Source organism: Microbacterium testaceum, assembly GCF_006539145.1.
GTDB classification, from domain to species: domain Bacteria; phylum Actinomycetota; class Actinomycetes; order Actinomycetales; family Microbacteriaceae; genus Microbacterium; species Microbacterium testaceum.
Genome location: NZ_BJML01000014.1, coordinates 1 through 49,685, shown reverse-complemented (window position 1 = coordinate 49,685; position 49,685 = coordinate 1). Strand labels below are relative to the sequence as shown.

Genomic DNA, 49,685 nt, shown 5'->3' with positions numbered 1-49,685 from the left:
AGTCTCTCGACCTACCCGTGAGGCAGTTCACTTCATTTGACCTGCGGACTCGACAACCAAACCAGCGCAATTGAGCTTCGCTAAGAAGCAGTCAGACTGAGTTTGTGTGCCGAGTGGCAGGATCCCAACTGTAGACCAAAGAGTCGAAACTCTCAAGTGTTGGTGTTGGGGGTGCTTCGCCGCTTGAGAGGACGCGGGGCCTTTCGGCCGCTCCGCTCTCCCCTGTGGGGCGAACATGTAAGAGCTTACGTGCGACCCCGGGTTCGGTCGAACTCATGCGCTTCCCGGGCGTGTCGCGAAGCTGATTCCGCGGAATTCCGCGGAAGTCGGTGGACTCAGAGGAACCGAGGGGCTCCGCCCCACGCGCCCAGCCACGCTTCGACCGACGGTTCCGCCCGCAGGACGTGCATGCCCTCGATGACGCGAGTGGTCTCTGCGTGCCCCGACCTCGTGCTCCACCGTGTGCTCCTGGCGCGGGCCCGGCGGCTCGTCGCCGACCCGAGCGGCACCCCCTCCGCAGACCGCAGATGCACTCGTCCCACGTCACCTTCGCCGAGGACGGCGAGGGCATCGCTCAGCGCATCGGGACGCAACACGACCACCGGGTGCTCCAGCTCCACCCTCACGCGCGGGTCCTCGATGACGGCAGAGCGAACGCGGGGGTCAGCGCGCAGCGCGGCCGCATCCGGGACCGGCGCCATCACGACAGCGGCTCTCGGCAGCGCCGCAAGGAGCGAGTCGGCGCACACGAACGCGGCCGCGGTCGTCGTCACCGGCACGCGTACCTCGATGTCGGGCATCGCGGGAAGGAGACCTCGTGCCGCTGACCCATCGACGGGGATCTTCGTCACCAGCTGAATCGACTGCCGATTGCCCTCGGCGTCACGCTCGGAGTCCCCCCGGCCCGCCCAGTCCGGGCCGTCGTGCCAGGCCACGGCATCCGGAACATGCGCGAGAACCGCGCCGGCTTGCCAGCACCGGTGCGCCCATTCCCAATCCTCTCCTCCGTACGACGAGAAGGTCTCGTCGAAACCGCCCACCTCGTCGAAGAATGATCGGGAGCAGGCGACGACGGCGCTGATGACATACCGATAGGACCGGTCGTCGGCGAGCAGGAGATTCTGGCTGCGCTGGTACGCGTCTCGGAGCCAGGCCGGTTCGGGGAGTTCCCGTGCGGGACCGCATTCCTCGACCGGGATCTGGGCCGGGACGCCCGCGAAGTCCGCGTGTCGACGGCGCCCCACCGTCACCGCCTCGGACAGGAGTGCGGGAAGACGCGAGATCCGTCGCACGTACTCGGGTTCCGGGCTGGTGTCGGCATCCAAGAAGCAGAGAACATCGCCCGACGCGGCCGCCGCTCCCAGGTTTCGAGCGGCAGCCGCGCGGAAACCGCGGTCCTCCTGACGAACCAGCAGGACGCCCTCTGGGACCGACGGCGCCTCGGGAGAGCCGTCGTCGGCGACGATGATCTCGAGACGGTTGCGCGGGTGATCCTGTCGGCGGAGAGCCTCGAGGGTGCGGGCGAGTTCCGCCGGCTGAGCGTAATGGGTGACGATGACGCTCACGCGCGGCGGTTGGGGCTCGAGGTGTGCGACCAGGTCCCAGCGGTTGCCCGGCACCCATGGCATCCGGTCGTTCCAGGGGGTGTCCCCCGTCATGACGTGACCTCGCTCCACCAGCGGAGGTACGCGCGGGCGGCGTCAGCGTGTCCGAAAGGAACAGGGTGCTGGCCGTGCCATGTGGAGGGTGCGTCGACACGGGCGGCGGAGATCGCCGCCGCGAGGGCGTCCGGCTCGACGAGGGTGACGGTGTCGGGCCTGAGCGCGGCCATCTCGTCGTTGTAGCGGTTGCGGACGGCGAGAGGACGGCGTCCCCAGCCGATCCACGAGGCCAGAGAGCCCGACGCCGAGACATGCCGGTGCGCGATCACCGGGACGGCGATGCGACGCACCCGGTCGGCCATCTCGGCGTCGTCGAGCCACCCGGTCACTTCCACCGACACCCCCCGCGCGCCGGCGAGTCGCGCGAAGGCGTCGAGGTCGCCCGCGTGGCCGTCGGAGGCGCGTCCGAGCACGGTCAGTCGCGTCAGCCCCGCGGTGGCAGCGGCTTCGAGCGCCTCGTCATGACCCTTGCCGGGGTAGAAGTATCCGAGGACGCCGACGGAGTCGTCGACCTCCGGCGTTGCGAGCGGCACGGCCACGGAATCGACCGGGAGAGGCACGACGGCGACCGGGCCGTCGAAGACGCCCTCTTCGCGCAGCAGTTCGCGCTCATGGGCGCTGTTGACGACGACCCCGCGCGACGCCTCGGTCACGGCGCGATAGAAGGCTCGGCGCCGCGGGCGGTTGCGTTCGCCGTCGGATTCCTGCGGCACGTCGTGCAGCGTCACGGTGAGCGGATGCCGGGCGGCGAGGCCCGTGAGCGCGTGCGTCGCCTCCTCGGGCGATGCTCCCCACAGGCGGTCGGTGACGTGAGCGTGCACCGGCGTCCCTTCGGGGAGGGCGGCGAGAGCATCGACGGTCGTGATCCGCGCGTGCGGCTCCGCCGCCACGACTTCGGCCGCGATCTGCCGGGCGTAGACCGCGACGCCGTGCGGGCCGGGATGGACGAGGAGCACCGGGAGGGTGGCATCCGGGATCGAGATCTTCGAACTCATGCGGCGGCGCTCCAGGTGCGCAGCAGCGGGGCCATACGGTCGACGACGGCGGCGAGGAGGGCGGGACGTTTCGCGTAATAGGCGAGGTGGGCGCGGCGCACGGCGTCGGCCGAGACGGTCTCGCCGGCCACGATCCATTCGGGGCGAGGTGCGGCGTCGAGGTTCCACGCGTCGACGACCCACGATTCGAGCGGCGCGCGCACCGAAGCGAGGATCGGCCGCCCCGGGTCGACGACGCGTCCGGGCGAGCCCAGTGCCTCGACGATGCGCTCCCCCAGGGGCAGGAAGAGGGCGTTGCCGGGGTGATTGACCGTGCGCGCGAGGTCTTCGACGACGGGAGAGAAGAGGTCGGATGCCGCGACGTCGAGGCCGAGGGCCTCGCGGCGACGCAGTTCCGCAACGGAGGCGTCGGCCAGAGCGCGAACCGCCGAGGCGGGAAGGTGCGCGGGCACGCTCAGCCCGGCCGCTTCGGCGACCGTGCGGACGTCGTGATAGGCCACCAGGGGCGGGTCCTCGGGGAACGCGGGGAGTCGGAGCACCGCCTGGAACGGGTGCAGACCCGCGAAGCGAACAGCGGGAACGAGCACCACGCGGGCGCCGGAAGGAAGCGAAGCCCGCAACTGCGCGGTGCCGAGCGGGAGGCCGCGGTAGTCGTCGCGGATGGGCTGCGACACGAGGAAGGACGCCCCCGCGAGCAGAGCGTGCAGACGGGACGCTTCGGCGGCGTCGAGCTCGTGCACGGCGGGGATCCGCACGGCCGGCAGCTGTTCGGAGGCGATGACGAGCCGCAGGGACTCGGCCTGGCAGTTGCCGACGACGACGCCGTAGCCGTCGGGGGCGGGTGCGTCGCCGAAGAACTCGGCGTAGTGGACACGACGCGCTATCACCGCGTCGCCGTGGTCCGCAAGGCTTGTCGCGCCTGCCCTCTCCGCACCCATGATGTGAACGTATCCGTCGGTGTCGTCGTCGTCCCAACCGCCCCGTTGCATTGCGATGTGCCTGGCGATGCGGTACGCGCACCGTCACGCACGCAATCACGAGGAGGAGAGAAGATCGTCGTCACCCCCATTCGAGTCGCCGCCGTTCCCTCGGCCCATCCCTACGTCGCCGCCATCGCGGATCCGCACCACGTTCGCGTGCTGGCCGACCCGCCGCCGCCGGGAGCTCCGGCCGGCCAGTGGTGGCCCCCGCAGGTCCTGCTGCCGGCGTGGCTCGAGGCGAACGTCGAAGATTTCGACCTGGTCCACGTGCATTTCGGGATCGAGTCGTACAGCCCCGCGGAACTCGAGGACACGGTCGCGACCCTGCGCCGCCTCGGTCGGCCATTGGTCTACACGGTGCACGATCTGGAGAACCCCCAGCTGAGCGCGCAGGACGAGCACCGCGCTTCGCTCGCCGTGCTCGCCGCCGCAGCGGACGAGCTCATCACCCTCACCGACACCGCCGGGGCCGAGGTGCACACGATCGCGCACCGCGCCACGACCGTGATCCCGCATCCGACCCTCCTCGGAGACGATCCGCGTCCGACCGGATCGGCCCACGACACCACCCGTGTGGGCGTTCACCTGCGCGACCTCCGCCCCAACATCGACGGCGTCGGAACCACCGCCACGCTCGTGCGGGCCATTTCCGACCTGCGCGCTCAGGGAGCGCGCGTCGAGGCCGTCGTGCGGGTGAACGAGCGGGTACGCGACGAGGAGGCCGCGGCATCCATCGATCTGCTGGTCGCGGGGACCGAGGGCGTCCGCGTCGAGCGCGGGCCCCGTCTCGACGACGACGCGCTCGCCCGCTGGCTCGCCGACCTCGACGCGTGCGTGCTGCCCTACCGACACGGCACGCAGTCGGGATGGGCCGAGCTCTGCTACGACCTGGCCGTCCCAGTGATCGGTACGCGCATCGGACACATCGCGGCTCAGCATCCGGACGATTTCCACACCTTCGACGTGGGTGAGCCCGTGTCCCTCGCGCGAGCGATCCTCGACGCCACGCACGAGGTGTGGTCCACGCCCGGTTCCGCTCGACGCGAGGGCGAAGTCCTGCGCCGACGCAGCGAGCGCTCCGCGGAGCTCGAGGACGTGCGATCAGCGCACCTCGCCGTCTATCGCCGCGTGCTCGCCGCCGAGGTGGCCGCGTGATCCGCGGGCAGCGGCCGCTGCGCGTGCTGGTCGTCGCGCCGTCGCGCTACCCGCTTCGACAACCACACGCGGGCGGCCTCGAGGCCACCGTCTGGGATCGGGTGCGCTGGCTCCGTTCCCGCGGACACCAGGTCACCCTGTGCGCGGCGGAGGGTTCCGACTTCCTCGACGACGTGCCCGAGTTCCGCCTTCCCGCGCCGGAGTGGACGCGGCCGGAGCACTCCTCCGACACCGAGTACCCGCGGGGATACGCCGAAGCCGTCGACGCGGCCTTCGACGCCGCCCGGGACCGGCTGATCGCCGACCGCCATCACTTCGACGTCGTCGACAACCACAGCCTGCACCCGGCTCCCATCCGCTGGAGCGTCGAGGCCGACATCCCCGTCGTCACGACCCTGCACACGCCTCCGCTGGAGGCCCTGCTCGAGGCGGCAGCCGAGGTGTCCGAGGCCTCCCATCGGTTCGTCGCCGTGAGCCAGGCCACCGCGCGCGCCTGGTCGGTCGAGGGCGTCGACGCATTCGTCTTCCCCAACGGTGTCGACACCGATCAGTGGATCCGCGGTGCGGGCGGACCCTCGTGGGTCTGGTCGGGGCGCGTCGTCCCCGAGAAGGCCCCCCACCTGGCGATCGAGGCGGCGCGCGAGGCCGATGCGCACATCGTGCTGGCCGGGCGGATCGGCGATGTGGACTATTTCGAGCAGGAGATCGTCCCCCGTCTCGGCGTGCACGCGCGATACGTCGGCCCGCTTCACCAGGCCGATCTCTGCCGCCTGGTCGGGTCTTCGGCGGTCGCTCTCGTGACGCCGATGTGGGAGGAGCCGTTCGGGCTCGTGATCGCCGAGGCCCTCGCGACCGGGACTCCCGTCGCGGCCTTCGACATCGGCGGCGTCTCCGAGGTGCTCGCGGGCATGCCGGGTTCGGCGACGGTCATGCCCGGCGACATCGTCGCCCTCGCGAAGGCCGCCGCCCACCTCGCCGCCGAGGGCGTTCGCGAGCCGCTCACGCGCGTGTGGACACGCCAAGCCGCGGTACGTCAGCATTCCCTCGCTCACCGGCACCGCGAGGTCGAGCGCGTGCTCACCCACGTCGCGCAGCCCGCCGCCGCGCGCAGGGTGCCGGCGGTGTCGTGGTGATCGGCTGGTACGTCCACCATCACGGCTACGGGCATGTCGCGCGGTTCCTCGCGGTGACCCCGCACCTGCGGACGCCCGTCGTCGCCTTCTCGTCGATGCCCCGCCCGGCGGGCCTTGCTGCGGGGGTGGACTGGATCGAACTGCCCCCGGATGCCGACCCCTTCCCCCGGGCCGATGGGTCGACGGCCGATCCGCGAGACGCCGACCCCACGGTGCGCGGTCATCTGCACTGGGCACCGCACGATCACCCGGGCCATCGCGACCGTCTGGCACTCATCGCTTCGACCGCCGCCGAACGGTCCGTGACGGCCCTGGTGGTGGACGTGAGCGTCGAGGTCGTGGCGCTCGCGCGCCTGCTCGGACTGCGCACCCTCGCCATGACGCAGCCCGGGACGCGCACGGACGCGCCGCACGCGCTCGCCTACGACCTCGCCGACGCCATCCTCGCGCCCTGGCCGCGCGGCGCCGTCTGCGCCGACGCACTGACGGCGCACGCCGATCGCGTGGTCTGGACGGGCGGGATCTCGCGCTTCGACGGACGCGAACGCGACGCACCGCGCGAGGAACGGTCGGTGCTGCTGCTGGGCCGGGTGGTCGACGAGCACGTCCGCGAGGATGCCGTCGCACGGCTTCGCGAGCGGGGATGGGACGTCACCTCGGCGGGACACGACCCCTCTTCCCGGGTCGACGATCCGTGGCCGCTGCTCGCACGCAGCACGGTCGTGGTGAGCGCCGCCGGGCAGAACAGCGTGGCGGATCTGGCTGCAGCGGGCGCGCGTGCAGTGGTCGTCGCGCAGGAGCGCCCGTTCGACGAGCAGCGGGACACGGCCGCAGCGCTCGAGCGGTGGGGGCTCGCCCGGCAGGGCGGCAGCGGCATCGACGCCGCGGGTCTCGTGGCGCTCGTCGAGCTCGCCGCCGGAGACGACCCCGACTGGTCGCGGTGGCAGGTCGACGGAGCGGCCGCGCGCATGGCCGCGGCGATCGAGGCGGCGCTGCCGTGAAGACCGCCGTCCTCACGGTCGCCTCGCGATCCCGGCGGGAGCACCTGGACCGCCAACGACGCGTGCTCGCCGAGGTCGCCGACGACATCGTGCGCGTCGAGGTCTGGCTCGATGAGACACCGCCGACCGACGTCCCGGATGCCGGCACCCTCACGCTGCACGTTCCACCGGGGTCGACGGGGCTCCGCGTCGGCGAAGGTCGCAACCGTGCCGCCGCGGCGGCCATCGAGGCAGGGGCCGAGCTGCTCGTCTTCCTCGACGTGGACTGCCTGCCCGGCGCCGACCTGCTTTCCGCATACCGGACCGCGGCCTCGAGCAACCCCGACGCCGTCCTCTCGGGAGCGGTCACGTACCTGGTGAGCGTGCAGCGGCCGGAAACGGCATCCGATCTGCCCTTCCTCACCCGTCCCCACCGGGCCCGGCCCGCCCTGCCCGCCGGTGCGACCCGCCGAGCGACCCCGGAGGAGTACGACCTGTTCTGGTCGCTGTCCTTCGCCGTCACCCCCGCGACGTGGAAGCGCATCGGGGGGTTTCACCCGGGCTACGAGGGGTACGGCGCGGAAGACACCGACCTCGCCTGGACGGCGCGAGCGGCCGACATCGAGATGCTCTGGGTGGGCGGCGCGGACGCGTACCACCAGTGGCATCCGGTGTCTTCTCCCCCGTGGCAGCATCTCGACGACATCCTGCGCAACGGCGCCACCTTCCACGAACGGTGGGGCGTGTGGCCGATGGGCGGGTGGCTCGAGGCGTTCGCAGCGGCCGGGGCCATCGAGCGACGCGAGGACGGGTGGGCGCGGGTGCGCTGAATCCCGATCAGCGCACGACCTCGCGGAGCGCGTCGACGATGCGCGTCGCGCGGGGATCGTCGGCCTCCATCCAGTTGGTCACGAAGGCGAATCCGATCCGGGAGTCGAGGTCGGCGAACGCCACCTGACCACCGGCTCCATCGTGCCCGAAGCTCGTGGGGCCCAGGTAACGGCGGGCCTCGGAGTCGAGCTGGAAGCCGGCCGCCCACCGCGGCCACGGCGCAGGAGCGGCGAAGACCGGCGGACCGGCGGTCCGTTCCCGCGTCACCACCCGAAGGGTCTCGTCGTCCAGGAGGCGGACGCCCTCGGTGACGGCGACGGTGGCGGACCACATCGCCGCGACGGCACGAGCGGTGGCGATGGCGCCGGCGCCGGGGATGACCGCGGCGCGGACGTCGTCGGCATTGAAGCCGTCGTCATCGGTGACCAGCGTCTCGGGGAGCGCGCCGCCGAGGGTCATCGCCCGCTCGAGCCAGTCGGTGGTCGCGGGTTCCCGCCCCTCCCGCTGCCGGGCCACATGAGCGGCCAGCGTGGGCCCGACGCGCAGGTGCGCGACGGATGCCGCGACCTCGGGCGGCATCCCGAGCCATGCGCCCCCGCCCACGGCCGCCGCCATCTCGGCGAAGGCCGCTCCCGGTTCCGTCGCGCCGGCGCGACGAACGATCTCTCCGGAGATCCAGCCGTGGGTGAGCGCGTGATAGGCCCATCCCTCGCCCGGTTGCCACAAGGGTTGCTGTCGCGCGAGCAGAGCCGCCATCGCGTCGAAGTCGAGGAGCTGCGCGCGCGAGACGTCCTCTCTGGGAGCCGACACTCCGGCGCGGTGGGCGAGGGCGTCACCGACGCTCACCCGGTCCTTCCCGCGCGCACCGAACTCGGGCCAGAGCGCACTGAGAGGCTCATCGAGGTCGAGACGGCCCGACGCGACCAGCCGCGCCGCCAGGATCGCCATGAGGCCCTTGGTGCAGGAGAACACCACGGACGGCGTCTCGCGCTGCCATCGTCTACCGTCGCGACTGTCGGCCACGCCGCCCCACAGGTCGAGGACGCTGCGACCCTCCACGCGCACAGCGAGAGCGCCGCCCATCTCGGGCAGCCCCTCGAAGGCGGCGGCGAACGCGTCGGCGACGGCCTCGAACCCGGGGGCGACGGTGCCCTCCACAGCCGTCACCGGAGCGCTCCCTCGGTCTCGAGGCGGTCGTCGTTCCATCGCACCGCCACGGGATCGGAGAGCGTTCCGACGAAGACCCCGTCGGAGCTCGTGTTCTCAAAAGCAAGCATGACGGAGCGACCCTCGGCGTCCTGCGCGATGCGACCGCTGTACAGGCTCTCGTCGGTCACGAGGGTGGCGCGCTCCACCGGATACGGCCCCCGCGGATCGTCGAGGGCGACGGCCCAGATCCCGCCGACCTGCCCTTCTCTCGCTCCGGCGAGATGCGCGGAGTCGCACGAGAACAGCAGGACCCACCGTCCCTCGACGTGCACGACCTGCGGCACCTCGAGGTGGGCGAATCCCGCGCCCGGGGCACTGAGCGGAGGCCGCACCTCCCAACGGCGCAGATCGGCCGACCAGGCGTGACCGATCACCCCGCGGTCGCGCGAGACACCCTCCCGCGCACGAGCGGTGACGAGCATGTGCCAGCCGTCCCCGTCCGGGTCGGCGAACACCCACGGATCGCGCCAGGCTTCTTCGTGCCAGGTTCCGTGCGCGAGCGTCTCGTACCACCGGGGGTCGGCGGAGACGACCACAGCCGGGTCCTTCGTCCATGCGGCGAGGTCGTCCGAGGCGGCGGCCAGCACCGTCTCGACGTTCGTGATCTCGCCCTCGCGGAGAAACCGCGATCCGGTGTAGAACATGCGCCAGTCGGCATCCGTCCGCACGATGCTGCCCGTCCAGGTGGCCGTGGCGTCGGGGGCCTGACCGCCCGACGGCTCCAGCACCGTCCCGTGGACGGTCCACGAGCGCAGGTCGTCGGAGGTGGCGTAGCCGACACTGGCGTTGCGATGGCGCAGATCCGGGTCGCCGAGGCTCATGGGCGCCTGGAGGAACATCATGTGGTGGGTGTCGCCGTCGTGGGCGAACCAGAAGTCCCAGACCCAGTGGTCGGGCAGCGTGAACGTCATGGGGATCCGTTTCGAGATGGTGGGAGCGCTCAGCCCTTGACCGCGCCCTGGACGAGGGCGCGGATGAACTGGCGCTGGAAGACGAGGAACAGCAGGACGGCGGGAGTGATGATGATCAGGGCCCCCGCATTCAGCAGCGGGATGCTCAGCGAGTACTGGCCCTGGAAGAAGGTCAGGGCGCCCGCAACCGTCCGCTGCAGTGGGTCGGCGATGAGGACGACGGGAAGCAGGAACTGGTTCCACGTCCAGATGAACAGCAGGATCGCCAGGGCCGACAGAGCGGGGGCCGCCAACGGCAGCTGGATGCTGCGGAACTCGCGCCAGATCGACGCGCCGTCCACCCGCGCCGCCTCGGAGAGCTCGCGCGGCACGTTGATGAAGTGGGCGCGCATCCAGAAGACGCCAAAGGGCATGTAGAGCCCGATCAGGGGGAAGATCACCGCCCACGGGGTGTTCACGGTGCCCAACGACTGCGCTTGGTAGTACAGCGGGATGATCAGGGCCTCGAATGGGATGGTGAGCCCGAGAACGAAGAACACCAGGATGCCGCGACCGAAGCGCACCTGAAGGGATCCCAGCGCGAATCCGGCGAGGGTCGCGGCCACCAGACTCACCGGCACGACTCCGAGGACGATCAGCAGGCTGGAACCCATGAGCTGCCAGACGTGACCCGTCTCGAAGGCCGTGGCGAAGTTCCCCCACTGCGGATCGGTCGGCCAGGTCAGCCCCGTCGGGTTGCGGTCGGCCGGCTGCAGGGCGGCCGACAGCATGCTGATCAGCGGCAGGAGCGTCACGATCGCGGCGACGCTGAGGAGGAGGATGCCGAGCAGGCGCTCGGTGCGGCTGGCGATCACGAGTCGCTCGCTCTCGAGAGGCGTTGGATGGGAAGGACCACGACGAGCACGAGCGCCATGAGCACGATGCCGAAGGCGGAGGCCAGGCCCACGTCACTCTGTGTGAAACCGATGCGGAAGATCGACAGGCCGGGAACGAGGGTCGCCCGTCCCGGACCGCCCTGGGTCGAGGTGTAGATGATGTCGAAGCTCGACAGCGCGGCGATGACGGTGACGGTGACGAGCACCGCGATCTCTTGACGCAACCCGGGCAGGGTGATGGTGAAGAACTCGCGCCACCATCCGGCGCCGTCGAGACGGATCGCCTCGTACAGCGACACGTCGATCTTGCCGAGGCCGGTCAGCAGGAGCACGGTGCACAGGCCCGTCAGCACCCACGAACCGATGAGTCCCACCGCGGGGAGGGCGGTGCCGTAGTCGGCGAGCCACGGCCGCGTGATCCAGCCGAGGCCGACCCCTCCGAGGATCTGGTTGATCGCACCGGTCTGGGCGTACATCCACGACCAGGCGATACCCGCCGCGGCCAGCGGGATGATCTGCGGGAGGAAGAGGACGGTCTGCGCGGCCGCCGCGAATCCCTTGTATCGGATGCCGCGGATGAGCGTGGCCAGGACGAGTCCCAGGCTCACGGGAATCACGGTGAAGAACGCGATCAGGATGAAGGCGTTGCGGATGGCGCCGAGGAGGTCGGGGTCGGTGAAGACGGTGAGGTAGTTGCCGAAGCCCACCCATCGGGCGACGCCGATACCGTTCCAGTCGTAGAACGAGTACTGCACGCCTTGGAGGAGCGGCCAGACCACGAACGCGACGTAGAACCCCAGCGCCGGCACGAGCAGCAGCCATCCGGTGCGGGCCGCCCGTCGGGCCACCGCGCGTGCGGCAGCCCGACGAGGAGGTGCGGTCGTCGTCGCCGGAGGGGCGCCGTCGGGTCGAGGGGCCGCCGCGACGGCGACCGCACGATCGGTCATTACTTGCCGACCTCGCTCTCGTAGAACTTCTGCACGCGGTCGACGAAGTCCTGACCGGTAATCTGACTGGTCACCAGCAGCTGCGACTCGGGGATGATCGAGCCGGCGTAGATTCCCGCGGTGGTGTTGGCCATGAAGTCGACCTGCCCGTTCTCGGCGCCAATCTGCGCGGACATCTTCAGGGCGTTCTCGATCAGCGAGCCGGACTCCACCGTGGGCAGGTCCTGCGCCGGGTCGCCACCGGGCGACGCCCCCGTGACATCGACGATGATCTGTCGGGCCGTGGGGTCGGTGTGCACCCAGTTGAGGAAATAGACGATCTCGTTGATGTGCGGCGACTTCGCCGCGACCGAGAACGAGTTCGCCGCTCCCATCGCGACGTGGTCGACTCCCGCCTCTGCGGGCGGCACCAAGAAGAACTCGACGTTCGAGCCGAGTGCCTTCTGATAGTTCGCGGCCTCCCAGTTGCCGTTGAAGGTGAAGAGGCCCTCTCCGCCGGAGAACCGGCTCGTGAAGGTGAAGTAGTCGATCGCGTTGATGTCGGAGGGGAAGTATCCGGCGTCCGCCCACTTGCGCACCAGCTCGGCACCCTCGACGTTTCCGGACTCGTCGTAGCGCGCTCCCGGTTCGTTGAACATCCACGACAGGAATTTGTCCTTGTCGACGTACTGGTTCATCGCGGCCTGCACGACGAAGTTGACGACGCCGTCCTTGTCGCCCGCCATGATCGGCAGGATGCCGGCGGCCTTCGCCTTCGCCATGTCGGCCTCGAGCTCGGCCAGTGTCTGCGGCGGAGAGTCGATGCCCACCTGCGCGGCCAAGGTGGTGTTCATGTAGATCCCGGTGATGCTGTAGCCGAGGCCGAGCTGGTACAGCGAGCCGGAACCGCGCACGCCGTCGTCGTTCATCCGGAGGGGAGCGAGCTGAGACGCGGGCCACGCGCTCCATCCGTACGCGTCGAAATAGGGGTCGAGGTTCGCGACCAGACCGTCGCGGACCGTGTCGCCGAGCGTGGGGAGGCGGATGAGGTCGGGCGGCGTCGCACTGGCGAGGAGCTTCGGGGCGTTCGCGGTGAGGTTCTGGAACGTGTCGCGGTTGATCGTGAAGGTCACGTTCGGGTGCTGCTTGGTGAACTCCTGGGTCAGCTTGTCGGTGACCGGGAAGCCCGTCTCATCGGCGATCGTGAGCTGGACGGGGTCGCTCGTCAGCTCGGTGCTCACCTGGACGTCGTTCTGCGCGGCGGGGGCGGCGCTTCCGGGAGCACAACCGGTGAGCGCGGCGCCGGTGAGGCCCGCGATGGTCAGCAGCGCCAGGGATACCCCTCGGCGACGGCGCGGGAAACGGGTGTTCATGTCGACTCCTTCGTCAATGCTGCGGTGCCGGCGCTCGGGCGGTTCCGGCGTCGGGACTTCTGGTGCGATACCCTTGCTGAAAGGATTTAGCAGGATTATTTATACAGACCTCCACGGCGCTGTCAAGATCGCTGCGAAGATCGTGACCGCGGCATCGAGGCCGCAGAACGGGGGCATCGATGGGCAAGAGGGTCACGCTGGCCGACGTCGCACGCCTGGCCGGTTTGTCTCCCGCGGCGGCGTCGATGATCCTGAACGGCCGACCCGACACCCGGTTGTCGCAGGACGCTCACGAACGCGTCCACGCCGCGGCGGCCGAGCTCGGCTACCGCCCGAACATGGCCGCTCGGGCACTGCGCACCGACACCTCGCACACGGTCGGATTCGTCTCCGACCTGGTCGCCACGACCCGATTCGCCAGTGGACTGATCAAGGGCGCCCTCGGTGCGGCCGAGGCAGCGGGGCAAGTGGTGCTCGTGGCCGAGACCGGCGGCGAGCCCGAGCGCGAGGCCGAGGCGGTGTCGGCACTGCTGGACCGCCAGGTCGACGGCATCATCTTCGCCTCGATGCGCGCACGCGAGACCTTCGTCCCGCCACTCCCCTCGAACCTGCGCGTCGTCATGCTGAACGCGACCAACGAGGTGCATCGCTGCAGCGTGCTCCCCGACGAGGAGACCGGCGGCCGGCGGGCGATCGAGCTTCTCGTCGACGCGGGGATCCGCGACGGCATCCTGCTGCTGGGATACGACGCCGAGGCCGAACGGGACCTCTTCCGCTCCGCCACCGTGGCCGCGCGCGTCCGCGGGATCTCGGCGGCGATGGCCGATGCCGGAGCGCGCTTCCTCCACGAGGAATCGATCTGGTTGTGGGAGCCCGCTCCCGGTTACGAGTTCACCGCGCGCCTGCTCGCGAGAGGCCTGCGGCCGCGCGCGATCGTCTGCCTCAACGACCGGCTCGCCTTCGGCGCCCTCCAGGCCCTCGGAGATGCCGGGCTCCGCGTCCCCGAGGACGTCTCGCTCGTCTCGTTCGACAACGACGAGCTCGCCGCCTACCTCCGCCCGGGGCTCACGACCATCGGCCTCCCGCACGAGGACATGGGGCGTCGCGCCGTCGAGCTGCTCCTGTCGCCCGGGGGCCCGCCCGCGGGGCACCACCTCGTCGACATGCCGGTCGTGGTCCGCGAGTCCATCCGGCGTTCCTGAGCGATCGGGCGATCCGCAAACGAGGTCGCGTGTCCGACACATCCGGATCGTCCGAGGGCTCGTCCCGGATGTGTCGGACGCTCGACATCATCGAGGCAGTGCGTGAGCGCACGCACGCCCCGGCACTCGCGGTACCGGGGCGTGCGTGAGGCGTCAGGCGCGGCGGAGCCAGACCGTCGTCTCACCGGGCAGGAGGTCGCCCTCGAGCGCCGTGCTCGACAGCAGCACGTCACCCGAGGGGAGGGCGGCCGGCTCGCTGCCGAAGTTGGTCACGACCGTCCAGCCGTTCGGGCGCTCGAAGGCCACGACCTCGCCGGGAGTGCCGTCGATCCACCGCAGCTGCTCGTCGGTCTGCAGCTCGTGCCGCAGGTCGAGAGCGCGCCGGTACAGCGTCAGCGTCGAGTCGGCATCGCCGTCCTGCGCGTCGACCGCGTAGGAGCCGAACCACTCCGGCTGCGGCAGGTGCGCGCCGCCCCCTCCGAAGCCGAACGCGGGGCCGATCGCGCTCCACGGCAGGGGCACGCGGCATCCGTCCCGACCCTGATCGATGCCGGGGCTGCGGAAGAACGTCGGATCCTGCCGCGCGGCGTCGGGGATCTCGGCCACCTCGTGCAGACCGAGCTCCTCACCCTGGTACAGGTACGCCGAACCGGGCAGGCCCAGGACGAACATCGCGGCGGCGCGGGCTCGGCGCTCTCCGCGCGCGGCATCGAGCGTCGGCGACTGTCCCCCGGACAGCAACCACTCGTTGCCGTGCTTGAGGGTCGGGCGTCCGTCGTCCCCGCGCTCGGCATCGGGCAGCCCGTAGCGCGTCGCGTGCCGGACGACGTCGTGGTTCGACAGCACCCACGTCGTCGACGATCCCGACTGCGCGGCGAGCGCGAGGTTGTCGGCGACGATGCGGCGGAACTGCGCGGGGTCGAAGTCGGCCTCGAGCAGGTCGAAGTTGAACGCCTGCCCGAGGCTGTCGGCACTCGCGTACAGCGGCACCCGCGAGGGGTGCACCCACGCCTCGGCGACCGCCGTCCGCGGCGGATCGTACGAGTTGAAGACCGCGCGCCACTCGGCGTAGACCTCGTGCACGTCGTCGCGATCGATCATCGGGTGGGAGCCGTCCTGCGGAAGCGCTTCGAGCTCGGCGCGGGAGGGCAGCGGCTCGCTGAGGTCTTTCGTGAGCATGTGCGCCACGTCGATGCGGAAGCCGTCGACTCCCCGGTCGCTCCAGAAACGCAGCGTCGTGACGAAGTCGGCGCGCACCGCGGGGTTCGACCAGTCGAGGTCGGGTTGCGACACGTCGAAGTTGTGCAGGTACCACTGCCCGTCCTCCACCCGCTCCCACGCCGAGCCGCCGAAGATCGACACCCAGTCGGTGGGCGGTTCCCCGCCGTCGGGCCCGGTGCCCTCACGGAAGATGTAACGCGCACGCGCCGCCGACCCGCGGCCCGCGGCCAGCGCCTCCTGGAACCAGGCGTGCCTGTCGGACGTGTGGTTGGGCACGATGTCGACGACGACCCGGATGCCATGGGCGTGCAGCTGCGCGATGAGCTCGTCCATGTCGGCCAGGGTCCCCAGCCGCGGGTCGACGTCGCGGTAGTCGGCGACGTCGTAGCCGCCGTCCGCGAGATCGGAGGGGTAGAAGGGGCTGAGCCAGACGGCATCCACCCCCAGCTCTGCCAGATACGGCACGCGCGAGGTGATTCCGCGGATGTCGCCCAGGCCGTCGCCGTCGGTGTCGGCGAAGCTGCGGGGATACACCTGGTACACCACGGCCTGGCGCCACCAGTCGGGGGCTGCGCTGAGTTCGCGGGTCTGCACGGAGGGTGCGGCGGTGGTCACGTTTTTCCTTTCGAGGGGGGTGGTCGGTCAGCCCTTGACGGCGCCCTGGGTCACGCCCGCCATCACCCAGCGCTGGGTGAAGAGGTAGGCGATGATGGCGGGGGCCATGGCCATGAGGTACGACGCGAAAGCGACGTTGTAGTTGTTGCTGAACTGCGTCTGGAAGAGGTTCTGCCGCACCGGCAGGGTCTGCAGCGCCGGGTCGCTGATGATGAGCGAGGGCATCATGAAGTCGTTCCACGCGTAGAGGAAGGCGAAGATGCCGACGGTGGCGCTCATAGGGGCCAGGAGCGGGAAGATGAGCCGCCAGAACGTCTGCCAGGTCGTCGCCCCGTCGATGCGTGCGCTCTCTTCGAGTTCGAGCGGGATCGACCGGAGGAAGGCCGTGAACAGCAGCACGCTGAAGCTCAGCTGGAACATCGTAGCGAGGATGATCACGCCGACGGGGTTGTCGAGCCCCACCCGACCGGTGAGCTGGATCTGCGGAAGCGCCACGACGGGGAACGGGATGAACATCGCCGCGAGCAGGTAGAAGAACGAGTACCGGAAGAGCTTCCGGTCCCAGTTGCGCGCGATCGCGTACGAGGCGAAGGCGGCGAGCACGATCGTCGCCACGACCGTGCCGGCGGTCACCAGCAGCGAGATCGCCAGACCCACGGGGAACTTCGTCAGCGTCCACGCCTGGACGAAGCCGTCGAAGCTGAGCGGCGAGGGGAACGAGAACGCGTTGCCGTCGACGACCTGCGTGCCGCTCTTCAGCGCCATCGAGACCGTGACGTACAACGGCAGCAGCACCGTAAGGGAACAGAGCACCAGGATCGTCGTCGTCGACCAGTTGATGCGCTCCATGCCGACGCGACGACGGCGGCGGGGAGCCTGGGGGCCCTGACGATCGGGGACGGCGAGCTCGGCCTGCTCGAAGGCGAGGGCCGGCTGGTTGAGAGCGGTCATGACAGGGTGTTCCTTCCCCGGGTCAGCGAGAGCTGCAGGAGCGAGATGACGATGGCCACGACGAAGAAGAGCGCTGCGTTCGCCATCTGATACGCGTAGTCGCCGCCGTTGAAGCCGAGGATGATCGACATCGCGACGCTGCGGGTCGCGGTACCGGGGCCTCCGCCGGTGAGCCCGACGATGATGTCGTAGGCGTTCAGGAAGCCCTTGAAGCCCAGGATGATGTTGATCACCACGTACCCCGCGACGAGCGGGAGCGTGATGCGCAGCAGTTGCTGGGTCTTGCTCGCCCCGTCGAGGCCCGCGGCCTCGTAGACGTCGCCGGGGACGGAGAGGAGCCCCGCGATGTAGATGAGCAGCGTGCCGGGCACGGCCTGCCAGGCGGTGACGATCACGATCGCCACCCACGCCAGGTCGGGGTTGGCGAGCAGGCTCGTCTCGAGCCACGGGATGCCGAGGGCAGCCCCGGCCTGGGGCACCGAGTTGCTGAAGAGGAAATTGAAGACGTAGGCGATGATGATGCCCGAGATCACCATCGGGATGACGAACACCGTCCGCAGGGCCTTCGTGAACCGGATCTGCGAGGTGAGCCCGACCGCGAGCAGGAACGCGGCCACGTTGACCACGATGACCGTGGCCACCGAGAAGCCGAAGGTGAACAGGTACGCCTGCAGGATCGCCGGGTCGCTGAAGATCGCGATGTAGTTGGTCAGGCCCGTGAAGCTCCACTCCCCCAGCCCGATGGAGTCCGTGAAGCTGAAGAAGATGCCGATGAGACCCGGAACCGTGATCGCGAGCGTGAACAGCACGAGGGTCGGCAGCAGGAACAGGTAGTAGATCGGCTCGATCCGGCGGGAGCTGCGACGCGCGGTCGCTTTGCCCCCGGTGACGATCGTGGTGGTGGTGGTCATCGCGCGGCCTCCTCGCCAGCGGCATCGTTCGTCGAGGCCGGGGGCTGGCGGAACGCGAGGCGCGACCAGTCCTCGTCCATGGTGCGCAGGGTGGTCTCGGGCGCTGCGCCGAAGATCATCGCCTGCGCGTAGTTGAAGGTGGGGATCGTCTTGGGCACGAGCACCGAGGCGCCCTGGTAGATGCGGCCTTCGTCGTAGTACGGCACCATGCCCGCCACGCGCGGGTCGCTCGGCGACGGGGCGTCCGCCGTGGGCGCGAAGCCGAGCTGCGACTCGTTGTAGGCCTCGATCACCTCGGGGCGGTAGAGGTACTCGAGGAAGTCGCGAGCGGCATCCTGGTGATGCGATGCCTCGGGGATGATGGCGGCGAGGTCCATGTTGACGCGCACCTTAAGGTCGTCGGGGTCGTCGGTCATCGGCAGGGGGAAGGTACCGACCGGCAGGTCCGGCGCGGTCTTGGCGATCTCGCCGAGCGCCCACGGCCCCTGCAGGTACATCGCCGCCTGCCCCTGTGCGAAGGCGAGGTTCCCATCGCCGTAGGCCCGGCTCTCGGCATCCGCATTCGTGTAGTTCGTCGCGAGCTCGAGCATGCGGTCCATGGGCTGGGTGAAGTCCTTCGCGAACGACACCGACGAGTCGGGGCCGACCTGATCGCCCTCGGCGGCCAGGGAGTCGAAGAAGTCGAGCACGTCCAGCGAGCCCCCGACGGAGTAGTCGTACCAGCCCTGGGCGACGGTCCAGTCGTCTTTGAAGGTGCCGTAGAACGGGGTGATGCCGTTGGCCTTCAGGGTCTCGGACACCTCGAGGAGCTCGCCCCACGTGGTGGGGACCGACAGGCCGAGCTGGTCGAAGATCTGCGTGTTGTAGATGACGGATGCCGCCATCACCGAGTACGGCAGGGCGCTGGTGCGACCCGCGCACGAGCCGTACTGGTCCATGAGCGGCTGCAGGTCTTCGCGCACGCTCGCCGCCGCCGCGGTGCCGCTGAGGTCGGAGAGGGCGCAGCGCTGCACGAACCGGGCGACCTCGTAGTTGTAGTTCGCCAGCATGATGTCGGGCGGGTTGCCGCGGACGAAGCTGGCCGAGACGACGTCGACGCCGGAGCTGTCCATCTCGACGCGCACCCTGTCTTGAGAGGCGTTGTACTGCGCGACGACGTCGTTCATGAACGAGAGCGCCTCGCGTTTGCTGAAGGTGAAGCGGATGGTCTCGCGCCCATCGGCCGAGCAGCCCGCGAGCAGGCTCGCCCCGAGCACCCCCACCGCGGCCGCCGCGACCCACCGCCGGGTCGCCCTGGTCTTCGTCGACACCTGGTTCCTCCTCCGCCGCACTGCGAATATGTTGTGTTGATGACTAAATCTAGTCGCCAAATCAATGTCGTGCAGGCAGTATTGCAGGGGGAACACACGGCGGTCAAGAGCGACCGCCCGACGCGAAGAGAGGGCGGATGCCGATGGATGCCGTGACCGCGACGCCCTCGCTGCGACGTCACAGCCTCGACGCCGTGCTGCGCCACGCCTGGCAGGTCGACGCCTTCACCGCCAGCGACGTGATCGCCGCGATCGGGGTGACCCGCTCCACCGCCATCGACGTGCTCGACGAGCTGACCGCGCGGCGCCTGCTCGCGGAGATGCCCAACGCGCGCGCCGTCGGCGAGTACTCCAAGGGGCGCCCCGCGCGCCGTTTCGCCTTCCGGCCCGAGGCGGGCGTCGTGGTGGGGGTCGACGCGGGACGCGGGCATCTGACGGCCACGGTGGCCGACCTGCGCGGCGAGACGCTCGCGACCTCGCGCCTGACGGTCGACCCCGAGCGCGATTCGCCCGAACGGCGCCGGCGTGCGGCGGAGGCGACCGTGGAGGCGACCCTGAAACGCGCACGACGCGATCGCTCCGAGATCGTCGCGCTGTGCGCGGGGGTTCCCGCCCCGGTCGACCGCGAGGGCCGCTCCCCCGTGCACCACGACCGCTTCTGGGAACGGATGAACCCCGGCTTCATCGACACCTTCCAGAGCTGGTCGCCCGTGGTGCGGGTCGAGAACGACGCGACCCTGGCCGCGGTGGCCGAGCACGCGCGCGGGGCGGCCGCCGATTGCGACGACTTCGTCGCCCTCTTGGCCGGTGAACGCTTCGGCGCCGGGATCTGCCTCGACGGGCACCTCCTGCGCGGAAAGCACGGCGGCGCGGGAGAGACCGTGGCCTTCGACCGCGTCGAGGGCGTCGGCAGCGCCGAGGGGCTCGCGCCCCGCTGCGTCGAGGCGGCGCGGGCGGCACTGCGCTCCGGCTCGCTGCCCGCGCAGAGCGCCCTGCACGACATCGACCCCGCGGCGATCGACGCCAAGAGCGTGCTCGACCTCGCGGCATCCGGAGATCCAGGAGCCCTCGCCGTCGCTCGCGAGGTGGGGGGCGCCCTCGCCGGCGTCGTGGGCATCTTCGGGAGCCTGTTCGACGTGGATCGCGTGATCGTCTCCGGCGCCATCGCCGCGGGCGCGGCCCCCATCATCACGGCCGCCATCGACGCCCTCCCGCGCGCGCTCGACCTCCCCGCCCCCGCGATCGTCGCCTCGACCCTCGGCGCCGACATCGTCTCGATCGGCGCGGTCGCCGCCGCCGTCGACGCCGCACGCGATCACGCCCTCGACCTGCCGGTCTTCTCCCTCCCGGACGACCGCGCGCGAGCGTGACCCCCGGCATCCGCCCCCACAACCCCCCGCGTCGCCGCGGCGACGGAGGGATAGCGTCGAACTGCGCCGGCGCCGACCCGCCGGGCCGAGGAGAATCCATGCCCGCGTGGCCCGAACACGTCATCTGGTGGCACGTCTACCCGCTGGGATTCGTCGGTGCGCCGATCCGTGACGGCGTGGATCCGGATGCCGACCCGGTGCACCGTCTCGACCGCCTCGACCCGTGGCTCGACCACGTCATCGAGCTGGGGCTCAACGGTCTGCTCCTGGGCCCGGTGTTCGCGTCGGAGACACACGGCTACGACACCGTCGACCACCTCCGCATCGACCCACGACTCGGCGACACCGCTGATCTCGACCGACTCGTCTCCGCGGCGCGTGGGCGTGGCATCCGGGTCCTTCTCGACGGCGTCTTCAACCACGTCGGGCGGGGGCACCCGGCGTTCCGCGACCTGCGGGAGGACGGGCCGAGCCTGTTCCGGGGGCGGTGGGTCGACGGGCGCTTCGAGCCCGAGGTCTTCGAGGGGCACGACGCCCTCGTCGCGCTGGATCACGCGTCTGCCGACGTCGTCGATCTCGTGGTGGAGGTCATGTGTCACTGGCTCGACCACGGGATCGACGGATGGAGACTGGATGCCGCGTACGCGGTGCCGTCGTCGTTCTGGGCCCAGGTGCTTCCGCGGGTGCGCGAGCGCTTCCCCGACGCATGGTTCCTGGGCGAGGCCATCCACGGCGACGGTCCGCAGATCGTGCGGGAATCGACTATCGACTCGCTGACGCAGTACGAGCTGTGGCAGGGGATCTGGCACGGCATGTCCGACGGCAACCTCTTCGAGCTCAGCCACGCCATCGAGCGGGATGACGAGTTGCTGTCGACCTACGCCCCGCAGACCTTCGTCGGCAACCACGATGTCAGCCGTATCGCCTCGGCGGTGGGCGCGGATCTCGTGCCGCACGCCCTCGCGGTGCTGTTCACCGTCGCGGGAACGCCCTCGGTGTACGCCGGCGACGAGTTCGGGTGGACCGGGGTGAAAGAGGAGCGGCTCGGCGGCGACGATGCGGTGCGCCCGGAGTTCCCCGCGCGCCCCGACGAGGTCGATCCCGACGAGGGCATCCTGCGGGTGCACCGGGAACTGATCGCGCTGCGGCGCCGCAAACCATGGCTCTGGCGCGCGCACACCGACGTGATCGAGGTGACAAACACGGCGATCGCTCTGCGCACGGCCGTGGGAGACGACGCCGTGGTGGTGGCGCTGAACATCGGCGACGAGCCCGTATCGCTGCCGGTCGCCGACGGACGGCAGCTGGTCACGGGCGAGGGCGCGCCGGCGGACGGCCGGATCGAGCTGGGCCCGCGAGGGTGGGCGGTACTGGAGGCCTGAGCGCGGCGCGCTGATCCTCGCGCCCTGGCCGCGGCGCGAGGTCCCTGGACCCGCGCACCGAGGCCCCTGAGCCCGCGCACCGAGGTCCCTGAGCCTGTCGAAGGGACCGGGCTCCGCAGCACGCCCGGTGACGTCGACACGCTCAGCCACCTCTACCCCGCGCTGTGTCGAAGAATCGTGCCGCCTGCGCGAGTCAGCCCCCGGCGCGGAAGCGGTGCTCGGGGCGACCGGTGGTGCCGTAGCGCAGACTCACCTGCACGAGGCCCCTCTCGGCGAGGGCGGTCAAGTGGCGTTGCGCCGTCGCGCGCGAGACGCCGATGCGCTCGGCCACCTCGGTCGCCGAGGCCTCGTCAGCGCCGAGGGCGGCGAGCACGGTCTGCTCGGTCGCGGATCGGGCGAGAGAGGCACCCTCGCGCTCCCCGCGCATGACCGAGGCTGCGCGGTCGATGTCGTCCTGCGACAGGGGCCGCGGGCTCGCGAGGAGGTTGCGGTACCGCGCGTACCGGTCGAGGCGTTCCGCCAGCACCCGCGTGTCGAAGGGCTTCACGAGGAAGGCGAGGGCCCCGGCGGTGAACGCCCGGCGCACGGTCGCGGCATCCGTCGCCGCCGACAGGACGAACGCGTCGACGCCGGCCGAGCGCACCAACTCGATGCCGTCGCCGTCGGGGAGGTAGACGTCGGCCAGCAGCAGGTCGGGAGCGTGCGCGGCGAGCGCGGCGCGGGCCTCGCCGACGGTGCGCGCGGGCTCGAGCGCGACGAACCCCGGGCGCGCGGTCACGGCGTCGCGGTGCAGTCCCGCGACCCGGAAGTCATCGTCGACGACGAGGACGCGGATGTCTGTCATTCGGTTTCTCCTCGGGTCACGCCGGGCAGTCTCGCGGCCACGACGGCGCCGTGACCGTCGCCTCCCGGGTCGACGACCCAGACGTCGCCGCCGCGCCGACGGGCGAACTCGCGCGACAGGCGGAGGCCGATGCCGAGTCCGTGCACCGCGGAAGGGTCGTCGCTCCGCTCTCGCGGGAGGAAGGCGGCCTCGGGGTCGGCGATACCCGCCCCCGTGTCGCCGACCGTGAGCACGACGGCATCCCCGTCGCCGAGCACCGCCACCTCGACCTCTCGGGGTGCCGGCGCCGCCGCTGCCGCCGTCACGGCGTTGTCGACGAGGTTGCCGAGGACGGCCACGACGTCCTCGACCTCGTCGATCGGAGTGCGCAGGAACGTCTCGTCGGCGACGCGCAGCACCACGCCGCGCTCGCGGGCCGAGAGGGCCTTCGCCCCCAGGAACGACTGCAGCATCGCATCGCCCACGAGGTCGATCCCGGGGACCGCCCAATCGACCGAACCCCGGTCGACGAGATCGGCGAGGAAGGCGCGAGCCTCGTCGATGCGCCCCGCGTCGAGCAGACCGACCGCCGCGTGCAGCCGGTTGGCGTTCTCGTGCCGCTGCACGCGCAGCGCGTCGCCCATCGCGCGGACGCTGTCGAGCCGCCCCGAGAGCGCCATGACGTCGGTGCGGTCGCGAAGGGTCGCCACGCGTCCGAAGGTGCGGGCCCCGCGTCGCACCGGGCGCACGTCGACGAACACCACGCGGTCGCCCAGCGGAAGCCCGGTGGAGGCACCGGTGCCCGACAGTGCGGCGGTGACGGCCGGGGGCAGCCCGAGCTCGCGCACCGACCGACCCACGGCATCCGTCACTCCGAGAAGCCGTTCGGCGGCAGCCGTGCACACACGTACGACGCCCGTGTCGTCGAGGGCGACCACCCCTTCATCGGCGCTCTCGAGCACGGCGGTCTGCGTCTGGACGAGCGAGACCAGCTCCTCGGGCTGCACGCCGAGAGTGAGCCGCTCGAGGCGGCGGCGCATGAGCAGCGCGACCACGGCGCCGATCGCGACGGCGAGCGCCACGGCCACGGCGATCCCGCCGATGAGGGCCGGGAGGTCGTCGAAGACGCTCGCTCGCTCGAACCCGACGCTGACCTCCCCCACCGGGGATCCCCCACCGGGCGGGTAGATCGGCACCTTCGCGCGGGCGGACTCACCGAGCGTCCCCGTCTCCCACGTGACCACCTCTCGCCCCGCCAACGCGTCCGCGAAGCTCGTGCTCACGACCTCTCCGAGACGATCGGGATCGGGATGGGCCAGACGGATGCCGTGATCGTCGGTGATCACGACGAACAGGCCCTCCGTGCGGGTGGTGACGTCGGTGGCGTACCGCTGCAGCAGGCCGTCGCGCAGGCCCGCGGCATTCGGGGTGCCGGGATCGGCGGAGTACGTCTCGACGAGGTCGCGCACCTCGGGGGCTTCGGCGACGGACCGGGCGATGTTCAGCGCCGAGGAATCGGTCTCGGCCTTCAGCTGCTGCACGCCGAGCCAGGCGAAGACGGCGGTGCACACGGCGACGACGGCCACCTGCGTGGCGACCTGCACGACCAGCATGCGCGTGGCGAACCGCATCCGCACCTCCCGCCTCGACTCTCGTGCGCGAAATGCGCAGAACACACGGTACGCGCATAACCGTCCGCAATGCGAGCAAGAGCGCGCGGGCGTGCCCGGCGCCCGTAGTGTCACCGGATCGAGCGCGAGAGTCGCGCCCGTCACGACGAAGGAGTCGCGATGACCCCCCTGATCCTTGCGGCCGATGCGGCCGAGTACCCGGTGGCCTACACGCCCGCCGACGGGGTGCTCGTGGCCCTCGGCTTCCTCATGGTCCTGTCGTTCATGGCCCTGATCATGACGCGGCGCTTGACCCCGATGGTCGCCCTGATCGTCGTGCCGACCGTGTTCGGTCTCATCGCCGGCGCGGGCCTGGGTCTCGGGGACATGGTGATCGACGCGATCAGCAAGATGGCGCCGACGGCGGCGCTGCTGATGTTCGCGATCATGTACTTCGGCATCATGATCGACGTCGGCCTGTTCGACCCGCTGATCCGCGTGATCACGCGCGTGCTCGGCAATGACCCGGCCAAGATCGTGCTCGGCACGGCGATCCTCGCGGGCGCCGTCTCGCTCGACGGCGACGGCTCGACCACCTTCATCATCACCACCTCGGCGATGCTTCCGCTCTACCTGCGCCTGGGCATGAGCCCCGTCGTGCTCACCTGCGTCGCGGGTCTGATGAACGGCACGATGAACATCGTCCCGTGGGGTGGCCCGACCGTCCGCGCGGCCACCGCGCTGGGCCTTCAGCCCACCGACGTCTTCGTGCCGATGATCCCCTCGCTGCTCGCCGGCCTGGTCGTCTCGCTCGCCTTCGCCTGGTTCCTCGGCCTGTCGGAGCGCAAGCGCCTGGCCGGATCCGTCGACACCGCCAAGATCGACGGCCCCGGAGGCTTCGGCCGCCTGGGTGCCCCGAAGATCTTCCGCGGAGCGGAGCCCAAGCCCGGAGCCGTCGCATCGCTTCGCACCGGCAACATCGTCACCGTCCGCGGCGGACGCGATGCCGTCGCCGCCGCGCAGCTGGTCGACACCGCCGACACCGCCATGGCGGACACGATGCTCGACCCGAACCGCGCCACGCTGCGCCCCCGGCTGATCTGGTTCAACCTCGCTCTCACGGTCGCGGTCATGGTGCTGCTGGTGATGGACCTCTTCCCGCTGGCCTTCGTCTTCATGGTCGGAGCCGCGATCGCCCTCATCGTGAACTTCCCCAAGCTCCGCTCGCAGGCCGACGAGATCGTCGCTCACGCACCGAGCATCGTCGGGGTCGTGTCGATGGTGCTCGCCGCCGGTGTGCTGGTCGGCGTGCTGAACGGCACCGGCATGGTCACCGCGATGGCGTCGTGGATCACCGAGGTCATCCCCTCGTCGATGGGCCCGTTCCTCGCCGTGATCACCGGCGTGCTGTCGATCCCGTTCACGTTCTTCATGTCGAACGACGCGTTCTACTTCGGCATCCTCCCGGTGCTCGCCGAGAGCGCGGCGAACTACGGCATCGCCCCGGTCGAGATGGCGCGGGCGTCCATCACCGGCCAGCCCGTGCACCTGCAGAGCCCGCTGGTCCCCGCGATCCTGCTGCTCGTCTCGCTCGCCGGCGTCAATCTCGGCGACCACCACAAGAAGGTGCTGTGGCGGGCGACGGTCGTCTCGCTCGTCATGCTCGCCGTCGGCGTGCTCGTGGGCGCGGTGCCCTTGCTGGGCTGACACCCGGAACACGACGAGACCCCGGATGCCATGGCATCCGGGGTCTTCTCGCTCTCACCCTCGCCCCTCACGTCGTCGCGGATCGGCCCTGGAGAGCGAAGCGGACCGCCGCGACCACCTCCGGCATCGCGCCGTCGCGGACGAACAGGGGGATGCGCTCGAGAGGGGCGTCCACCTCGATCTCTTCCCCGCCGCGGTGAACAGCCCCGGTCCACAGGTCGGTCCAGTCCGCGCCGGCCGGCAGCATCACGTTCCGGGCTCGGATGCCGGGCTCGACGACGGGAGCCACGAGCAGATCCGGGCCGAGCAGGTATTGGTCCTTCACACTCCAGGACCGGGCGTCGGCCGGGAACTCGTGGAACAGCCCCCGCAGCACCGGCTGACCGTCGTCGTGCGCGTCGCGCATGACCGTGCGCAGGTACGGGCGCAGGGCCTCGCGCGCGAAGAGGTAGCGCTCCAGGATCGGCGCGGCCTCGTCGCCGAAGCTCCACACCTCGTTGGGCCCGCCGGTCGGCGAGCGCCGTGACCCGTCGGCGGCGTACACCTCTCGCGTGGGCAGGCGATCGCCGTGCAGGCGCATCACCGGGCTGAACGCCCCGAACTGGAACCATCGCACGAGCAACTCGCGGAAACCCTCGTCGTCGGGGTCTCCGTGGTGGAAGCCGCCGATGTCGGTGGTGAACCACGGGATGCCCGCGACGCCCATGTGGATCCCGGCCGTGATTTGCGCGCGCAGCGCTGCGAAGGTCGAGGCGATGTCGCCCGACCACACCAGGGCTCCGTACCGCTGCGATCCGGCCCAGGCCGTGCGCAGCAGGTTCACGACCTCGGTCTCACCGTCGCCCCACTGCCCCTCGGCGAAGGCGCGTGCGTAGTGCTGCGGGTACAGGTTGCCCACCTGCGCGACCGGACCCGCGTGATACCGATAGTTGTCGTAGTCGTAGAGCCCGAACTCGGGTTCGGCCTCGTCGAGCCAGAAGGTGCGGATGCCGTGCCGCCCGTAGTTCTGACGGCATCGCTGCCACACGAAGTCGCGTGCACGCGGGTTCGTCGCGTCGAGGAAGGCGCTCGGACCCTCGAAGGACATGTGCACGTCGAGCCCGCGCTCGGCACGGACGAGGAGGTTCTCCTTCTTCATGCGCGCGTAGTTCTCGCTCTCGAGCGACACCTGCGGCCAGACCGACACCATCAGCTCGACGCCGAGGCTGTCGAGCTCGCGCACCATCGCCTCGGGGTCGGGCCAGAACTCGTCCTCGAAGCGGAAGTCGCCCATCTTCGGCCAGTGGAAGAAGTCGGCGACGATCACGTCGAGCGGCAGTCCGCGGCGGGTGTGCTCCCGGGCGACGGCGAGCAGCTCGTCCTGCGAGGAGTACCGCAGCTTGCACTGCCAGAACCCCAGACCGCGCTCGGGCATCATCGGGGCGTGCCCCGTGGCATCCGCGTACGCCCGCGCGATCTCACGCGGCGTCTGTCCCGCGGTCACCCAGTAGTCGAGCTGCTCGGTCGACTCGGCCTCCCATCGGGTGCCGTTCGCGGCGAACGTCGCCCTCCCGATCGCCGGGTTGTGCCAGAGGAAGCCGTAACCGCGGCTCGACATCACGAACGGAACGCTCGACTGCGAGTTGCGATGCGCGAGCTCGAGGGAGCACCCCTTCAGGTCCAGAACGTCCTGCTGGTACTGCCCCATGCCGTACAGCCGCTCGTCGGCGGCGGTCTCGAACGACGCGGTCAGTCGCACGTCGCCGCCGAGGATCGGTCGGTGCTCTCGCGCCACGAGGGCCAGCGACCCGCCGGCATCCCTCTCCTGGAAGAGCAGACGGCCCGAGGCGTCGAAGAAGGCGAGATGGCAGAAGTTGCGGTCGTATCCGGTCTGCAGCTGGATGCCGGTGCTCGAGGTCGCCACCACCCGCAGGCGCCCGTTCGTCAGGGTCGCCCGCTCTGCGTCGACCTCGATCGTCGCGTCGACGGGATCGGCGGGAAGGAGCGCCCAGTCATGGTCGGCGACGTCGTGCATGAGGCGCGCACGCACGCGGACGCTGTCTCGGCCCCACGGCTCGATCAGCACGGTCTCGCCGTCCCCGCGCCAGAGGAGGCGTGTCCCGTCGACGCAGAAGTGCGCGGTGACGGCGGTCACACGCGCGCCTCGACGTCTGCAGCGCCCGTGGCGCGGGCCGCGCGACGGCGTTCGACGTGGTCGTGCGCGAAGACCAGGTACACGCTCGCGGTCCAGGTGTAGGCGCGGTCGCGGAGCCCCTCGCCGGTCAGGGCGTCGAAGTTCTCGGCGAAGCCGGAGCGCTCGCACAGGGCGCGGAACCGCTCGCTGATCGTGTCGGCGAGCGCGTCGCGACCGCCGCGGCGCAGCCCCTCCTCGATGAGCATCGTCGAGGGTGCCCAGATGGGTCCCCTCCAGTACCCGTCGCTCTCGTACTCCTCCGTGTCGATGCGCTGGGTCGCCGGTCCCCACTCGGTAAGGTGCGCCGCGATCCCGTCGGCGAGCGTGTCGACCACCTCGCCGGGCAGCCGCGGCGAGGCGAGCACGGGCAGCAGATTGAGCAGGCTCGTGCGCTTGCTGCGCGCACGGCTCAGAGCGCCCACGGCGAAGAAGCCGTCGGCGTCGCGCAGCTCGGTCAAGAGCGCCAGCTCCACTCGGTCGCGTTCGTCGCGCCAGTGGGCTGCGTCGTCGAGCCCGAGCTCGTCGGCGAGGTCGGCGACGACGTCGAGCTGCACGGCGAGGAAGGCCGCGAGGTCGGGCGCCTCGATGACGCGGTCGTGGTCGAAGGTCGTGGAGTTGTCCCAGCCACTGTCGTTGCCGTGCTGGTAGTAAGGCAGTGCGCGACCCGCGACCGTGCGCGAATCGAGCCAGAACCGCGACCAGCGCGCGAGTCGCGCGTAGACCGTCTCGAGCTCGACCCGGCCGAGGGGGCGGCCCAGCCGTTCGCGCAGGCGGGTCAGCGCCCACCCGTGGATCGGCGGCTTGACGAAGTTGTAGAGCACCTCGGAGTGGGTGATCGAATCGGGCATCGCACCCGCGGCATCCTGATGGTCGAACGGCGCCAAGAACTGGTCGAGCGCCAGCTCGGGGGCCCCGGGCGCGAGGGCCAGGGCGTTGAAGGTGTGATCCCAGCTCCAGACCTTGTCCATCCAGTGCTTCGACATCAGCACCGACTCTCGAGTCACGAAGCCCGCGGGCGCCACCGTGGCCGACCACAGCACGTAGGCGGCGAGCGCCACGGCAGGGGTGTCATCGGTTCGCCACCCGCCGACCGCGGCCAGGTACTCCTCGAACTCCTCCCTCACGCGCTGCGCCACCTCGGCGAAGGTCTCGAACGAGGTGAATGCCGGCGCTGCGGTCTCGATCTGCTCGACCGCGACCTCCCACCCGTCAGCGCCGCTCACCGTCACCGCGCGCACGCTCTGGCCGAGGGCCTCCTCCCCCTCGGCGGAGGCCGAACCCGTCAGCACGCTGATGCGGTAGCGCCGGCCCGTCTCGTACGAGGTGAACACCCACGATCCGTCGCGGGGCTCGCGGAAGAAGTACGAGCCGGTGAACGGGGTGAGCTCCTCAGCGGCATCCGAGAGAACGAGATCGGCCCCGGCACCCTTCAGTCGCACCACGTCGACCGACTCGAACACCGCCGAGGCGACGGCCTCTCCCCCGACCAGCCACGACAGCGTCGAGGGGTCGGCCGAGGTCTCGGCATCCACCGACGAACCGTCCCGGCGCAGAGACAGACGCAGCACCGCGTGCATCCCGGTGAGGTGCGACACGAGGTGGACGTCATCGACGCGGCGGTGCAGCCCGATCACGGGCGACAGGTTCATCCACGATCCGCGACGGCTGAAGGGGATTTCGCGCACGTCGAACGACGGCAGGGAGGGAACGGACACGAAGAGCCTTTCGAGGGTCAGTCTTTGACAGCGCCGGCGGTGACACCGGCCGCCACGTAACGCTGAGCGAGGATGAGCAGGACGGCGGCGGGAATGGATGCCACGACGGCGGTCGCCATGATCGCGTTCCACTCCTGGTTGTTGTTGCCGATGTAGCGGTAGATGCCGATCGTGATGGGCTGCAGCTTGCCTCCGCTGTTCAGGGTCGAGGCGAAGATGAAGTCCGACCACGACCACAGGAACGCGAACAGCGACACCGTCACGATCGAGTTGCGGCTCACGGGCAGCACGATCGAGCGGAAGGTGCGCCACGTTCCGGCCCCGTCGATGCGGGCGGCGGCGAGCAGTTCGTCGGGGATGCCGCGCATGAACGCGGTGAAGATGAGCACGCCGAACGGCACCGCGAGCGTGGAGTCGGCGAGGATCAGCCCCGGCACGGTGTTGAGGATCCCGGCGTTGAGGTAGATCGCGTAGAACCCCATCGCCATGATGATCCCCGGGATCATCTGCGCGATGAGCAACGCGAAGCTCAACGCGTTGCCGCCGCGCGGGCGCAGTTTGGCGAGGGCGTAGGCCGCCGGAGCCGACAGCACGAGGGTCAGCACCACCGTGCCGACACCGATGACGAAGCTCGTGCCCAGGTAGGGCAGCTGGTCGGACACCACCTTCTCGTACCCCTCGAAGGTCGGGGTGAGCGGGAGCAGGTCGGGCGGCGACTTGCGCATGTCGCTCTGCGGGGTGAGCGAGACATTGATCATCCAGTAGATCGGGAACAGCATGATCCCGGTCAGAACCACCCCCACGAGGGTGATCCACCACGGTCGACGTTTCATCAGACCTCCAGACGGCGCTGGGCGCGGATGTAGATCAGCCCGAACACGAGGGCGATCACGATGAGCAGGTTGCCGACCGCGGCTGCGGGACTGAGATCGGGCAGGGCCGAACCGAAGCCCAACCGGTAGGACCAGATCGCGAACGTGGTGGAGCTGGAGCCCGGACCGCCGCGCGTCATGATCCAGATGATGTCGAACACTTTCAGCGTGTAGACCAGCCCCAAGAGGATGGTGATCGCCGAGACCGGGCGCAGCAGCGGGAAGGTGATGCGCCAGAACTTCTGCCACGCGTTCGCCCCGTCGATGGATGCCGCCTCGTAGATGTCGGTCGAGATGTTCTGCAGGCCGCTGTAGAGGATGACGAGGTTGAACGGCACGCCGATCCAGATGTTCGCGATGAGGACCGACACCAGCGCCCACTGCGGGGACGTCAGCCAGTTCACCGGATCGATGCCCGCCGCGCTGAGAGCGGCGTTGACCACTCCCGAGTCGGAATTGAGCATCCACGACCACGCCGAGGCCGAGACCAGCAGCGGCAGCAGCCACGGCACGAGGAAGAGCGCGCGAAGCGTCGCCGAAAGCGGGAAGCGCTGGAAGAAGAACACCGCCAGCGCCATGCCGATCGAGTACTGGAACGCGATCGAGACGAGGGTGAACGTAGCGGTGTTGGCGAGGGCCGGCCAGAAGGTGGGGTCCTGGAAGATCGCGACGTAGTTGGCGAACCAGACGAAGGGCGCGTTCCCGTCGATGAACGAGCGGACCGTATAGTCGCGCAGGCTCAGGTCGAGGTTGCGGTAGAGCGGATAGGCGTAGAAGACGACCAGGTAGACGACGACGGGGGCGAGGAACGCCCACGCCGCCCACTGCCCCCGGCGCCGCGGACGGCGACCGGGGGTGGGGAGGGCAGCGGATCTCTCCGCCGCCCTCCCGGTGTCGCCGGTGCCCGTCGAAGCAGTGATCTGCGTCGCGGTCATGTCGGCGTACCCCTTTCGATGGATGGGATCACTTGGACGAGGCGGCCTGCTGAGCCGCCTTCAGGGCGTCCTGCGGCGACTGGGCGCCGGTGAGGGAGTTCTGCACCGCTGTCCACAATTGCTCGGAGATGACCGGGTACTTCACACCGAGGTTGTCTCCGGTACGCGCCTTGGCGGCACCGACGGCCTCGATCCAGGGCTCGAGCGTGGGATCCTTCGCGAGCTGCGCCTTCTGCGCCTCGGGAGTCGCGGCGATGTAGTTCAACGTGTTGTCGGTGTCGACCACGTTCGCGGTGCTGGTGAGGCACTCGACGATCTTCGACGAGGTGGCATAGCGGGCGGAATCCTTCTGGACCGGCAGCGTCAGGAACTCGCCTCCGGTGGGAGCCGGTGCCGCGCCGCCCTTGGCCGCGGGGATGGGTATGACCTCGTAGCCCGCCTTGGCCGCGCCGGCCTTCTGCCAGGTGCCGTTCTCGGCGAAACCGAAGTCGCCGGTCTGGAACTCCTGCCAGCTGGTGGTCTGCGTGTTGTTGATGACCGAGTTCGGCGCCCAGCCCTTCTTCACCCAATCCGTCCAGAGCTGCACGGCCGAAACGGCCTGCGAGGAGTCGAGCTGCGTGAGGTCGGCGCCCGCTCCCCAGAACCAGGGCAGGAACTGGAAGCTGCCCTCTTCGGTGCCGATCCCCGAGAAGGTGATGCCCTTCTTACCGGATGCCACGACCTTCTCGATCGCGCTGTTCAGGCTCGACCAGTCCTTGATGGAGGACGGGTCGACGCCCGCGGCGCTGAGAACGGTGGGGTTGTAGTACAGGGCGAGGGTGTTCGCCCCGATCGGGACGCCGTAGGTCTTCCCGTCGACGACCGAGGCGCCGAGGATGTTCTCGGCGACGTCGCCGACCTGCAGGCCGTTCTCGTCGGTCGAGGTGACGATGCCCGCCTCGACCAGCGTCGAGACCGCGGGGTTGTCGATCAGCAGGATGTCGGGCGAATCGCCCTGCTGTCCGGCGAGGAGGGCCTTGCTGGTCAGGTCGCTGGTGTCGAAACCGGTGCGTTCGACGGTGACGCCGGCGTCGGCCGCGCATTTGTCGATGACTTTGGCCCAGTCCGAGCTGGCGTCGTACTGCGGGTACGGGTCCCAGAAGGTGTAGGTGCCGCCGGCGGCGTCGGTGCTACCGGAACCTCCGGCGCCACCGCCGGAGCAACCGGCCAGGACACCGACGGCGACGGCGCCGATGGCGAGCGCTCCGAGAGCGCGGGTACGGGTGATTGACGTGCTCACTTGCGATTTCCTCTCTGAAATGTGACTGCGTTGTCGTGCGAGTGACGCGTTGAACCGGTTCGACGATGAGCCGAAGAGAACGGGGCGCGTCTACCGCCCCGTCAGGCGGTGCTCCCCCGGTCGGTCAGTTCCGGCTCGATGAACCCGACCACGGGGGGTCCGTAGGCGGGTTCGGCAATACGCCGGACGAGGTGCTGGACCGCCTTGCGGCCCAGACCGTCGGGGGAGGTCTCCACTGCCGTGTACGGCAGAAGGAAGGTGCGTCCGAAGTCCCTCGAATAGAGGCTGACGACGGAGAGGTCTCGGGGGACCACGGTGCCGCGCTCACGGAGCACGCCCGGGAGCGCCGCGATCGAGGCGTCGTTGTGCACGATGAGCGCCGTGGCGTCGGTGCGCGTGTCGAGGATCGCGTTGAGGCTGCGCTCGATCCCGGGCTGCTGCGATTCGCCGTAGTGAGCATGGATGCGGATGCCGTACCGTGCCGCGCGCTCGAGTGCGGCGTCACGGAAACGCCAGGCGTAGGCGCCGCCGCGCTCGAACACGTGCCGCGGGGGCGAGACGAGGACGATGTCGTGGTGACCGAGGCCGTAGAGGTGGTCGACGATGAGGCGCGCCGCTTCGCCGAAGTCGAGGTCGAAGACGTCGAGACCCTCGGTGTCGCGGGGAAGACCCACGAGCGCGCCGGGCTGTCGAGCCTGACGGAGCGCCTCGAGACGGGGGTCGTCGTGAGTGACGTCGAGCAGGACGACCCCGTCGACCATGTTCGACGACGTGATGCGACGGATCGCTCCCGGGCCGTCGCCGTCGGTGACCATGAGGATGTCGTAGCCGAGCTCGCGGGCGGCGTCCGACACGGCGAGGATGTACTGCAGCATGGCCGGCGGGAACTCGTCTTCGTGGAACTGCAGCAGCAGCCCGAGGACCATGGTCTGCGAGGTGGCGAGGGCGCGAGCCCCCGCATTCACGGTGAATCCCAGCTCCGAGATCGCGGCATCGATGCGCTCGCGGGTCTCGCGAGAGATGGGGCGGTTGCCGGAGAGCGCGTACGAGACGGTGCTGCGCGAGACTCCCGCGGCCTTGGCCACGTCACCGATGGTGGTCATTCCCCCGCTCCCTTCATCGTCGAACCGGTTCGACCAGTGTAGCGCCACGAATCGCACTCAGCAACATTTTTGCAGTCGAACGAGCGTGTTTTTTCCCACCCGTCTCGGCACCCTCGACCGCGCGAAGACGCCCCGGGGGTTCGGGCCCCCGGGGCGTCTTCGCGATGCGCGGTCAGGAGCGCGCGCGCTCCCGTCGACGGGCGACCAGGGCCACGCCGGCCGCGAGGATGGCCGCTCCAGCGAGGAGTCCGCCGAAGCCCGCGAAGGTGGAGCCGGTCATCGCGAGGGAACCCGACGCAGACGCCGTCGTCGACGCGCGCGATCCACCGGCCGCCGCTCCCCCACCGCCAGCCGGCACCGCCCCGGCGCCGCCTCCGCCCGCTTCGCCGCCGGCGGCGGCGGTGATCGCGAGAGCCGTCGACGCCGAGCGCTGAGAGAGCACCCCCGTGGCGATCAACTGGTGGTCTCCGACCGGTGCCGATACCGGCACCGCGAGGGTCGCCGACACCGCCCCCGCGGCATCCGCCGTCGCCTCGCCCAGCACGATCGGGTCGGAGTGCAGGACGAACCCGACTTTCTCGCCCGGCGCGTATCCGGCGCCCGAGACCTCGACCGATCCCCCCTGCGCCACCGAGGACGCGTGGGTCGAGACCGTTGCGGCGGCCGGGGTCGTGTCGGGCCGAAGGGCGGTGAAGGTCATCCGGTCGAGATTCGGCGCCCACTGCGAACGAAGTCCCAGGGTGGGGTACCGCTCGGAGATGTACGTGACCCCGTCGAAGTCGGGCTGCTCCTCCGACGCGAAGCGGATCGAGTTCTCCCCCGCCTGCAACTGCACCTCGACGGTGAGATCCCAGAACTGGTTGGCGTTGTAGCTCTGCGGGAACAGCACCTTCTGGACCGGGCCTCCGTTGACGGAGATGTCGGCTCGACGAGCCACCGGGTCGGGGTTGTAGTGGGACGACGGCGACTGCTCCTCGTTGGAGTAGCGCAGGGTCATCGCGTACGTCCCTGCCTGGGCAACGGTCACCTTCTGGGTGAGGGTGTTGCCGTTGCCGGGCGCTCCACCGATGCCGACGACCGCCTTACCGCCGCTGGCGAGCGAGAGGTCCTGAGCCTTCGCCGAGCCCGCGAGAGTTCCGGCCTCCGCCTCGATGGTCTGCGAGACCAGCTCGTTCTTCGAGGCCTGCACCGCCACGCGGTCCAGGGCGAGGGTCCCGGACGCCCCGACGACCTCCACCTTGTTGATACCGCCGACGAGGAAGGCCGGGATCACGGCGGTGTCGGCCACCGTGCCGAGATCCACACCGTTGACGCGCAGGATCGCGGTGCCGCCTCCGAGGGTCTTCACCTCGAGGGACTTCTCGGAGTCGTCGGCGTTGTACACCCAGAAGGTGACCGACTCGCCGCTCGCGACGGGCACGTACCCCGATCCCGAGACGCCCGCCTTGTCGTACGCGGCCGCGGCGCCGTGCAGGACGGCGTTCTCGGCCTCGTAGATGGGCGTGTACCCGGGGTTGGGCTGGGTCAGGTCGATCTTGTCGATGATCGCCGTACCGACGGTCTGCTTGGTCCCGTCGAGACTCTTCGCCGCGATGGTGATGGTGTTCTTGCCCGCCTGCAGGTCGACCGTCGTGTCACTGTGATTCCAGACGACCCACTTGTATCCGAGCTCCGCGTAGATCTCCTGTTCGGCGCCGCCGTTCACGGTCACGAACATGTTCACCGGCCCCTGCGCGAGATTGAGCTGGTCCTTGTTGTACGCGCTGGCGAGGACGCTGAGGTCGTAGGAGCCGGCGGCGGGCACGTCGACGTCGAAGGAGATCTGCAGGTTCGATCCACCGCGGATCCCACCGACGTCCTTCGTTCCCGAGGTGTAGAAGCCGCCCACGTTGCTCGGCGTGCCCTCGGGACCGTTGATCTCGGGGGTTGCTCCGCTGAAGCGGGCGTCCTCCGCCTCGTACACGCCGCGCCACGACACCGGGGACTGCGCCGGGCTCGAGGCGTTCTGCCCCGGAGTGACGATGATCTCGTAGGCCGAATCGGTACCGAGCGGCGGCAGGCCACCCTCGCCGAATCGGAGACCGAGCGACCCGTTCGTCACGGGAGCATCGAACTCTGCGACCGTCTGCGGCTCGCCCGAGTCGCCGATCTGACCTGTCCAGCGGATGTCTCGCACCTGGACGTGAGCCGTTTGCGACAGGTAGTCCGGCAAGCGGTCGAAGTACACGTTCTGGTTACCCGAGCTCCCACCCAGCAGAGCGTGGACCTTCTTGTCGGCGTCGTCCACGGTGGCGACACCCTGCAGGGTGTAGCTCTGTCCGGGGCGCGGCGGATGCACCGCCACCGTGTCACCGGTCATGTTGCCGTAGGCGTTCAGCAGCCACCACTGGCCGTTCCCGCGGTTGGACTGGACGGCGGAGTCGCTCAGATTGCCGTCGATGTTCCAGTAGGCGATGTCGGCGTCGATCTTGCTGTCCTCGATCGCGGAGATCCACTGGATCATCTGCGCGGGAACCGAGGTGTGGTAGTTGAACGCGTACTCGTTGACGTTGATCGGCAGGTGCTGACCCGCCCACTTCGTACCCGCGAAGAGCTCGTCCTCCCACCCGCGGTACTTCGCGACGGAGTCACGGATCGTGGCGGGATTGCTGAGCTCGTGCCAGGTGAAGGCCTGGGGCACGGTGTCGTTGGCGATCGCGTGCGCGAGGAACCCGTGGTCTTGGTCGAAGAGCACACTGGTGTTCGGGCCGCCGATTCGCGCATCGGGGATCTTCGAGGTGATCAGCCGATAGGCGCGATCCCAGGCGCTGAAGAAGCGGTCGGGGTTGTCGAGCCAGCTCTGACCCCAGAACGACTGGTCGCCGTTGCCGTACATGTTGCCCTCGGGCTCGTTGAAGGGCACGAAGACGATGCGCTTGCGGTACTCCTCGGGCAGCTGAAGGACCTGGTCGACCTGTTTGCCGATCGAATCGAGGAACCACGCCTCCTTCTCCGCGCCGTTCGCCCCGGGCACCTCGTAGGGGAAGCCGCGGTTGATGTCGGTCATGTAGATGTACACGTCGCCGTTCGAGGAGTCGGCGAGCGGCTTGACCACCTCGAGGGCGTCGGCACCGGGGTGCTGCGGCCCGTCCTGAGCCTTGGTCGAGACGGTGCGCAGCTGGATACCGTCGATCAGATTGTTCGAGGGGAGGCCCGGACCGTAGAGCCCGTAGAGCGTTCCGGACGCGCCACCCATGAACGCCCCGGTGCGGTCGCCGACGTCGATCGAGAACTCGTCGGGCGTCGTGACGCGCACTGTCGCGGTGACCGCGGTGTCGGTGCCGTCCACCGTGCCGGTGACGGTGAAGACGCCGCGCTGGGCGTAGGCGGATGCCGGCACATCGGCCCAGGTGACGGGAGCGAGGCGTTGCTGCCCATCGTCGAACTCGGCTTTCACCCCGGGGAGGTTCGGAGCTGCGCCGACGTCGGTCTGCACATCGACGCTCTTCTGCAGGACGGTTGTGAGCTTCGGCGCAGCGTCGCCGGCGAGTGCTCGCACCTGTCCGGGGGTGAGGGCGGTGTCGTACACCTGGAAGTCGTCGATGGCACCGGCGAAGAAGGGGTGCACCCCGGTCCAGAAGGGCTGCCCGATGTAACCGGAGTTGGGTGACGAGGAGCCGAACAGGGCAGTGGAGACGTCGGCACCGACATTGGTGCGGCTCACCTCGAGGCCGTCCAGGTAGTAGACCAGCGCCCCGGAGTCGATGGTCGTGGTGACGAGGTGCCACTCACCGGTGGGCAGAGCCGTCGACCCCGATGCCCCGGCTTCACCCTGGGTGGTGGGCTTGACGTTGGAGCGGGCCTTGTCGTCGCCCTGGAACCGCGGGGTGTAGAAGGCCGCGCTGTCTTTGTCTTTGCCCAGGGTGTACAACCACTGGAAGGCGTCGCCCCCGTCCCATTTGACCCATGAGGAGATGGTCGTCGAGGTCAGCCCCTGGAAGAGTCCCGCGGGCACCGTGATGTAGGGCGAGGTGGTCGAACCGGCCGCGCCGCCCGAGAGGTGGAGGGCCTTTCCGCCCGATGGGCCGTCGACCAGTTGCGCCGACCCCGGGTTGGTCAGCAGACCATCGCGTCCCTTGCCCGACTCGTCCTTCACCGTCGCGGTGACGGATGCCGCGCCGTCGAAGTCGTAGTCGAGGATCAGGTGGCTGCCGGCGTCGGTGCCTGCTGCCGCCTCGGCCTGCGGGGGGTGTGCGGGGGAGCCGATGGCGAGGGCGGCGACGGCCAGCCCTGCGGTGACGGTGGCGATGGGCGCGCGTGCGGCACGCCGTCGTGTCGACCTCATGGAACTCTTCTCTCAACGTCGAGGGGGAAGCCGGTTCACTCGTCGAACCGGTTCGACACACAATAGACGGGTGAACCGCGGAAGGTCAACGGGTGATTTCGGGGACGCAGGGTTGGGCGCAGGTCGTCCCGTCTCTCATCCGCGATGCACCCATCCCGCGTCCGTTCCACGGGAGAGGGGCCCGGATGCCATGGCATCCGGGCCCCTCTCTTTTCACCTTCTGCCGGCTACGACACCGCGCGACGCGGTCGACGCGTCACCCAGACCGCCGCTCCCGCGACCAACAGGAACGCCGCGAGCAGCGCTCCCCCGAGGGGACCCTGGGCGCCGGTCGCGGCGAGTTGCCCCTTCGGCACGACCGTGATCGGCACGCGCTGGACGATCGAGCCGTCCGCCGCGAAGACGACGATCGTGTGCGCGCCCGCTTCGAGGTCCGCCGGGATGCGGACGTCGAAGACGACCCGACCTGCCGCATCGGCGACGGGGATGCCGGCGATGCGGATCGGCGTGCTGCGCAGTTCGGCGGTGACCTGCTCACCGGCCTTCAGGCCGGTCACGGTCACCCGTACCGTGCCACCGCGCTCGACGGTCGTCGTCGACACCGAGGCCGAGGGGGCCACCGGAGACGCCGTCGGCTGCACCGTGGGCTGACCCGTCGGGGCGACGGTCGGCGTCGGGCTCGCGCTGGGCGAGTCGCTCGGCGAATGCGACGGGCTCCCGGTCGGGGAACCGCTGGGTGACGGCGACGGGCTCGGCTCCGGGTTCGTCTCGGTGGGGACCTCGCGCGGGGCGACGCTGGTGAGCGTCGGAGTCACGGTTTGGAAGAGGCCGTCGGCCCTGATCCGGACCCGATCGATCGTCGTCTCCCGGTTGGTCCCGCCGCCGCCGGGGATGGCGAAGCGATGGTAGGCGATGTACCACTCGTCGGTTCCGGGCACGTTGATGATCGAGCTGTGCGCCGGTCCGAGGATGCCCTGCGAAGGATCCTTCTGCAGCAGAATGCCGCGGTAGGTCCACGGTCCGTCGATGCTCGTCGACGTGGCATAACCGACGCGGTAGTCGGGAGATCCGGTGTCGTCGATCGAATACGTCAGATGGTACGTCCCGTCTCGGAAGTTCATGAAGAGCCCCTCACGGAAGTCCGGCAGACCGGTGATCGGTTTGATCGTGCCCGCCGTGATGCTCTTCATGTCGTCGGACAGCTCGCCGTAGACCGGCTTGCCGTTCCCCCAGAACAGGTAGTACTTGCCGGTCTGGGGATCCCGGAACGCGGCCGGATCGATCGCCTGCCCGCTGTTGACGCTCTCACCGTTGGTGATCATCGGCTGCGCCTCGGCGGTGAACGGACCTTCGGGGCTGCTTGCGACGGCCACACCGATCATCTTGCGGTTGGCGTTCGGCTCGTGCCCGCTGAAGTAGAAGTAGTACTTCCCGCCCTTCTCGATGATCGTCGGAGCCCAGGCGTTGCCGGTGGCCCAGGGGACGTTGCCTTTCGCACCGTCGAGCGTGAGGAACGGCTTGTCCGACCGCGTCCAGTCCACGAGGTTCTTGGACTTCCAGACGTAGAAGGTGTTGCCGCCCCAGCCGGGGGTGCCGTCGGTGGTGGCGTAGATGTAGTACGTGTCGCCGAACACCGCGATGTTCGGGTCGGCATACAGCCCCGGCAGGACCGGACTCTTCATCTCCACGGCCCGGAGCGTCCACACCGTGTCATTTTGGCCCGGCGTCTTCAGCGTGACGGTCACCGGAGCGCTGAGGTCGCGCAGTGTGCCCGACGGCGGGGTGGCCGTCGTGCCCGTTGCGGTGGTGAAGGTCGGCCGCAGCTTCGTCAGGTCGGTACCCGGCCTGACCGGGAAGGTCACCGTGCGAGAGGCGGCGTCGACCATGGGGGCGACTTTCAAAGCACTCGCATCCTGCAGGCTCACCGATCCGAGGATCGACCCGTTGCCCGATTGCGCGACGATCTCGGCGCTCGAGAGCGCGCGGTTGTAGAGGGCGAACTCGCGCACCTGGCCACGGAGCAGATTGTCGGCGTTGTAGACCGACTTGCCGATGTAATTCGCGAGCGTTCGCCCGCCGCCGATATCGCCCGGGCGCACCGTGACGTTCGTGTTCTCGGCGACCTGTTGGCCGTCGAGGTACAGCCGTGCCGTGGATCCGCTGAGGGTGTATGTGACGTTCACCCAGCGATCGCGCGGCAACGCCGACGCGGACTGCGCGTTCTGCTCCCCCGACCAGTTGCCCGTCGTGAGCGCTCCGCGCAGCTGATTGTTCCCCGTCGCGAAGAGGTAGCCGTTGCCGGTGCCGTCCTGCGCGGTGTTTCCGAACGCGTACAGGAAGTACGGGTTCTTCTGAGCTGCGTCGACGCGCATCTCGGCCTGGACCGTGATGTCGGTCGTCCCCGCCAGCACGTTGTCGGGCAGATCGACGTAGTCGTCGGTGCCATCGAAGGTCAGGGCGTTGTCACCCCAGGCGGCGTTTCCCTTGATCTGCGCGTCACGCCCCGCACCGGAGCGGTCGTGCAGGGTCGACCCGGACCCATCGGTGAAGTCGTACCGCAGGAGCTCGCCCTTCTCGTTCGCGGCGAGCGGCTTCGGGAGGTTCGCGCGCAGCGCCGTGAGCTCCGCCTGCGTGACGGGCATGACCGTTCCATGACGGGGGCTGCCGGGCAGACGGTACGAGGCCGGGACCTTCCAGTCCGGGTTGGCGATGTCGGTGGTCGCGAGCGGGATGTAGCCGCGCCCGCCGTACTCGTCGACGAACAGGTAGTACTTGTCGCCGTTGACGTCGCCCGGGTTGGACTTGAAGATGCTCGGCCCCTCGACCGCCTGCGTGCCGGCGTTCTTGCCGATGCACGAGGTGACGAGCTTCCACTGGTCGAGCGGGGCGGTCAGCACGGGCGAGCTCTCCTGGATGATGTCGCTGCACCCGGTGGTGCCGGCGCCCTCGTCCTTGGTGAAGCGCTGATAGACGCCGTTCGCCTTGATCACGGTGGAGTCGATGCGCGACATGCCGCCCTGCCAGACCTTGGTGTCGCTGAAGGTGACGAAGTCGCGCGTGGTGGCGTACAGCATGCTGTTGGCGACGTTCGAGGTGTGGTTCGGGTCGTTCTCGGGGTAGATCTTCGACGCCCAGAACACGACGTACTCGCCCAGCGACTCGTCCCAGTACGCCTCGGGCGCCCAGGTGTTGCCCGCCGTATCGGGCGAGACCTTCACATGGCGCTGCGCGCTCCAGGTGACGAGGTTGTGCGACTCCCACACCTCGAGGTACTTCGAACCGGTGCGCTGCGAGCGGTCCCAGTTGCCGTCGCGTCCGATCGAGAGGTCGGTGGCGATCAGGTAGAACGTGTCACCCTCGGGGGAACGGATGAGGAAAGGGTCTCGCAGCCCCTTCTCGCCGAACGTCGAGGTGAGCGTGGGCTGTCCGTTGTTCAGCTCCGTCCACGACAGGGCGTTGTTGCCGTTGCTCGCGGCGAAGTAGATGTTCTCGCCCGCGACGGAGTTACCGGTGAAGTAGGCGAAGGTGTAGCCCTCGAAGGGGCCGATCTGCGCCGCCTTGCGGACCGTCGCGGAGAAGTCGCGCGTCTGCGTGACGGCGTTCTTGGTGACGGATGCCGTGAGGGTCACGGTCGCGTCGGCCGACGGCCGCGTGACGACTCCGTCGGCGGTCACGATCTTCGCGTCCGAGGTCGTCCAGGTGACCGGGAGCCCCTGCGACGAACCGGGGAGGGTCAGGTTGCCGCGGACGTCGTCGACGTTCGTCACCGTCAACGCGCCGAGAGCCGACTGCACGGCTGCACCGTCTTCGGGCGTCTTCACGAGGGCTTTGACCTCGGTGGCCGAGAGGGCGCGGTCGTAGATGCGGAAGTCGCGCAGGCTTCCGGCCAGGCGCTTGTCGGGGGTGTAGTTGGAGCGACCGAGGTAGTTCGCGGTCGTGGTCCCGCCGCCGATCATGCGGGGGAGCGTGGTGGTGTCTGTGTTCTCGGCGATCTGGACGCCGTCGATGTACATGCGCGACGTCTTCGACCCGGCGTCGAGCGTGTAGGTCAGCTTCTTCCACACCCCGCGCTCGAGGGCGGCAGTGCCCTCGGCCTTCTGCTCGGTGCTCCAGTTGCCGAGGGCGATGCCGGTGCGCGCCGGGTTGCCCGTCGCGAAGAGGTAGCCGTTGCCGTACCAATCCGTGGTGTTGCCCAGACCCCAGATGAAGTAGTTGCCGCTCTGCTCGGGGCGCACGATCACGTCGGTACTGACCGTGATGGAATCGAGCCCCTTCAAGATGTCGTTCGGCAGCTTGATGTCGTCGTCGACGCCGTCGAGACGGACGCCGTCCGCGCCCGCGAGCGTCGGCCCGCCCTCGAGCGTCGCGTTACGACCGTTGCCGGAGGTGTCGCGTGCGACGGTTCCGGAGGTCTCGTCGAGCGGGTAGGCGGCGACGAGACCCGCGTCCGCGGCGACGGCGCCGGCGATCACGGGCGCGGTAAGGGGCGCCGCGACGAGGGCGGCGATGACAGGGACGGCGAGCGTCCAGCGGGAACGGCGGCGCGGGGGCGCCGATCGGTCGTCAGGGATCACGGGGGTGGGGTCCTCTCGTGGGTGCGTCATTGCAGGAACCGTCGTCATCGACGGTCCCCTGCATGTTAGCGCTCACACACCACGATGACCAGGATGGTTACGTCAACAGCTGCTCCGCCGACCGTGGGAGCGGTGTCATCACATCGCGTTTCGCGGCCGGGCGCCGCCCCCGACCGACAGGAAGGCGAGACGACCGTACCGGTGGCCTCAGCGGGAGCGCCGCGAACCGGTGGGCCGCTCGGCGGGCGCCGAGTCACGAACGACGAGACGCGTCGGGAGAGGGGTGCTCTCGCTCACCGTGTCGGGCTCCTCGACCGCGAGCAGCACCTTCTGCATGAGGATCTCCCCGAGCGCCGCGAAGTCCTGACGGACGGTCGTCAGCGACGGGTAGAGGAAAGCCGCCTCCGGGACGTCGTCGATCCCGACGACCCCGACGTCTTCGGGGACCCGCAGTCCGCGCTCGCGCAGGGCCGAGAGCACACCGATCGCCATGTGATCGTTGGCGACGAAGATGCCCTCCCCCGGGGCGATGTCCGCCTCGCTCGCGATGCGGTACCCGCTTTCCGCCGACCAGTCCCCGTGCACGAGCGCGGTCGACTCGCTGCGCGAGGAAGCGAGCTCCTCGCGCCATCCGCGGATGCGCTCGACGGCGTCGGGATTGCGGGCGGGGCCGGCGATGTGACGGATCGGACCGTACCCGGCCTCGCGCAGGTGCCGCACGGCGCTGCGGGCCGCGCGGTACTGGTCGATCGCCACGAGCCGCGGGTGGGGACGGCTCGTCGTCGCCGACGCGACGATGGGAATGTCGAGATCGAGCGCCTGGACGGATGCCAGCACCTCGGTGTCGACGACGATGAGCACGATGGCATCCACTCGCTGCTTCAACAGCCCGTCGATGGCCGCGCGCACCGCCACGGCGTCGCCCTGCGGAGAGCTGATGGCGTCGACGTTGTACCGGGCCGCGCGGGCGGCGAAGTTGAAGTTCATCGCGATCGACGAGGGGCCGTAGTCGACGCTGCCCGGGGTGACGAGGCCGATGGTGCGGGTACGGCGCGTGACGAGGGCCCGGGCGGCCGGCGACGGGCTGTACCGCAGCTGTGCGATCGCCTGCTCCACCCGTGCGCGGGTGGCCGGGCGCACGTTGGGCATGTTGTTGAGCACGCGCGAGACCGTCTGATGCGAGACGCCGGCCAGGCGGGCCACATCGAAGATGTTCGCCGTACGCGCCGCTTTGTCGTCAGCCATGGGCCGCCTCACCGGGACTCTCGGGCTTGGCCACGAGAGCCAGGAGGGCGTCGGGGGTGAGGTCGACGGCGGGGACGATCTGTGCGAGGACTCCATCGCGCATCACCGCCACCAGGTGCGCCACGCGCAGTACTTCGTCGAGCTCGGCCGAGATGTAGATGATCGAGAGCCCGTTGTCGGACAGTTCGCCGACGAGGCGCTGGATCTCGGCCTTGGCACCGACGTCGATCCCCCGCGTCGGTTCGTCGAGGACGATCACGCGGGGGGAGAGGGCGAGCAGGCGCGCGAGGAGCACCTTCTGCTGGTTGCCGCCCGACAGCGTCGAGACGGGGCGGTCGATGTCGGCGGGTCGGATGTGCAGAGCCTCCACCCAGCTGGTCGCGAGCTCGCGGCGCCGCGCCGTACTCATGCGACGCAGGACGCCGCGCTGGGCCTGCAGAGCGAGGCTGATGTTGTCGAGCACGCTGAGGTCGCCGATGACGCCCTCTGTCCGTCGGTTCTCGGACGAATAGGCGATACGGCGGCTCATGGCCTCGCGCGGCGAACCGAACCGCACGGGGTCACCGTCGACGAACACCTCCCCCGAGCCCGGCCGGTCGACGCCGGTCAAGGCCCGGGCGAGCTCGCTGCGTCCGGAGCCGAGGAGGCCGGCGACCCCGATCACCTCACCCTCGGCGAGGTCGAGATCGGCGTCGCGCAGACGCGGACCGGCGGTCAGGCCACGCGCGCTGACGACGGCGGGGCCCTCGCTCTCATCGACGGTCCGCTGGCCGAGAGGGGCGAGAACGCCCGCAGCGGCGCCGAGCATCTTCTCGACGAGATCGATGCGCAGCAGTTCCTGGGTCGCGTACTCGCCGACGAGGAAGCCACCGCGCAGGACCGTGACGCGATCGCAGATCTCGTAGACCTGGTCGAGGAAGTGCGACACGAACACCACCGCGATACCGGTCTCCTTCAGCTCGCGGATCACCCGGAAGAGTTCCGCGACCTCGTCGGCGTCGAGGCTCGAGGTCGGCTCGTCGAGGACGAGCACCTTGACGTCGACCGAGACCGCGCGAGCGATCGCGACGAGTTGCTGGATCGCCAGCGGATGCGACGACAGGATCGAGGCCGGATCCACCTCGACACCCAGAGACGCCAGGGCGGAGGTGGCCCGACGACGCATCTCGGCGTGGTCGATCATGCCCCACTTGCGGGGCTCGCGGCCGAGGGAGATGTTCTCGGCCACCGTGAGGTTGGGGAGGAGATCGATCTCCTGGTACACCGTCGAGATGCCGGCCGCCTGCGCCTCGGCGGGGGACGACAGCCGGACGGGCGTGCCCTCGACGAGGATCTCGCCGCTGTCGAGACGGAGGGCTCCGGTGATCGCCTTGATCAGCGTGGACTTGCCGGCACCGTTCTCGCCCATGAGCGAGTGGACCTCGCCGGCCTGCAGCCGGAAGTCGACGCCCGAGAGCGCCGACTCGACGCCGAAACGCACCGACGCCCCGCGCACCTCGAGGAGGGGCGGGGCGACGGCGGCGGGCATGGGGTCCATCATGCCCGCGTCGGAGCGAGAGCGCTAACACCGCGCGGCAGTGTGTTTCCGCGCAGCCCGCGGCCGAATGTCAGCGACTGAGCGCGGAGCGCGACACGATGACCCGCTGCACGACCACGAACAGCAGCAGCAGGGCACCGACGGTGATGCGCGTCCAGGACTGCTCGGCTCCCGAGAAGGAGATGATCGTGCGGATGAGGCCGTAGACGAAGACGCCGATCATCGAGCCAATGACGAAGCCGCTGCCTCCGGTCAGGAGGGTGCCGCCGATGACGACCGCGGCGATGGTGTCGAGCTCGGTACCCACACCGTTCAGCGGGTAGCCGGCGCCGGAATACGCGGTCAGGACGATACCGGCGAGACCCGCGCACACTCCGCTGATGACGTAGACCGACAGCTTCGCGCGGACGACGGGCAGGCCCATCAGGCGAGCCGACTGCTCGTTGCCGCCGACCGCGTAGACCGTGCGGCCGAAGCGCGTGTAACGGAGGACGAAGGCGGCCAGCGCCACCGTCAGGAGCGCGATGATGCCCGTCGGGGTGATGTACCAGCCGGCGAACGAGAATCGCGTCGACTGCAGCCACAGCAACCCCTCGTTGTCGACCTTGATCGACTCGAGGCTGACGACGAAGGCCAGGCCGCGGGCGAGGAACATGCCGATGAGCGAGGCGATGAACGGCTGCACGTCGAAGAACTGCACCAGCACACCGATCAGCAGTCCGATCGCCGCACCGATGAGCACCATCGCGGGGATGGCCACGGCCACCGGGACCCCGTCGCCGAGCATCTTCGCGCACAGGATGCCGGTGAACGCCATCACGGCCCCGACCGAGAGGTCGATCCCCCCGGTGAGGATGACGAAGGTCATTCCCACCGCGAGCACGAGCAGGTACGCGTTGTCGAGCAGGATCGACGACATGATGCGGTTCAGCTGGAAGTTCGGGAAGTACCACATGGCCCCGGCGATCATCACGACCAGGATGATGACCGCGGCGAAGACGGGCACCCACGAGATGTGACGGCTGAGGAAACGGCGGTACGAGACCGCGGACGACGACGTCGAGCGTCGTTCTTCGGTGAGAGTGGCCATCAGGACAGCACCTTTGCGTCAGGACGTCGGGTGATCGGACGAAGCGCACTGCGCCCCGCCGTGTGGAAGTACGCGCGGAAGCGTCGCGATTGCAGGAGCACCACGATCAGCACGGCCGCGGCCATGAACACGGGGCTGACCGCGGGCGGAACACCCAGGAAGGTGATGGTGCTCTTCAGCGTCTGGATGGTGAAGACACCCACGACGGTTCCGGCGAGGCTGAACTTTCCCCCCGCGAGCGAGGTACCGCCCAGAACGACCGCGAGGATGGCATCCAGCTCGATGTAGAGACCGGCGGCGTTGGCGTCGGCGGCCATGATGTTCGAGCTGTAGAGGATGCCGGCGATACCCGCGAGGGCGCCGCTGGCGATGTAGGCGCCCCAGATGATGCCGCGCGAGCGGACACCCGCCAGGCGGCTGGCCTCGGGGTTGATACCCACGGCCTCGGTGAGCATGCCGAGGGCCGTTCGACGCTCGAGGATACCGACGACGATCACCGCGAAGATCGCGACGAAGAACGCGAAGGGGAGCCCCAGGACGTACCCGCCGGCGATGAACTTGTAGGGATCGCTGTTGATCGTGGTGATGAAGCCGCCCGTGATCAGCAGCGCCACACCGCGGCCGGCGAGCATGAGCACCAGCGTGGCGATGATCGGTTGGATGCCGAGGACAGAGACGAGGAACCCGTTCCAGACCCCGAGGAGCAGGGCGACGCCGACGGCCGCGGCGATCGCGGTGAAGACCACCCCGAGGTTGCCGGGGTCGGGCGACGCCTCGATGACGGTGAGGGCGACAGCCCCCGAGACGGCCATGATCGCGCCGACCGAGAGGTCGATCCCTCGGGTGGCGATGACCAGGGTCATGCCGAGGGCGACGAGCATGAGCGGCGCGCTGTTGCGCAGGATGTCGATCAGCGACCCGTAGAACTGACCGTTCTGCATCGTGATGCTGAGGAAGGACGGTCGCGAGATCGTGTTGATGGCGATGAGCGCGAGCAGCGCCGCGATCGGCCACACGAGGCGGTGGGTGAGGAATTTCTTCATGCGATCTTCTCCCGATCGGACGACAGTGTCTCGGGTGCGGTGTGCGGCGGTGCGGCGGATGCCGACTCGGATTGCCCCTCGGCGATGTAGGCCACGAGAGCGTCGAGGTCGACGTCGCGGGTGGCCAGTTCGCCGATCTTACGACGGTCGCGCAGGACCGCCACGCGCTGGGCGAGGCGCAGCACCTCTTCGAGTTCGGACGAGATGAAGATGACCGCGAGGCCCTTCTCGGCGAGCTCGGCGACCTTGCGCTGGATATCGGCCTTAGCACCGACGTCGATGCCACGGGTGGGCTCGTCGAGGATGAGCAGCTCGGGCGCGGTGGCCAGCCACCGTGCCAGCAGGACCTTCTGCTGGTTCCCGCCCGACAGGTTGCGGATCAGGGCGTTCGGATCGGCGGGGCGCACGCCGAGCGCCGTGATGTACTCCTCGACGACGGCCTGCTTCTCTGCGGCGCTGATCTTGCGCAGGGCGCCGCGGCGGGCCTGGATACCGAGCACGATGTTCTCGGCGACGGTCAGGTCGCCGACGATGCCCTCGGCGCGGCGGTCCTCCGACGAGAACGCGATGCCGCGGTCGAGAGCGTGGCGGGGCGACCCGGTGCGAGCGCCCGAGCCGGACACGTGCACGGTGCCGTCGTCGGGCCGATCGGCGCCGGCGATCAGGCGAGCGAGTTCGGTGCGGCCGGAACCGAGGAGTCCGGCCAGTCCCACGACCTCGCCCGGGTAGACGTCGAGGTCGACCGGCTCGAGGGCGTTCTTGCGCCCCAGCGAGAGCGCGCGCAGCACCGGGGTGCCGCTGCGGTCGATCGGGCGCTCGGCGCTGGCGGAGATGGCATCCAGCTCGCCCAGCTCGCGTCCGATCATCTTCGCCACCAGCTGCTCACGGCCGAGCTCGGTGACGGGGTACTCCCCCACGAGGGTGCCGTTGCGAAGCACCGTGAGTCGGTCGGAGATCTCGTAGATCTGGTCGAGGAAGTGCGAGACGAAGAGGATCGCCACGCCGCGGTCGCGGAGATCGCGGACGACGCCGAAGAGCTGCTCGACCTCGCCGCGGTCGAGGCTCGAGGTGGGCTCGTCGAGCACGAGCACCTTGGTGTCGACGACCATCGCGCGGCTGATGGCGACAAGCTGCTGAAGGGCGATCGAGTGGCTGGCGAGGATCGATCGCGTGTCGATGTGCACGCCCAGCTCTGCGAGGTAGGTGGCGGCCGCGGCGTGCGTGGCCTTCCAATCGACCATGCCGGCTCGACGGATCTCGTTGCCGAGCATGACGTTCTCACCGACGGTGAGGTTCTGGCAGAGGTTGACCTCTTGATAGACGGTGGCGATGCCCGCGGCCTGGGCGTCGGCGGTGGCGCGGAACTGACGCTCGGCCCCCTCGACGCGGATGACGCCTTCGTCGATGCCGTAGACGCCGGTCAGGGCCTTGATCAGGGTGGACTTGCCGGCGCCGTTCTCTCCCATGAGGGAGTGCACCTCACCGGCGTAGAGGGTGAAGTCCACGCCGTCGAGCGCCTTCACCCCGGGGAACTGGATGCTGATGCCGCGCATCTCCACCACGGCTGACCGTTCGGATGGCTTCACGGCGACCCGTTCAGATGTCATTGTCGATCGCTTTCTCGGATCGGGAGCGTGCGGGGCCGGTGGGTACCGACCCCGCAC

Annotated in this window: 35 protein-coding genes; 8 read left to right on the top strand and 27 right to left on the bottom strand. The window is 69.6% G+C overall.

Annotation, left to right across the window (positions count from 1 at the left end; translation table 11 throughout):
• Window positions 1-335 precede the first annotated feature (335 nt).
• From MTE01_RS15875 to MTE01_RS15865, 3 genes are read right to left on the bottom strand one after another with little or no spacing between them, the layout of a single operon-like run.
• Entirely contained in the window at window positions 336-1,658 is a 1,323-nt protein-coding gene (locus MTE01_RS15875) for a glycosyltransferase family 2 protein (protein ID WP_246078339.1), read from the bottom strand.
• Entirely contained in the window at window positions 1,655-2,656 is a 1,002-nt protein-coding gene (locus MTE01_RS15870; protein ID WP_141378331.1) for a glycosyltransferase, read from the bottom strand. Before MTE01_RS15870 ends, MTE01_RS15875 begins: the two co-directional genes overlap by 4 nt.
• Entirely contained in the window at window positions 2,653-3,645 is a 993-nt protein-coding gene (locus MTE01_RS15865) for a WcbI family polysaccharide biosynthesis putative acetyltransferase (RefSeq protein WP_170210728.1), read from the bottom strand. Before MTE01_RS15865 ends, MTE01_RS15870 begins: the two co-directional genes overlap by 4 nt.
• Before the next feature lie 6 nt (window positions 3,646-3,651).
• Here MTE01_RS15865 and MTE01_RS15860 point away from each other — a divergent pair, with 6 nt between their 5' ends.
• The 4 genes from MTE01_RS15860 to MTE01_RS15845 are packed head-to-tail and all read left to right on the top strand — an operon-like array spanning window position 3,652 to window position 7,734.
• Window positions 3,652-4,791, top strand: coding sequence for a glycosyltransferase (locus MTE01_RS15860; protein WP_170210727.1), 1,140 nt, complete (start codon window positions 3,652-3,654; stop codon window positions 4,789-4,791).
• Window positions 4,788-5,924, top strand: a complete 1,137-nt coding sequence (locus MTE01_RS15855) for a glycosyltransferase (protein ID WP_218026375.1) — start codon at window positions 4,788-4,790, stop codon at window positions 5,922-5,924. Before MTE01_RS15860 ends, MTE01_RS15855 begins: the two co-directional genes overlap by 4 nt.
• The gene (locus tag MTE01_RS15850; protein WP_174799718.1) at window positions 5,921-6,925 is read left to right on the top strand and encodes a hypothetical protein; all 1,005 of its coding nucleotides are present in this window, start codon (window positions 5,921-5,923) and stop codon (window positions 6,923-6,925) included. Before MTE01_RS15855 ends, MTE01_RS15850 begins: the two co-directional genes overlap by 4 nt.
• Window positions 6,922-7,734 carry a glycosyltransferase family 2 protein gene (locus tag MTE01_RS15845; RefSeq protein WP_103208511.1) on the top strand — a complete coding sequence of 271 codons (813 nt, stop codon included), beginning with the start codon at window positions 6,922-6,924 and terminating at the stop codon, window positions 7,732-7,734. Before MTE01_RS15850 ends, MTE01_RS15845 begins: the two co-directional genes overlap by 4 nt.
• Window positions 7,735-7,741: 7 nt before the next feature.
• Here the strand turns inward: MTE01_RS15845 and MTE01_RS15840 are convergent, their stop codons facing one another.
• Genes MTE01_RS15840 through MTE01_RS15820 form a run of 5 tightly spaced genes read right to left on the bottom strand, consistent with a single transcriptional unit; the run spans window position 7,742 to window position 13,029 of the window.
• Window positions 7,742-8,902: a serine hydrolase domain-containing protein gene (locus tag MTE01_RS15840; RefSeq protein ID WP_246078338.1), complete on the bottom strand. Its 1,161-nt coding sequence runs from the start codon at window positions 8,900-8,902 to the stop codon at window positions 7,742-7,744.
• The gene (locus MTE01_RS15835; protein WP_141378328.1) at window positions 8,899-9,855 is read right to left on the bottom strand and encodes a glycoside hydrolase family 68 protein; all 957 of its coding nucleotides are present in this window, start codon (window positions 9,853-9,855) and stop codon (window positions 8,899-8,901) included. The genes MTE01_RS15840 and MTE01_RS15835 overlap by 4 nt, the downstream gene beginning before the upstream one ends.
• Before the next feature lie 29 nt (window positions 9,856-9,884).
• The gene (locus MTE01_RS15830; protein WP_094736157.1) at window positions 9,885-10,709 is read right to left on the bottom strand and encodes a carbohydrate ABC transporter permease; all 825 of its coding nucleotides are present in this window, start codon (window positions 10,707-10,709) and stop codon (window positions 9,885-9,887) included.
• The gene (locus MTE01_RS15825; protein WP_371861629.1) at window positions 10,706-11,677 is read right to left on the bottom strand and encodes a carbohydrate ABC transporter permease; all 972 of its coding nucleotides are present in this window, start codon (window positions 11,675-11,677) and stop codon (window positions 10,706-10,708) included. Before MTE01_RS15825 ends, MTE01_RS15830 begins: the two co-directional genes overlap by 4 nt.
• Window positions 11,677-13,029, bottom strand: a complete 1,353-nt coding sequence (locus MTE01_RS15820; protein WP_141378327.1) for an ABC transporter substrate-binding protein — start codon at window positions 13,027-13,029, stop codon at window positions 11,677-11,679. Before MTE01_RS15820 ends, MTE01_RS15825 begins: the two co-directional genes overlap by 1 nt.
• 179 nt (window positions 13,030-13,208) lie before the next feature.
• Between MTE01_RS15820 and MTE01_RS15815 the strand changes: the two genes are divergently transcribed.
• Complete coding sequence (locus MTE01_RS15815; protein WP_103208505.1) at window positions 13,209-14,231, top strand: LacI family DNA-binding transcriptional regulator; 1,023 nt, start codon at window positions 13,209-13,211, stop codon at window positions 14,229-14,231.
• 153 nt (window positions 14,232-14,384) lie between these two features.
• Here MTE01_RS15815 and MTE01_RS15810 read toward each other — a convergent pair whose 3' ends face one another.
• The 4 genes from MTE01_RS15810 to MTE01_RS15795 form a co-directional block, all read right to left on the bottom strand.
• Window positions 14,385-16,067, bottom strand: coding sequence for a glycoside hydrolase family 13 protein (locus MTE01_RS15810; protein WP_103208503.1), 1,683 nt, complete (start codon window positions 16,065-16,067; stop codon window positions 14,385-14,387).
• Between the two features lie 27 nt (window positions 16,068-16,094).
• Complete coding sequence (locus MTE01_RS15805) at window positions 16,095-16,916, bottom strand: carbohydrate ABC transporter permease (protein ID WP_094736171.1); 822 nt, start codon at window positions 16,914-16,916, stop codon at window positions 16,095-16,097.
• A gap of 98 nt (window positions 16,917-17,014) precedes the next feature.
• Window positions 17,015-17,929: a carbohydrate ABC transporter permease gene (locus MTE01_RS15800; protein ID WP_094736161.1), complete on the bottom strand. Its 915-nt coding sequence runs from the start codon at window positions 17,927-17,929 to the stop codon at window positions 17,015-17,017.
• Window positions 17,926-19,239, bottom strand: a complete 1,314-nt coding sequence (locus tag MTE01_RS15795) for an ABC transporter substrate-binding protein (protein WP_170210726.1) — start codon at window positions 19,237-19,239, stop codon at window positions 17,926-17,928. Before MTE01_RS15795 ends, MTE01_RS15800 begins: the two co-directional genes overlap by 4 nt.
• 137 nt (window positions 19,240-19,376) lie before the next feature.
• Between MTE01_RS15795 and MTE01_RS15790 the strand changes: the two genes are divergently transcribed.
• Together MTE01_RS15790 and MTE01_RS15785 are read left to right on the top strand one after the other, a co-directional pair.
• Window positions 19,377-20,609 carry an ROK family protein gene (locus tag MTE01_RS15790; RefSeq protein ID WP_246078337.1) on the top strand — a complete coding sequence of 411 codons (1,233 nt, stop codon included), beginning with the start codon at window positions 19,377-19,379 and terminating at the stop codon, window positions 20,607-20,609.
• Between the two features lie 98 nt (window positions 20,610-20,707).
• On the top strand, window positions 20,708-21,991 hold the full coding sequence (locus MTE01_RS15785) for an alpha-amylase family glycosyl hydrolase (RefSeq protein WP_141378326.1): 1,284 nt from the start codon (window positions 20,708-20,710) through the stop codon (window positions 21,989-21,991).
• Window positions 21,992-22,184: 193 nt separating this feature from the next.
• On the opposite strand, the gene MTE01_RS15780 is transcribed toward MTE01_RS15785, so the two are convergent.
• Both MTE01_RS15780 and MTE01_RS15775 read right to left on the bottom strand, forming a co-directional pair.
• A complete protein-coding gene (locus MTE01_RS15780; protein WP_103208498.1) occupies window positions 22,185-22,835 on the bottom strand; it encodes a response regulator in 651 nt (216 codons plus the stop codon).
• Window positions 22,832-24,445: a sensor histidine kinase gene (locus MTE01_RS15775; RefSeq protein ID WP_174799717.1), complete on the bottom strand. Its 1,614-nt coding sequence runs from the start codon at window positions 24,443-24,445 to the stop codon at window positions 22,832-22,834. Before MTE01_RS15775 ends, MTE01_RS15780 begins: the two co-directional genes overlap by 4 nt.
• A 159-nt stretch (window positions 24,446-24,604) precedes the next feature.
• On the opposite strand from MTE01_RS15775, the gene citH reads away from it, so the two are divergent.
• Window positions 24,605-26,131, top strand: a complete 1,527-nt coding sequence (citH, locus tag MTE01_RS15770) for a citrate transporter CitH (protein ID WP_103208496.1) — start codon at window positions 24,605-24,607, stop codon at window positions 26,129-26,131.
• Between the two features lie 67 nt (window positions 26,132-26,198).
• Here citH and MTE01_RS15765 read toward each other — a convergent pair whose 3' ends face one another.
• The 13 genes from MTE01_RS15765 to MTE01_RS15705 form a co-directional block, all read right to left on the bottom strand.
• The gene (locus tag MTE01_RS15765) at window positions 26,199-28,265 is read right to left on the bottom strand and encodes a glycoside hydrolase family 31 protein (RefSeq protein ID WP_116239378.1); all 2,067 of its coding nucleotides are present in this window, start codon (window positions 28,263-28,265) and stop codon (window positions 26,199-26,201) included.
• On the bottom strand, window positions 28,262-30,019 hold the full coding sequence (locus tag MTE01_RS15760) for an amylo-alpha-1,6-glucosidase (protein ID WP_141378325.1): 1,758 nt from the start codon (window positions 30,017-30,019) through the stop codon (window positions 28,262-28,264). Before MTE01_RS15760 ends, MTE01_RS15765 begins: the two co-directional genes overlap by 4 nt.
• Window positions 30,020-30,036: 17 nt before the next feature.
• Window positions 30,037-30,852 (bottom strand): carbohydrate ABC transporter permease, encoded by an 816-nt coding sequence (locus tag MTE01_RS15755; protein WP_174799716.1) that lies wholly within the window; start codon window positions 30,850-30,852, stop codon window positions 30,037-30,039.
• On the bottom strand, window positions 30,852-31,826 hold the full coding sequence (locus MTE01_RS15750) for a carbohydrate ABC transporter permease (RefSeq protein WP_103208490.1): 975 nt from the start codon (window positions 31,824-31,826) through the stop codon (window positions 30,852-30,854). The genes MTE01_RS15755 and MTE01_RS15750 overlap by 1 nt, the downstream gene beginning before the upstream one ends.
• Window positions 31,827-31,854: 28 nt before the next feature.
• Window positions 31,855-33,105, bottom strand: a complete 1,251-nt coding sequence (locus MTE01_RS15745; protein WP_141378324.1) for a sugar ABC transporter substrate-binding protein — start codon at window positions 33,103-33,105, stop codon at window positions 31,855-31,857.
• Window positions 33,106-33,206: 101 nt separating this feature from the next.
• Complete coding sequence (locus tag MTE01_RS15740; RefSeq protein WP_141378323.1) at window positions 33,207-34,208, bottom strand: LacI family DNA-binding transcriptional regulator; 1,002 nt, start codon at window positions 34,206-34,208, stop codon at window positions 33,207-33,209.
• Between the two features lie 172 nt (window positions 34,209-34,380).
• A complete protein-coding gene (locus MTE01_RS15735) occupies window positions 34,381-38,532 on the bottom strand; it encodes a LamG-like jellyroll fold domain-containing protein (protein ID WP_141378322.1) in 4,152 nt (1,383 codons plus the stop codon).
• Between the two features lie 227 nt (window positions 38,533-38,759).
• Window positions 38,760-43,136, bottom strand: a complete 4,377-nt coding sequence (locus MTE01_RS15730; protein WP_141378321.1) for a family 43 glycosylhydrolase — start codon at window positions 43,134-43,136, stop codon at window positions 38,760-38,762.
• A gap of 177 nt (window positions 43,137-43,313) precedes the next feature.
• Complete coding sequence (locus MTE01_RS15725; protein ID WP_103208482.1) at window positions 43,314-44,351, bottom strand: LacI family DNA-binding transcriptional regulator; 1,038 nt, start codon at window positions 44,349-44,351, stop codon at window positions 43,314-43,316.
• Complete coding sequence (locus MTE01_RS15720; RefSeq protein ID WP_103208635.1) at window positions 44,344-45,888, bottom strand: sugar ABC transporter ATP-binding protein; 1,545 nt, start codon at window positions 45,886-45,888, stop codon at window positions 44,344-44,346. The genes MTE01_RS15725 and MTE01_RS15720 overlap by 8 nt, the downstream gene beginning before the upstream one ends.
• 70 nt (window positions 45,889-45,958) lie before the next feature.
• The gene (locus MTE01_RS15715; RefSeq protein WP_103208481.1) at window positions 45,959-46,978 is read right to left on the bottom strand and encodes an ABC transporter permease subunit; all 1,020 of its coding nucleotides are present in this window, start codon (window positions 46,976-46,978) and stop codon (window positions 45,959-45,961) included.
• Entirely contained in the window at window positions 46,978-48,021 is a 1,044-nt protein-coding gene (locus MTE01_RS15710) for an ABC transporter permease (protein ID WP_103208480.1), read from the bottom strand. The genes MTE01_RS15715 and MTE01_RS15710 overlap by 1 nt, the downstream gene beginning before the upstream one ends.
• Entirely contained in the window at window positions 48,018-49,628 is a 1,611-nt protein-coding gene (locus MTE01_RS15705; protein WP_141378320.1) for a sugar ABC transporter ATP-binding protein, read from the bottom strand. The genes MTE01_RS15710 and MTE01_RS15705 overlap by 4 nt, the downstream gene beginning before the upstream one ends.
• Window positions 49,629-49,685: the final 57 nt, after the last annotated feature.

Bases quoted from the DNA above. Each gene is read 5' to 3' on its own strand.
- MTE01_RS15875 (WP_246078339.1), bottom strand. From the start codon at position 1,658: ATGACGGGGGACACCCCCTGGAACGACCGGATGCCATGGGTGCCGGGC.
- MTE01_RS15870 (WP_141378331.1), bottom strand. From the start codon at position 2,656: ATGAGTTCGAAGATCTCGATCCCGGATGCCACCCTCCCGGTGCTCCTC.
- MTE01_RS15865 (WP_170210728.1), bottom strand. From the start codon at position 3,645: ATGCAACGGGGCGGTTGGGACGACGACGACACCGACGGATACGTTCAC.
- MTE01_RS15835 (WP_141378328.1), bottom strand. From the start codon at position 9,855: ATGACGTTCACGCTGCCCGACCACTGGGTCTGGGACTTCTGGTTCGCC.
- MTE01_RS15825 (WP_371861629.1), bottom strand. From the start codon at position 11,677: ATGACCGATCGTGCGGTCGCCGTCGCGGCGGCCCCTCGACCCGACGGC.
- MTE01_RS15820 (WP_141378327.1), bottom strand. From the start codon at position 13,029: ATGAACACCCGTTTCCCGCGCCGTCGCCGAGGGGTATCCCTGGCGCTG.
- MTE01_RS15815 (WP_103208505.1), top strand. From the start codon at position 13,209: ATGGGCAAGAGGGTCACGCTGGCCGACGTCGCACGCCTGGCCGGTTTG.
- MTE01_RS15805 (WP_094736171.1), bottom strand. From the start codon at position 16,916: ATGGAGCGCATCAACTGGTCGACGACGACGATCCTGGTGCTCTGTTCC.
- MTE01_RS15800 (WP_094736161.1), bottom strand. From the start codon at position 17,929: ATGACCACCACCACCACGATCGTCACCGGGGGCAAAGCGACCGCGCGT.
- MTE01_RS15790 (WP_246078337.1), top strand. From the start codon at position 19,377: ATGCCGATGGATGCCGTGACCGCGACGCCCTCGCTGCGACGTCACAGC.
- MTE01_RS15785 (WP_141378326.1), top strand. From the start codon at position 20,708: ATGCCCGCGTGGCCCGAACACGTCATCTGGTGGCACGTCTACCCGCTG.
- MTE01_RS15780 (WP_103208498.1), bottom strand. From the start codon at position 22,835: ATGACAGACATCCGCGTCCTCGTCGTCGACGATGACTTCCGGGTCGCG.
- MTE01_RS15775 (WP_174799717.1), bottom strand. From the start codon at position 24,445: ATGCGGTTCGCCACGCGCATGCTGGTCGTGCAGGTCGCCACGCAGGTG.
- citH (WP_103208496.1), top strand. From the start codon at position 24,605: ATGACCCCCCTGATCCTTGCGGCCGATGCGGCCGAGTACCCGGTGGCC.
- MTE01_RS15755 (WP_174799716.1), bottom strand. From the start codon at position 30,852: ATGAAACGTCGACCGTGGTGGATCACCCTCGTGGGGGTGGTTCTGACC.
- MTE01_RS15750 (WP_103208490.1), bottom strand. From the start codon at position 31,826: ATGACCGCGACGCAGATCACTGCTTCGACGGGCACCGGCGACACCGGG.
- MTE01_RS15740 (WP_141378323.1), bottom strand. From the start codon at position 34,208: ATGACCACCATCGGTGACGTGGCCAAGGCCGCGGGAGTCTCGCGCAGC.
- MTE01_RS15735 (WP_141378322.1), bottom strand. From the start codon at position 38,532: ATGAGGTCGACACGACGGCGTGCCGCACGCGCGCCCATCGCCACCGTC.
- MTE01_RS15730 (WP_141378321.1), bottom strand. From the start codon at position 43,136: ATGACGCACCCACGAGAGGACCCCACCCCCGTGATCCCTGACGACCGA.
- MTE01_RS15725 (WP_103208482.1), bottom strand. From the start codon at position 44,351: ATGGCTGACGACAAAGCGGCGCGTACGGCGAACATCTTCGATGTGGCC.
- MTE01_RS15720 (WP_103208635.1), bottom strand. From the start codon at position 45,888: ATGGACCCCATGCCCGCCGCCGTCGCCCCGCCCCTCCTCGAGGTGCGC.
- MTE01_RS15715 (WP_103208481.1), bottom strand. From the start codon at position 46,978: ATGGCCACTCTCACCGAAGAACGACGCTCGACGTCGTCGTCCGCGGTC.
- MTE01_RS15710 (WP_103208480.1), bottom strand. From the start codon at position 48,021: ATGAAGAAATTCCTCACCCACCGCCTCGTGTGGCCGATCGCGGCGCTG.
- MTE01_RS15705 (WP_141378320.1), bottom strand. From the start codon at position 49,628: ATGACATCTGAACGGGTCGCCGTGAAGCCATCCGAACGGTCAGCCGTG.